General features: G+C 43.6%; 74 protein-coding genes (2 of these 74 only partly in view). 11 read left to right on the forward strand and 63 right to left on the reverse strand.

Features of this window, described 5'->3' with window-relative positions; all coding sequences use genetic code 11:
• The 6 genes from leuS to MKZ16_RS25015 form a co-directional block, all read right to left on the reverse strand.
• Positions 1–274 carry the start of a leucine--tRNA ligase gene (leuS, locus tag MKZ16_RS24990; protein WP_076105884.1) on the reverse strand. The gene continues 2177 nt to the left of window position 1, outside the view, so only the first 274 of its 2451 coding nucleotides appear in the window; it begins with the start codon at positions 272–274; its stop codon lies off the left edge, out of view.
• A gap of 516 nt (positions 275–790) precedes the next feature.
• Entirely contained in the window at positions 791–1858 is a 1068-nt protein-coding gene (locus MKZ16_RS24995; protein WP_036677553.1) for an AI-2E family transporter, read from the reverse strand.
• Positions 1859–2037: 179 nt separating this feature from the next.
• Positions 2038–2247: a hypothetical protein gene (locus tag MKZ16_RS25000; RefSeq protein WP_036677557.1), complete on the reverse strand. Its 210-nt coding sequence runs from the start codon at positions 2245–2247 to the stop codon at positions 2038–2040.
• A gap of 14 nt (positions 2248–2261) precedes the next feature.
• Positions 2262–2783, reverse strand: a complete 522-nt coding sequence (locus tag MKZ16_RS25005) for a PRC-barrel domain-containing protein (RefSeq protein ID WP_038572961.1) — start codon at positions 2781–2783, stop codon at positions 2262–2264.
• Between the two features lie 92 nt (positions 2784–2875).
• Entirely contained in the window at positions 2876–4027 is a 1152-nt protein-coding gene (locus tag MKZ16_RS25010; RefSeq protein ID WP_038572963.1) for a cysteine desulfurase family protein, read from the reverse strand.
• A 128-nt stretch (positions 4028–4155) separates the two neighbouring features.
• Complete coding sequence (locus MKZ16_RS25015) at positions 4156–4611, reverse strand: DUF523 domain-containing protein (RefSeq protein WP_036677566.1); 456 nt, start codon at positions 4609–4611, stop codon at positions 4156–4158.
• A gap of 156 nt (positions 4612–4767) precedes the next feature.
• On the opposite strand from MKZ16_RS25015, the gene MKZ16_RS25020 reads away from it, so the two are divergent.
• On the forward strand, positions 4768–5436 hold the full coding sequence (locus MKZ16_RS25020; protein ID WP_036677569.1) for an SOS response-associated peptidase: 669 nt from the start codon (positions 4768–4770) through the stop codon (positions 5434–5436).
• A gap of 113 nt (positions 5437–5549) precedes the next feature.
• Here MKZ16_RS25020 and MKZ16_RS25025 read toward each other — a convergent pair whose 3' ends face one another.
• The 3 genes from MKZ16_RS25025 to MKZ16_RS25035 form a co-directional block, all read right to left on the reverse strand.
• Entirely contained in the window at positions 5550–6647 is a 1098-nt protein-coding gene (locus tag MKZ16_RS25025) for a glycosyltransferase family 4 protein (protein ID WP_036677572.1), read from the reverse strand.
• A gap of 26 nt (positions 6648–6673) precedes the next feature.
• Complete coding sequence (locus MKZ16_RS25030; RefSeq protein ID WP_076105882.1) at positions 6674–7882, reverse strand: glycosyltransferase; 1209 nt, start codon at positions 7880–7882, stop codon at positions 6674–6676.
• Positions 7883–8041: 159 nt separating this feature from the next.
• Positions 8042–8416 carry a hypothetical protein gene (locus tag MKZ16_RS25035; protein ID WP_036677578.1) on the reverse strand — a complete coding sequence of 125 codons (375 nt, stop codon included), beginning with the start codon at positions 8414–8416 and terminating at the stop codon, positions 8042–8044.
• A gap of 167 nt (positions 8417–8583) precedes the next feature.
• Between MKZ16_RS25035 and MKZ16_RS25040 the strand changes: the two genes are divergently transcribed.
• Positions 8584–9828 carry a sialidase family protein gene (locus MKZ16_RS25040; RefSeq protein ID WP_051490984.1) on the forward strand — a complete coding sequence of 415 codons (1245 nt, stop codon included), beginning with the start codon at positions 8584–8586 and terminating at the stop codon, positions 9826–9828.
• Between the two features lie 204 nt (positions 9829–10032).
• Here the strand turns inward: MKZ16_RS25040 and MKZ16_RS25045 are convergent, their stop codons facing one another.
• Complete coding sequence (locus MKZ16_RS25045; protein WP_155288181.1) at positions 10033–10182, reverse strand: hypothetical protein; 150 nt, start codon at positions 10180–10182, stop codon at positions 10033–10035.
• Between the two features lie 291 nt (positions 10183–10473).
• Here MKZ16_RS25045 and MKZ16_RS25050 point away from each other — a divergent pair, with 291 nt between their 5' ends.
• Positions 10474–10917, forward strand: a complete 444-nt coding sequence (locus MKZ16_RS25050; protein WP_036677583.1) for a carboxymuconolactone decarboxylase family protein — start codon at positions 10474–10476, stop codon at positions 10915–10917.
• 167 nt (positions 10918–11084) lie between these two features.
• Here the strand turns inward: MKZ16_RS25050 and MKZ16_RS25055 are convergent, their stop codons facing one another.
• Positions 11085–11537: a MarR family transcriptional regulator gene (locus tag MKZ16_RS25055; protein WP_076105880.1), complete on the reverse strand. Its 453-nt coding sequence runs from the start codon at positions 11535–11537 to the stop codon at positions 11085–11087.
• 128 nt (positions 11538–11665) lie between these two features.
• Between MKZ16_RS25055 and MKZ16_RS25060 the strand changes: the two genes are divergently transcribed.
• The 4 genes from MKZ16_RS25060 to MKZ16_RS25075 all read left to right on the forward strand — a co-directional run bounded on the left by MKZ16_RS25060 (position 11666) and on the right by MKZ16_RS25075 (position 14172).
• Positions 11666–12112 (forward strand): GNAT family N-acetyltransferase, encoded by a 447-nt coding sequence (locus MKZ16_RS25060; RefSeq protein WP_038572966.1) that lies wholly within the window; start codon positions 11666–11668, stop codon positions 12110–12112.
• Positions 12109–12753: a YitT family protein gene (locus MKZ16_RS25065; RefSeq protein ID WP_036677593.1), complete on the forward strand. Its 645-nt coding sequence runs from the start codon at positions 12109–12111 to the stop codon at positions 12751–12753. The genes MKZ16_RS25060 and MKZ16_RS25065 overlap by 4 nt, the downstream gene beginning before the upstream one ends.
• Positions 12754–12795: 42 nt before the next feature.
• The gene (locus tag MKZ16_RS25070; RefSeq protein WP_036677596.1) at positions 12796–13251 is read left to right on the forward strand and encodes a GNAT family N-acetyltransferase; all 456 of its coding nucleotides are present in this window, start codon (positions 12796–12798) and stop codon (positions 13249–13251) included.
• A gap of 594 nt (positions 13252–13845) precedes the next feature.
• Complete coding sequence (locus MKZ16_RS25075; protein ID WP_076105878.1) at positions 13846–14172, forward strand: hypothetical protein; 327 nt, start codon at positions 13846–13848, stop codon at positions 14170–14172.
• 77 nt (positions 14173–14249) lie between these two features.
• On the opposite strand, the gene MKZ16_RS25080 is transcribed toward MKZ16_RS25075, so the two are convergent.
• The 3 genes from MKZ16_RS25080 to MKZ16_RS25090 form a co-directional block, all read right to left on the reverse strand.
• Positions 14250–14582: a YolD-like family protein gene (locus tag MKZ16_RS25080; protein ID WP_076105875.1), complete on the reverse strand. Its 333-nt coding sequence runs from the start codon at positions 14580–14582 to the stop codon at positions 14250–14252.
• Between the two features lie 11 nt (positions 14583–14593).
• A complete protein-coding gene (locus tag MKZ16_RS25085; RefSeq protein ID WP_076105872.1) occupies positions 14594–14902 on the reverse strand; it encodes a hypothetical protein in 309 nt (102 codons plus the stop codon).
• A gap of 83 nt (positions 14903–14985) precedes the next feature.
• A complete protein-coding gene (locus tag MKZ16_RS25090; RefSeq protein ID WP_076105870.1) occupies positions 14986–15201 on the reverse strand; it encodes a helix-turn-helix transcriptional regulator in 216 nt (71 codons plus the stop codon).
• Between the two features lie 810 nt (positions 15202–16011).
• On the opposite strand from MKZ16_RS25090, the gene MKZ16_RS25095 reads away from it, so the two are divergent.
• A complete protein-coding gene (locus MKZ16_RS25095) occupies positions 16012–16845 on the forward strand; it encodes a hypothetical protein (protein WP_076105868.1) in 834 nt (277 codons plus the stop codon).
• On the opposite strand, the gene MKZ16_RS25100 is transcribed toward MKZ16_RS25095, so the two are convergent.
• From MKZ16_RS25100 to MKZ16_RS25340, 49 genes are all read right to left on the reverse strand, one after another.
• Positions 16813–16977 carry a hypothetical protein gene (locus MKZ16_RS25100; RefSeq protein WP_179090029.1) on the reverse strand — a complete coding sequence of 55 codons (165 nt, stop codon included), beginning with the start codon at positions 16975–16977 and terminating at the stop codon, positions 16813–16815. The two genes, MKZ16_RS25095 and MKZ16_RS25100, sit on opposite strands and share 33 nt — an antisense overlap.
• A gap of 101 nt (positions 16978–17078) precedes the next feature.
• On the reverse strand, positions 17079–17813 hold the full coding sequence (locus MKZ16_RS25105; RefSeq protein ID WP_076105865.1) for an N-acetylmuramoyl-L-alanine amidase: 735 nt from the start codon (positions 17811–17813) through the stop codon (positions 17079–17081).
• Entirely contained in the window at positions 17810–18079 is a 270-nt protein-coding gene (locus MKZ16_RS25110; protein WP_339814846.1) for a phage holin family protein, read from the reverse strand. The genes MKZ16_RS25105 and MKZ16_RS25110 overlap by 4 nt, the downstream gene beginning before the upstream one ends.
• Positions 18079–18375 carry a hypothetical protein gene (locus tag MKZ16_RS25115; RefSeq protein ID WP_076106565.1) on the reverse strand — a complete coding sequence of 99 codons (297 nt, stop codon included), beginning with the start codon at positions 18373–18375 and terminating at the stop codon, positions 18079–18081. Before MKZ16_RS25115 ends, MKZ16_RS25110 begins: the two co-directional genes overlap by 1 nt.
• Before the next feature lie 85 nt (positions 18376–18460).
• On the reverse strand, positions 18461–18562 hold the full coding sequence (locus MKZ16_RS25120) for a CD1375 family protein (RefSeq protein WP_218640545.1): 102 nt from the start codon (positions 18560–18562) through the stop codon (positions 18461–18463).
• A complete protein-coding gene (locus MKZ16_RS25125; protein ID WP_179090040.1) occupies positions 18555–19121 on the reverse strand; it encodes a hypothetical protein in 567 nt (188 codons plus the stop codon). The genes MKZ16_RS25120 and MKZ16_RS25125 overlap by 8 nt, the downstream gene beginning before the upstream one ends.
• A 68-nt stretch (positions 19122–19189) precedes the next feature.
• The gene (locus MKZ16_RS25130; RefSeq protein WP_339814849.1) at positions 19190–23404 is read right to left on the reverse strand and encodes a phage tail protein; all 4215 of its coding nucleotides are present in this window, start codon (positions 23402–23404) and stop codon (positions 19190–19192) included.
• Positions 23405–23962, reverse strand: coding sequence for a phage tail protein I (locus MKZ16_RS25135; protein WP_339814850.1), 558 nt, complete (start codon positions 23960–23962; stop codon positions 23405–23407). It lies immediately after the preceding gene.
• The gene (locus MKZ16_RS25140; RefSeq protein WP_076106916.1) at positions 23955–25082 is read right to left on the reverse strand and encodes a baseplate J/gp47 family protein; all 1128 of its coding nucleotides are present in this window, start codon (positions 25080–25082) and stop codon (positions 23955–23957) included. Before MKZ16_RS25140 ends, MKZ16_RS25135 begins: the two co-directional genes overlap by 8 nt.
• Before the next feature lie 4 nt (positions 25083–25086).
• Complete coding sequence (locus MKZ16_RS25145; protein ID WP_076106910.1) at positions 25087–25419, reverse strand: GPW/gp25 family protein; 333 nt, start codon at positions 25417–25419, stop codon at positions 25087–25089.
• Positions 25416–25835, reverse strand: coding sequence for a phage tail protein (locus MKZ16_RS25150; protein WP_256715544.1), 420 nt, complete (start codon positions 25833–25835; stop codon positions 25416–25418). The genes MKZ16_RS25145 and MKZ16_RS25150 overlap by 4 nt, the downstream gene beginning before the upstream one ends.
• A 3-nt stretch (positions 25836–25838) precedes the next feature.
• Entirely contained in the window at positions 25839–26225 is a 387-nt protein-coding gene (locus MKZ16_RS25155; protein WP_076106912.1) for a hypothetical protein, read from the reverse strand.
• Position 26226: 1 nt separating this feature from the next.
• The gene (locus MKZ16_RS25160) at positions 26227–27258 is read right to left on the reverse strand and encodes a late control protein (RefSeq protein ID WP_339814855.1); all 1032 of its coding nucleotides are present in this window, start codon (positions 27256–27258) and stop codon (positions 26227–26229) included.
• Positions 27249–27470, reverse strand: a complete 222-nt coding sequence (locus MKZ16_RS25165; RefSeq protein WP_076103656.1) for a tail protein X — start codon at positions 27468–27470, stop codon at positions 27249–27251. Before MKZ16_RS25165 ends, MKZ16_RS25160 begins: the two co-directional genes overlap by 10 nt.
• Positions 27467–30247 (reverse strand): phage tail tape measure protein, encoded by a 2781-nt coding sequence (locus MKZ16_RS25170; RefSeq protein WP_339814857.1) that lies wholly within the window; start codon positions 30245–30247, stop codon positions 27467–27469. The genes MKZ16_RS25165 and MKZ16_RS25170 overlap by 4 nt, the downstream gene beginning before the upstream one ends.
• 302 nt (positions 30248–30549) lie before the next feature.
• A complete protein-coding gene (locus MKZ16_RS25175) occupies positions 30550–30858 on the reverse strand; it encodes a hypothetical protein (RefSeq protein WP_076106933.1) in 309 nt (102 codons plus the stop codon).
• Positions 30859–30900: 42 nt separating this feature from the next.
• Positions 30901–31419, reverse strand: coding sequence for a phage major tail tube protein (locus tag MKZ16_RS25180; protein WP_076106931.1), 519 nt, complete (start codon positions 31417–31419; stop codon positions 30901–30903).
• Between the two features lie 15 nt (positions 31420–31434).
• On the reverse strand, positions 31435–32883 hold the full coding sequence (locus tag MKZ16_RS25185; protein ID WP_339814860.1) for a phage tail sheath family protein: 1449 nt from the start codon (positions 32881–32883) through the stop codon (positions 31435–31437).
• A 4-nt stretch (positions 32884–32887) separates the two neighbouring features.
• The gene (locus tag MKZ16_RS25190) at positions 32888–33193 is read right to left on the reverse strand and encodes a hypothetical protein (protein WP_339814862.1); all 306 of its coding nucleotides are present in this window, start codon (positions 33191–33193) and stop codon (positions 32888–32890) included.
• Complete coding sequence (locus MKZ16_RS25195) at positions 33190–33624, reverse strand: hypothetical protein (RefSeq protein WP_339814864.1); 435 nt, start codon at positions 33622–33624, stop codon at positions 33190–33192. The genes MKZ16_RS25190 and MKZ16_RS25195 overlap by 4 nt, the downstream gene beginning before the upstream one ends.
• Positions 33621–34190 carry a phage tail protein gene (locus tag MKZ16_RS25200; protein WP_076107130.1) on the reverse strand — a complete coding sequence of 190 codons (570 nt, stop codon included), beginning with the start codon at positions 34188–34190 and terminating at the stop codon, positions 33621–33623. Before MKZ16_RS25200 ends, MKZ16_RS25195 begins: the two co-directional genes overlap by 4 nt.
• Positions 34187–34513, reverse strand: a complete 327-nt coding sequence (locus tag MKZ16_RS25205) for a hypothetical protein (protein WP_143759116.1) — start codon at positions 34511–34513, stop codon at positions 34187–34189. The genes MKZ16_RS25200 and MKZ16_RS25205 overlap by 4 nt, the downstream gene beginning before the upstream one ends.
• On the reverse strand, positions 34494–34697 hold the full coding sequence (locus MKZ16_RS25210; protein WP_076107134.1) for a hypothetical protein: 204 nt from the start codon (positions 34695–34697) through the stop codon (positions 34494–34496). The genes MKZ16_RS25205 and MKZ16_RS25210 overlap by 20 nt, the downstream gene beginning before the upstream one ends.
• A complete protein-coding gene (locus MKZ16_RS25215; protein WP_339814869.1) occupies positions 34697–36742 on the reverse strand; it encodes a prohead protease/major capsid protein fusion protein in 2046 nt (681 codons plus the stop codon). Before MKZ16_RS25215 ends, MKZ16_RS25210 begins: the two co-directional genes overlap by 1 nt.
• Positions 36690–38135: a phage portal protein gene (locus tag MKZ16_RS25220; RefSeq protein WP_339814871.1), complete on the reverse strand. Its 1446-nt coding sequence runs from the start codon at positions 38133–38135 to the stop codon at positions 36690–36692. Before MKZ16_RS25220 ends, MKZ16_RS25215 begins: the two co-directional genes overlap by 53 nt.
• A 67-nt stretch (positions 38136–38202) precedes the next feature.
• Positions 38203–38436 (reverse strand): hypothetical protein, encoded by a 234-nt coding sequence (locus tag MKZ16_RS25225; protein WP_339814873.1) that lies wholly within the window; start codon positions 38434–38436, stop codon positions 38203–38205.
• Positions 38427–40247 carry a terminase gpA endonuclease subunit gene (locus MKZ16_RS25230; protein ID WP_339814875.1) on the reverse strand — a complete coding sequence of 607 codons (1821 nt, stop codon included), beginning with the start codon at positions 40245–40247 and terminating at the stop codon, positions 38427–38429. Before MKZ16_RS25230 ends, MKZ16_RS25225 begins: the two co-directional genes overlap by 10 nt.
• Complete coding sequence (locus tag MKZ16_RS25235; protein WP_339814876.1) at positions 40225–40596, reverse strand: hypothetical protein; 372 nt, start codon at positions 40594–40596, stop codon at positions 40225–40227. Before MKZ16_RS25235 ends, MKZ16_RS25230 begins: the two co-directional genes overlap by 23 nt.
• Positions 40597–40942: 346 nt before the next feature.
• Complete coding sequence (locus tag MKZ16_RS25240) at positions 40943–42634, reverse strand: hypothetical protein (RefSeq protein WP_339814877.1); 1692 nt, start codon at positions 42632–42634, stop codon at positions 40943–40945.
• 2 nt (positions 42635–42636) lie between these two features.
• Positions 42637–43950, reverse strand: coding sequence for a hypothetical protein (locus tag MKZ16_RS25245; protein WP_076105472.1), 1314 nt, complete (start codon positions 43948–43950; stop codon positions 42637–42639).
• A gap of 511 nt (positions 43951–44461) precedes the next feature.
• Complete coding sequence (locus MKZ16_RS25250; protein ID WP_076105471.1) at positions 44462–44746, reverse strand: hypothetical protein; 285 nt, start codon at positions 44744–44746, stop codon at positions 44462–44464.
• Between the two features lie 122 nt (positions 44747–44868).
• Positions 44869–45156, reverse strand: coding sequence for a hypothetical protein (locus MKZ16_RS25255; protein WP_076105470.1), 288 nt, complete (start codon positions 45154–45156; stop codon positions 44869–44871).
• The gene (locus tag MKZ16_RS25260) at positions 45125–45460 is read right to left on the reverse strand and encodes a hypothetical protein (RefSeq protein WP_076105469.1); all 336 of its coding nucleotides are present in this window, start codon (positions 45458–45460) and stop codon (positions 45125–45127) included. Before MKZ16_RS25260 ends, MKZ16_RS25255 begins: the two co-directional genes overlap by 32 nt.
• Before the next feature lie 13 nt (positions 45461–45473).
• Positions 45474–45833, reverse strand: coding sequence for a hypothetical protein (locus tag MKZ16_RS25265; RefSeq protein ID WP_076105468.1), 360 nt, complete (start codon positions 45831–45833; stop codon positions 45474–45476).
• Positions 45830–46024, reverse strand: coding sequence for a hypothetical protein (locus MKZ16_RS25270; protein WP_076105467.1), 195 nt, complete (start codon positions 46022–46024; stop codon positions 45830–45832). The genes MKZ16_RS25265 and MKZ16_RS25270 overlap by 4 nt, the downstream gene beginning before the upstream one ends.
• Positions 46017–46154 carry a hypothetical protein gene (locus MKZ16_RS25275; protein ID WP_179090020.1) on the reverse strand — a complete coding sequence of 46 codons (138 nt, stop codon included), beginning with the start codon at positions 46152–46154 and terminating at the stop codon, positions 46017–46019. Before MKZ16_RS25275 ends, MKZ16_RS25270 begins: the two co-directional genes overlap by 8 nt.
• Before the next feature lie 5 nt (positions 46155–46159).
• The gene (locus tag MKZ16_RS25280) at positions 46160–46321 is read right to left on the reverse strand and encodes a hypothetical protein (RefSeq protein ID WP_179090019.1); all 162 of its coding nucleotides are present in this window, start codon (positions 46319–46321) and stop codon (positions 46160–46162) included.
• A gap of 12 nt (positions 46322–46333) precedes the next feature.
• Positions 46334–46633, reverse strand: a complete 300-nt coding sequence (locus tag MKZ16_RS25285; protein ID WP_076105466.1) for a hypothetical protein — start codon at positions 46631–46633, stop codon at positions 46334–46336.
• 16 nt (positions 46634–46649) lie between these two features.
• Entirely contained in the window at positions 46650–46943 is a 294-nt protein-coding gene (locus tag MKZ16_RS25290) for a hypothetical protein (protein WP_076105465.1), read from the reverse strand.
• Complete coding sequence (locus MKZ16_RS25295; RefSeq protein WP_076105464.1) at positions 46943–47944, reverse strand: DUF3102 domain-containing protein; 1002 nt, start codon at positions 47942–47944, stop codon at positions 46943–46945. The genes MKZ16_RS25290 and MKZ16_RS25295 overlap by 1 nt, the downstream gene beginning before the upstream one ends.
• Positions 47941–49476 carry a PcfJ domain-containing protein gene (locus tag MKZ16_RS25300; RefSeq protein WP_076105463.1) on the reverse strand — a complete coding sequence of 512 codons (1536 nt, stop codon included), beginning with the start codon at positions 49474–49476 and terminating at the stop codon, positions 47941–47943. The genes MKZ16_RS25295 and MKZ16_RS25300 overlap by 4 nt, the downstream gene beginning before the upstream one ends.
• Positions 49477–49490: 14 nt before the next feature.
• Complete coding sequence (locus tag MKZ16_RS25305; RefSeq protein WP_143759072.1) at positions 49491–49868, reverse strand: hypothetical protein; 378 nt, start codon at positions 49866–49868, stop codon at positions 49491–49493.
• Positions 49869–50149: 281 nt separating this feature from the next.
• On the reverse strand, positions 50150–51316 hold the full coding sequence (locus MKZ16_RS25310) for a hypothetical protein (protein WP_076105461.1): 1167 nt from the start codon (positions 51314–51316) through the stop codon (positions 50150–50152).
• The gene (locus MKZ16_RS25315) at positions 51313–51558 is read right to left on the reverse strand and encodes a hypothetical protein (protein WP_339814886.1); all 246 of its coding nucleotides are present in this window, start codon (positions 51556–51558) and stop codon (positions 51313–51315) included. Before MKZ16_RS25315 ends, MKZ16_RS25310 begins: the two co-directional genes overlap by 4 nt.
• Positions 51559–51809: 251 nt before the next feature.
• Positions 51810–52214, reverse strand: a complete 405-nt coding sequence (locus MKZ16_RS25320; RefSeq protein WP_076105459.1) for a hypothetical protein — start codon at positions 52212–52214, stop codon at positions 51810–51812.
• Positions 52211–52432, reverse strand: coding sequence for a hypothetical protein (locus MKZ16_RS25325; RefSeq protein WP_339814888.1), 222 nt, complete (start codon positions 52430–52432; stop codon positions 52211–52213). Before MKZ16_RS25325 ends, MKZ16_RS25320 begins: the two co-directional genes overlap by 4 nt.
• A complete protein-coding gene (locus MKZ16_RS25330; RefSeq protein WP_076278853.1) occupies positions 52389–52673 on the reverse strand; it encodes a hypothetical protein in 285 nt (94 codons plus the stop codon). The genes MKZ16_RS25325 and MKZ16_RS25330 overlap by 44 nt, the downstream gene beginning before the upstream one ends.
• A 53-nt stretch (positions 52674–52726) precedes the next feature.
• The gene (locus tag MKZ16_RS25335) at positions 52727–52915 is read right to left on the reverse strand and encodes a helix-turn-helix domain-containing protein (protein WP_076105457.1); all 189 of its coding nucleotides are present in this window, start codon (positions 52913–52915) and stop codon (positions 52727–52729) included.
• Positions 52912–53121, reverse strand: a complete 210-nt coding sequence (locus MKZ16_RS25340; protein WP_076105456.1) for a helix-turn-helix transcriptional regulator — start codon at positions 53119–53121, stop codon at positions 52912–52914. The genes MKZ16_RS25335 and MKZ16_RS25340 overlap by 4 nt, the downstream gene beginning before the upstream one ends.
• Positions 53122–53341: 220 nt before the next feature.
• Here MKZ16_RS25340 and MKZ16_RS25345 point away from each other — a divergent pair, with 220 nt between their 5' ends.
• The 3 genes from MKZ16_RS25345 to MKZ16_RS25355 form a co-directional block, all read left to right on the forward strand.
• Positions 53342–53776, forward strand: a complete 435-nt coding sequence (locus MKZ16_RS25345; RefSeq protein ID WP_076105455.1) for a helix-turn-helix transcriptional regulator — start codon at positions 53342–53344, stop codon at positions 53774–53776.
• A 17-nt stretch (positions 53777–53793) separates the two neighbouring features.
• Positions 53794–54204 carry an ImmA/IrrE family metallo-endopeptidase gene (locus tag MKZ16_RS25350; RefSeq protein ID WP_076105454.1) on the forward strand — a complete coding sequence of 137 codons (411 nt, stop codon included), beginning with the start codon at positions 53794–53796 and terminating at the stop codon, positions 54202–54204.
• Positions 54205–54282: 78 nt separating this feature from the next.
• A protein-coding gene (locus MKZ16_RS25355) for a tyrosine-type recombinase/integrase (RefSeq protein WP_076105453.1) crosses the window boundary here: on the forward strand, positions 54283–54882 show its start. The gene runs 621 nt beyond the window's last position; the window shows 600 of its 1221 coding nt (coding positions 1–600); its start codon is at positions 54283–54285; the stop codon falls past the right edge of the window.

Below are 54882 nucleotides of genomic sequence, written 5' to 3' on the forward strand. Positions count from 1 at the left end.
AAGCATCCCAGCCCATCGGATGCAATACATTGAAACCGCGCATCCGCTTGTAGCGAGAAACGATATCCGTTGCTGTGTAACCCTCTGGATGACCTACGTGCAGTCCTGCACCTGAAGGATACGGAAACATATCCAGTGCATAAAAATTGGGTTTTTCAGGATCTTCTCCTGTCTTAAAGCTTTTGTTCTCATCCCAGAACTTTTGCCATTTCGGCTCAATAGTCTGCGCCCGGTAACCACCAGCGGGTGTGCTATTTGTTTGATTGTCGCTCATTGTCTGCTCCTCCTTGGAGTGTTACTTCTTAGATTTCTTATTTCTTAACCAAGCATATACACCTTCGGTGTCCTTATAAGGACGGTAAGCGTTTATGCGGGAAATATAAGACATGAAGTATTGCGTAAAACGTATACTCTCTTATATTTACAAAAAAACCTCCCATCCCTAGCGTATTATCGCTAGGGACGAGAGGTTATAATTCCCGTGGTACCACCCTAGTTAGCGGCGAATATACTTTATTCTGCCACTCACTTTGCACCCTTTAGCGGGGGTGAGGCGACGGCGGTTCATTCATGACATCCATTATCTCTTATGGATATCCTGTAAACTTGCACCGTTACTCCGAGGTGAGTTCACTCTGTTCCGTTAACCGACTCGCACCTTAGTGTCGGCTCTCTGCAATAACGGTATAGAATTAATACTCCTCATCATCGAACAACTATATACTGAGTCATCAGTAATATTCCCCAACATTATATACAAAACTGTTATCAATAGTCAATGATTATCCCTTTATACGGGCTTTCGTTTGATTAAAAACGCCATAAAGTGTTGAATTACGACTTTTGCAGCTGCAAAGAACGGTACAGCAAGGATAAGTCCAATCATCCCTGCCAGTTCACCACCTACCAGCAATGCGAAGATAATAAGCAGCGGATGCAAATGTAGCGTCCTGCCTACGACCTGTGGAGAAATAATATTGCTCTCCACAATTTGGCATAAAGTGTTTACCACAGCAACCAGTAGAACTAATCGAAAAGAGACGGTCGAAGCCATCACAATGGCAGGTGCAGCCCCTAGAAAAGGACCCATATACGGAACAATATTAAATACTGCCACCACACTGGCGAACAGTAAGGCATAAGGCATTCCGACGATGGCATAGCCGATATAGGCAAGCACACCTATAATGATGCAGACCAGAAATTGTCCGCGAATGTAATTGCCGAGCGCAGCATCGATATCTTTTAACAAAGTAACAATAGACTTGCGGCGTGCGCGGGGCAGACAAGAGACCACCGTCCGTTCAAATACGTCAAAATCCTTCAAAATATAGAACACCAGAAACGGCACGATAAAAGCATTGAACAGCAAGTTAATCGTTGTCCCTATATTATCGAGAAAATGCGAAATCCCTTCGGCCAGACGATTCTCCAGTTGAAAAAACCAGTTGTTCATCCCCATTTCAACCCCAGGCGGTATTAGCCTTGTATTCATATGGCTCATCAGCCCCTGGGCTTGCAGTGTGATCTCAGGCAGATGTTCATTTAATTCTTCAAGCTGCTCAATAAACATCGGGATAAGGTTGATGGCGATCACGGTAATCGCCGTTAGAAACACTGCATATATAAGTAGAACAGCTACGCTACGCGGCATCTTCCGTCCGGCCAGCATACTAACCACGGGATTCAGCACATAGGAAATAATCATAGCTGCCAGAAATGGAGCGAGGATTGCCTTTAAAAATACAAAAATCCCCTGCAGCATCGGACGAAGCAACCAAACAAAATACAAAATGATCAGGGATAGCAGCACTCCGATCATCCAGCGGAACCATTTACTTTGGGACCATTGTTCCATGAGAGTACCCTCCTGCGGTAGAGCCTGGACTAGCTTCGTAAGTAAGTATATGTATGGCCGCAGCAAAATAACCATCAAACACACAAAAAAGCGTCAATAACCTTGCAACTGATTTCAGCTGAAAGGAAATTGACGCTTAAGTACATAGAGCAGTCTTGCTTACAAAGCAAGATTCATAGTTAAGACGACGCATGAATTTGCGGGAAATCCTGAGTCATATCATCCCCGGAGAACAGGTCGTCCAGCGAGCTTAGTGTGCCGTCTTCTTCAACTTGATAAACCGACATTTTTTCGCCATTTACCGTCAATTCGATGAAACAGCCCCAGCAATAAAACTGGTGGGAACCGATCTTTCCGATATCTTTGGAGTTGCAGTTTGGACACTTCATATAATACATTCCACCTATCCGTTAACAATATTAATGGCTTTTTGTAGCCGTTCTTCGCTCATCGCAGGAACCATTAATGCATTCTCACCAATGGACATCTCGTCAGAACAAGGCAGCCATTTGCGGCCTTCGATCAAATCAGTGACAAGCCCGTCACTAATTTCCAGCGCTCCTATTGTGTTTCCCAACTTTTGGTCAAAATAAACATCAGATATTCGTCCGAGTATAGTTCCAGTTGTAGTTAGCACTTTCAAATCCTTAAGTTTGTTCTTTCCAAGTAGAAAAGTACAAGGTATATGATCGGCATCTATCTTATCAATCGACTCTTTATTACGAATCATGACAGCATCCTCGCCGTAGGCCACAATATCTTCCCATGCCACAAATTTCACATGGCCACCAAAAAAAGATTTGCTTTCCAGTTCAATACCCGTAATATTCCAGTTTGAATCGAGCAAAATATCGACAATTTTGCCGATTGCGTTACCCTCTTCAACTTCATATACAGCCAAGCCGATCAGATCTTGAAGTTTCATGGCTGCTCGGTCTCCTCACTTTGAGTGTAATTACGAGTTCTCAAAAAGTGAAAGCCCGAATGATCAGGATACCTACCATAGCCTAGAAGTAACTAGTCTCTGATACGCAGCCGATTCAGAATGGTTTCAACTTTTCGAGCAACGTACTCAATTTCTTCAGTAGTATTACCCAAACCCATGCTAAATCGAATCGCTGACCCTAAAATATTTTCTGGAAGCTCCATTGCTCTCAGAACATGGGATATTTCCAGTGATCCTGACGTGCAGGCTGAACCGCTTGCTGCCGCAATCCCGTCCATATCCAGGTTCATCAGCATAACATCTGTTCTAGCTCCCGGGAAGCTCAAATTCAGTATACTTGGCAAAAAATGCTCGGTATTGCCGTTAATTGAATAACTTTCCCGTCCAATCAGCGCATCCAGCTCTTCAAGTAGTCTATTGCGCAGGAGCTGCACTTTTTGTCGACGTTCTGATAGACCTGTAACTGCTATTTCAACAGCCTTGGCAAATCCAGCAGTACCTGCTAAATTTTCTGTTCCGGCTCGTCTGCCGCGCTCCTGAAGGCCACCGTGGAGTCTTGGATGCAGCGGTGCTCCACTCCGCACATAAAGGCCACCGATCCCCCCAGGTCCATTGATTTTGTGAGCTGTAAAGCTCATGTAATCTACCGGAAGCTCCCGCAGTGTGATCGGTAAGGCACCAAGAGCTTGTACAGCATCAACATGGAACAGAATACCCCGCTCTCTGGCAAACTGGCCAATTTCCTGAATCGGCTGAACGGTTCCTACCTCATTGTTGGCATACATTACACTGATTAGCACTGTGTCTTCCTGCACCGCTGCTTCTACATCTGCAACGGATACTCGGCCTGTAGAATCCACAGGAAGATAAGTAACCTTAAAGCCTTCCTTCTCCAGCTCTTCGCAGGTATGTAGCACTGCATGATGCTCTATCGCAGAGGTGATAATATGATTGCCTTTCTGGGCAACAGCAGCGACAGCTCCATAGAGGGCTAGATTGTCACTTTCGGTTCCGCCGCCAGTGAACACCCACTCTTCCGGCGAGCAGCCTAAAAAGGCGGCGATAGTATCGCGCGCCCCATTTAATATTTTCTTGGCTGAACGTCCGAACTGATGTACACTGGACGCATTTCCATATTGTTCTGTCATTATATTCAGCATGACCTTGGCCACCTCCGGATGAACCGGGGTTGATGCGGCGTGGTCCAAATAGATGGTTTTCATCATTCATTTCTCCACTTCTAGGGTATAGGAAAACAGTTCGTTTTTAAGAACTATTAAATTATACCGCGCGAGAAGTTAGTTTTCCACAAACTAAAGAACACAATATTGTAATCAATTCCCTGCACAGGCTAAGGTAATGACAGCCAATTCTCTTCAGAGGTAACTTCTATGCCGTTTTTTCTAAGTAAAGCTGCAGTCACGCCGTTCCCAGCGATCTTCTTCCCTTTGAACTCTCCGTTATAAATCATGGTGCTGCCGCAAGAAGGACTGTTTTCCTTGAGGACTACCATCGTAGCTGAAACTTCTTGAGCTTTCTCAAGCGTAATATAAGCCCCTTTTAAATATAGTTCTGTTACATCTATGCCCGATCGGTCCACTACTTTAGCCGTTCCTGCAAGCACAGCCTCACCATCCCCGCCGACAATTTCAGCTGGCTCTCTAGGCGTAGAGAATCCCCCTAATAATTCCGGACACACAGCAATAGCTTGATTCTCATTTAAAAGCTTCTGAATTTTCTCATCCAAACAATCCGTGCCATTATATCTTACCTTCATACCAGCTAAACAAGAGCTTACCAAAATCACCTATATGCACCGCTTTCTTCATTCATTGTGCTTCGTTTATAATAAGATACAACCCTTAACAGCCGTTCAAGCTAAGAAATATTTCGAGCATAACATGCTGATTACAAGCTGTAAACAAATCCAGCCTCAAAAACGGCCGAATGGGAAGTGTATAAAATGTGCGGACGATATACGATAACCGTCACCATGGAAGAGCTGATGGTCAGATATTTTGCGAATGATTCAACCATTATCCACTATGCTCCAACATATAACGCAGCACCCATGCAGCAAATTCCGGCAGTCATTAACACAGGATCCAGCAATAAACTTGGGGAACTGCGCTGGGGTCTGGTTCCTTCATGGGCCAAAGATGACAAAATCGGCAGTAAAATGATTAATGCCCGGGCAGAGTCACTCCTTGAGAAGCCTTCTTTCAAGCGATTAGTAAGCTCCCGCCGCTGCATCATTCCATCTGATGGCTTCTATGAATGGAAGGTTCAGGGCAATAGCAAACAACCCATGCGAATCGTGATGCGCGATGGGGGTATTTTTTCAATGGCCGGATTGTATGATATTTGGATGGACCCTGAAGGTAATAAATTAAGTACCTGCACGATTATAACGACTACCCCAAATGAACTTATGGCTGAAATCCATAACCGTATGCCAGTTATTTTGAAGCCTGAGGATGAGCCAGAATGGCTGAGCCGGGACAATCAGGACGCAACTTCGTTAATAAAGCTTCTTAAACCCTATGATCAGCATCAAATGAGAGCCTACCCGGTTTCTACTGCAGTGGGAAATGTTCGGAATAATACGAAAGAATTAATCAATGAGATATAGAAAACAATATTATTCAAATGGTAGGAATGATTATCACCCTTTTATTGACACTAATTCTGACCTCGTTGTTTATCCATGAAAAAACATCTTAACCCTGCGGATTAACCGCAGAGTTAAGACCAGCGCCGCTCAATATGAATTCTGCGTCCCATCAATTGATGATACATCTGTAGAAATCTGTCTGCATACAGCTCAGAGGATAGGTTAGTCCGGATATGCCATTCTCCATTCATCCTGATTCTGGCCCGTAGTTCTGGATCATTCATTAAGGATAGAGCAGCAACCACAGCTTCATCCAGCTGCCCTCTAGTGTATATTTTTCCAGTGTGATTGTTAATGACGAGTCTTCGAACGCCGTCTGAATCTGTAGTAAGTACAGGACAACGGCACAACATCGCCTCAGCAACCGCGTATCCAAACCCTTCCAAAATAGAGGTAGAAAGGAGCAAACCTCCCGAATCACCAATAATACTCATATAATCTGCCATTTGCTCATGAGGAATATTGGAATACGAAATCAACCGTGAAGAAATCCCCGTCTCAGCTACAAATTGATCAAAGCTTTCTTTTTGCTCTGGATCAAACAAAGTATCATCCTGAAAAATCCATAAATAAAGTTCGGGATGGATCGCCAGCAGCCTTTGCCCGATTTGCAGAAATTCCCGCCAATTCTTATTCGTTTGAATGCGTCCTACCCAGCCGAGGATAGGGAAACTTTTCGCGGGATAATTGGTATATCCAAACTGATCGCAATCGATCGGATCATCAAAACAATATTGTGGAATGGTTGGAAATCCGCCTTTGAAAAGCGCCTGCAAATGGGTTGTTTCTGGATACAGCAGTGCATCGGTGAGCCTGTAAATGCGCTCTGTAAAATTATTAACGACCTGCTCAGCTTCATCTAAGGTGCCTAAACCCTGCACTTCAAAAACAAGCGGCCCTTTATACCCGAACCCTCGAATCCGCTCTGCTAAGTTAATATCCGTACACACTACAATTAAGTCAAAAGCTTCACGAGCAAGCATTGCCCTGATCTCGTCATCGCTATTGGTAATATGCGTTTGAATGTTACGGATATTCTGCTGTCCTTTTCCATGGTGTGTATACAGTAAATGGCACTCTACACCGCGAGCATGTAACGCTTGGCAGCGAACTCGGTTCAGGGTTTGCATACCTCCACTCGGGTTATAAAAAGTGAACAAAATCTTCATTATGATCACTCATTCGCAAATTATTTTTAGGTAAAAGAGGTCTTCAACAAATCATACAGATCTGCGCTGCGAAACAGCTCATTATAATAGTGGCCTTTGGTCGATGGGACATGTCTGTGTCGAAATCCAATCAGGCTATGATCATCCGTATAGTAATTGGAAATCGTATCCCCGCCCGTAGTTACCAAAGCTTCCAGCATGTACTCAATATCGAGCGCTCCTATAAAAACTTTTGGACCTAAAACTATCGTGAATGGAGTGGATAGTTGTTCTATAGCACTGCAAATCGCGTGTGACTCCACAGCTCCAGGCAGCCAGGCGAACGCTGTCGCAGGATGAGGTATGGTTTCCAATAGAGCCGATGGCTGACGCGTAGTTGATAAATCCAACACCCGGCATTCATAATTGCTATACGTTTGTTCGTACAGATTCTCTATCCGCGTTATTTCATCCGCACAAGCATTCACTACAGGATATAGAACGGTAATCATCGCCGGAATTCCTCTGCGAAACCGTGCCTGATGGCGGGTCAAATGATAGGCATATCTCCATCTACGATGATTTTCAACCGAATGTAATTGGGCAGATACACTAAAGGTAGAATCCACACGATAATTCACCAGTTCCACCGGTATAAAGCGAATTTCACAATGTTCAGCCAGTCTCAGCCAGTAATCATAATCCTCCACCGGTTCCATTCCATAAGCTCCAACAAGCTTCGCAATCTGTGCTTTGTACATAAAAGAAACGCCAATAAGCGAGTAATCCAGCAATCTCTCTTTAGGCTGTGACTGATAATTACGCTGAGTAGCTAATTGATGTTCGTTATGAAGAAACCTTCCCTCGTTATCGATGCTTTGAAAAGAACTGTACACGATGCCTAACTCCTGTGGACCTCTAACTAGCGCCCCCCGAAGGATTTCGAGGAAACGGGGTTCATAAACATTGTCGCTGGAAACCCAACTTAGATATTGAATACTAGGCTCACTATACAAAAGATCAAAGCCGGTATTCAGTGCATGTGCTATACCCCTGTTCTGTACGTAAGAGATAACCGTTACCCTTGGATCTTCGACAATAATGGATCTCACGAGCGGTTCCATTTCAGGTGCACCATCGATCACAACAACCAGCCGAAAATTGGTAAAAGATTGGTGTAGAACAGACTGCAGAGCTTGCCGTAAGAACTCCGGCTTTTGGGTATACACAGGCATAACTACTCCTACATCCGCCATGATTTTTTACCTCTCTCTACATTGGAGTATAAAATCAGTATATTTTGATTCCTCCCATCTGACTGTGTGAATGCCCTTAAAATACTTTATTACGCCTAAAAAAGCAGCAATCGCCCTATTTCTTTCAGCGACTGCTGCTTAATGGTCTAAATATTACTATTATACAGGTATAGAAAGGGCGGTAATCTCCGTCATTTCAGATTGAAGCACCCGCTGATCGGTAACTAGATTTCCGAACTCATCCAGCCCATAAACAGAGGTGACTACTTCTGCCAAAGGATAAGGACTACTAATTTGCACCTCGTAAGCCAGATTCCCCCCAATGAAAAACTCTCTAATATCAGAACTCTTTGCAGGAACGAAATAACCTGTGACATAAAGCGGGGTAAGAGCTGGCAAGGAATATGGAACACCGAAGACTTCGACAATCATCATTGCACTCGCATTACTTGTGTTACGAACACTGACCACTACATTACTCGCTGCAGTACCAGTTGCTCTCGTATTCGTAATAAGACCTGTTGTATAAGGCATTTTCTCACTCCTCCTCTTGGTTTCTATCAACTTATTCAACAGCTAGCTTATAGTTGTGAGGCAAGAGGAGGGGTTAACACGTGGAATAATAGCCAAATAGACAGGTATACAGTTCCTTTCCCGCTTTTTTCATAACATAGATTAAAGATGAAAAAGGAGAGGTGACAATGACCAATTTCAATTTTCAGGTCACTACAGGTTTGCCACCAAAGTTTGAACCCTATGTTGCTGTGAATCTGCTTATTCCCGGGATCATGATTGCTGTAGCTGTAGACACTACAACCGGAGTTCCATTAATAGGGATGTATCGCTCGTTAGATGGCGGTGCCAACTGGTCACAAGCTTTACTGCCTCTGCCTCCAGGATTTACAGGGGCCGAAGCACCTGCTGTTGCGTACTCCTTTCCGAATACATTTGCCATTTCTGCACATGCTTTTCCAGGCGCTTCAGACGGAACAACTATATTCTATATTTCCACCAACAATGGTACTAATTTCAGCAGCCCTGTAATTGTAAGTAGCGGGTATGGAACCTACATTAATAATGACGAAACAAATATCACAATCGATGTAGGACAATCTAGCCCATATTTAGGAAATATCTATGTTTCTTACAATCATCAGTTCAATGTAGCTAACGGAGGTAACTCGACAGCTTTTCTTAGTCGATCTCGTGATAATGGAGCCACATGGGACACTCCCATCCTGCTTTCCAGTGAAGCTAATCAGGTAGAACGTCCCGATGTGGCTGTGGATTTGATAGGCAGCGTGTATGGAGCATGGATTACGACAAATCCGGAATTCAGATTTGTGATCAGAACTTCTTTGGATGGTGGAACAACGTTTGGCGCCCCTGTTCTTGTGTCCACGATCGTACCTGTGCCCATAGTCCTGCCCGTTCCCGGCTATGCTTTTCGGGTCTTAACATTTGCGAATATTTCAACCGATCGATCAGTCGGACCCTTTACCAACCGTGTGTATACCATCTGGCAGGATTTCCGCCAAGGGTACTCTGATGTATTCATGTCCATTTCAAACGACAGGGGCATGACTTGGAGCACTCCCGTTAGTATTACCGGTGCACCCGCGGGATCTCAGAACTTTTTTCCTGCGATCGATGTCGACCCTTTGACGGGCGTAGTAAATGTGATCTATTACAGCAATCAGGTTAACGGATTTTTGCTAGATGTATATGTTGCGCGATCCATTAACGGTGGACAGACATTTACCAACACTAGAATAACTAACGTTTCCTTCGATCCGAATGCTGGAGGTACAGGACCTGTAACCTTGATAGGGGATTATATTGATATCACTTCCGTTCCGCCTGGAGGATATATCGGCGTATGGACAGATACTAGTCCGGGAACACAGACTATTTTTGCGGGATATTCCGATGTAGTTATTACTTGATTGGGGCTGGCTGCCAACATCATAAAAAGTCTATTGCCGGGGATTAGGCGATAGGCTTTTTAGTGCAGGTAATGAAAAAGAAAATATTTTCATGAACTTGAACGCTGTTACGCTGAGCTTTCGCATCCGCATCATCGCCGATCCCCACTCTGACAAGATCCATAGCATACTGGGCTTTGATATTACATATGTTCGATTTTTCAGTTAAAAAACCTTCTCTAATAAAGATCCAAAAGCATAGCCAAATTCATATGTATTTCTTACCAGACTCTCCATTCCCTGAACCAATAACGTGACGCCCTTAAGCATTAGAGTAAAAATAAATATCACACCAAACATTCGAAATACTCCCATTCCTTTCTCGTGCCTCCAACGATAATTCTTGCCCATTTTAAAACACCTCATTTTGAGTATTATTATGTTAACTACGTCTCATTACGGGCTCCTATGTATTTCACATCATCCGTATAAAATCTTCTTACTAGAATACTAGATTTGGAACATTATGTATACCAATGCAGAGGTCATCGGTGATTTCTGCCTTCTCACAAACAAAAAATAAGTACAAACGTTCGCACATAAAGAATAATAGTGTTAAAATAAAGTTATACTATTCCTAAACTAAAGCCTAAGGAGTCTTGCCTAATGAGTCAAAGAGTTGCCTACAATGAAGTTGCACCTGAGGGTATGAAAATCATGATGGATATGGAGATGTACACCAAAAAATCTACGATTAATCGGACTACAAGAGAACTTATCAAAATCAGAGTTTCTCAAATTAACGGATGTGCTTTCTGCATAGATATGCATACATCCGAAGCTCGTAAAATGGGTGAAACCGAACAACGAATTTATTGTTTAAATGTTTGGGAGGAATGTACTTTTTATACACCTGAAGAGAAGGTTGCTCTCGAACTATCTGAGCATATTACGCTAATCCCTTCCAAAAGAGTTCCTGATGAGCTATATAAACGAGTACGTGAACAATACGATGAGAAGCAATATATTGATCTTGTACTGGTCATTAATCAAATCAACAGTTGGAACAGAATTTCTATTGCAATGGGAAATACACCCGCAGAACAATAATTACCCTCAAAGAACACCTTAGGGTGTTTTTTTTATTCTCCGCTCCGCACGTTCCACGGCTCCGTTGATATATAGATCATCACATTAACATGCCCTGCCAGTATAATCACTAGCAAGGCATTTTTTCATGCGATCGCGTTGGGTTAGTTCAATAACAATTGCTGATTTTAGTACTCTCTTTTATTTCCCTTCTTTACGTATTCCCACTCAACCTCAACATTTTTCCTAACTCTTTGCAAGAGTTGAAACAATACTTCCGTTTCTTTTTCAGATAATCCTGCTAACGCAACCAAATCGGTATGGTCCCCTTCTCTCTTCAGAAAAGAATAGGCTTGTTTACCTTTTTCAGTTGTGAATAACCTTTTTATTTTTTTGTTCGTTTCATCGTCTTTCTTTTCAATAAAACCTTGGATTTCAAGTTTCTGAATCGCACGCGCTGCTGTTGTTCGGTCCACCTTTATCATTTCCGACAGCTTTTCTTGAATAATACCTGGATTCTCATATATCCGGACCAGATATAAATACTGCCCCTTTGTAAGCTCTAATTCCTTGAACTCTATATTACTTATGGAATCTAATGCCCTCGCTATCATTCCAACTTCACGAAGTATCTCCTTCATTCAATCACCTACCAGTTCCAATAATGTTGTATTTACAACAATATTGATTATATATATACTTATAATTGTCGTTAATTCATTATGACGTTTTTCCTAAAAAAAACAAATACAGAATGGAGTAAGCAAGAATGAATCTTAAAAGAATTACACTAATCGAGGAACTTGAAGCTGCATTTTCAATAAGAAAAAAAGTATTTGTTGAGGAACAAGGCGTACCCCTTAATGATGAATTTGATGAATTCGATACGCTGAATGGAGAATGTGAGCATGTTCTCGCCTATTATGATGGGCAACCAGTTGCCACAGGAAGGATCCGCTTTCTTGATGGATTAGGTAAGTTAGAGCGTATTTGCATCCTAGAACCTTATCGTAAATTTGGAATTGGGAAAAAAATTATTTCTGCATTAGAAGAGATCGTGGTTGAAAAGGGGCATCAAAAGGTTAAATTGCACGGGCAAACTCAGGCAGAGGGGTTCTATAAGAAACTTGGTTATCGGGCTTCATCTACTGAATTTATGGAGGATGGCATCCCTCATCTTTTAATGATTAAAGATCTTTCTGCTTCAATAGAATGAAGAAGTTTAGTGTAACTACGTTTTCCATTTTCACTTGCGGAATTTTCATCTTAACCCTAGGCGTTTCACTAACAATAATCTCCGATCTTGGAGCGTCACCTTTTGATGCACTTTTAGTCGGTCTATCCCAAAATGTCGGTCTTACAGTAGGCAGTTGGGAAGTGCTGATCGCATGCCTATTGATTGGATGTAATTCATGTTTATCCAAGCAAAGACCAGAATTATTAGGGTTGGTAACTGCATTTATAGCAGGCATTGGTATCGATATGTGGCTTTTTTTGTTAAACAATCTGATCGAGCCTAATCTGTGGATCAGTAAAATCGCCTTTTATGGTTTAGGCTTAATCGCAATTGGATTAGGTACATCCATTTATTTGTACGCAAATTTCGCACCGATTCCAGTGGACCGACTAACATTAGTACTGCAAACGATAACTAGGCTTAGTATACTATTTACTAGAACAATCATTTATCTGGTTTTCTTATTTGCCGCCATTATTTTCAATGGGCCTATTGGGATTGGCACTCTACTTACCATTTGTTTAGGCGGCTTAATTCTTAATTACTTTATGCCACTTATACAGAAAGCCTTGGACCGATTGCTACAACATACAACAGCGGACTCCGCTAAAGAAATATGATATATACAGCAAACCATAATCTTATCATTGGGAGTGAATAATATGGAGATTAGAATCGATAACTTAACCGGAACCGAAATCATAGCACTGATCAGTGAACATCTGCAGAGCATGTTTGAGCAATCCCCGCCAGAGAGTGTACATGCGTTGAATTTAGATAAATTAAAAACACCTGAAATCACCTTCTGGAGTGCCTGGGAGCAGGGCGAACTCTTAGGTTGCGGTGCTCTTAAAGACCTGGGTAGCCATCATGGTGAAATCAAATCTATGCGTACTTCTACCAAGCATCTTAGGAAGGGTATTGCATCTAAAATGCTTGCCCATATCATTAAGGAAGCTAAGCAACAAGGCTATCGGCGGCTGAGCTTAGAAACCGGATCCACTGAAGGGTTCGAAGCAGCTAGAAAATTATATGAACAATATGGATTTGAATACTGCAGTCCGTTTGCAGATTACATTGAAGACCCCTATAGTGTTTTTATGACAAAAGAATTATAAGCACTATGGAGGTCCTAACTTGACTACTAATCAATGGATACCGATTCTCGCAGCGTTCATCGGAGCCTCTTGCTGCTGGATCGCGCTCTTTAATAAGCGTAAGAACAAATAGAATCGCAGATAAAAAAAGACTCCCAAATGGGAGCCTAAACGTTGACACATTATTTTTTTGGAATATCTTTCATTCGAGGACTAAATATAGAACATATATTTAACAGTATCTACAAGGGATTAGAACAATCAGGTTAAACCCGCGCTATGCAAGGCTTTTCCCCATTTGTCACCGACTTTAATCTACAAGAAAAAAGCACAACTTATAAATCCTCCTGCGGGTAATTTGCGGGTAACGAAATACATCAAAAGAGTCGTCCAGGACATCCCTGTGGCGGCTCTATTTTTTCACTTTTATCTGCTTTAATCCTCTCATAAGCAGCTCTCGTTAACACTCTTGGACGTCGTAAAAAGAAGAACCCCATCGACCAGTTAGGGCTACTAGAATGCTTACATATCGGTGTATATAAATCCATAGATTACCATACCTATATCTGGTAAAATTAATTTTAGAATTATATCAGGTTTAGGAGATGAGTGAACATGGCCAAAGCTTTACGGTGGGTAGCGTACATAACTATAGGAATTGCTTTTATAGGGGGGATTCTCGCAGGTAATTTATTAGCTCCAGAACCGAAATTTTCATTTGAAGATAAGGGTTTCGCTTGGGGATATATGATTATGTTCTGGGTTTCTGGCGGAATATCTGGGATTTTCACATTGGGCTTTGCTTCTTTACTTGAACATATAGAGAACCTATCGAGCAAGGTTGATAATATTGAAGCAAGTATCACAAAAAAGATTGCGGATCCGCCTCGTACATCAGCTGAATTAATATCTGATTTGTCCAAAAATTCTAATTATATGTAGATATGATATCAAAATAAGCCCTACCGACCATATAGGTTAGTAGGGCTTTGTCATAATCCCAATCGCTTGGGAATTTACTATGTGCTCGCATTAACAACATCCTTTACTTTGATCCAATCCCAATCATCATCATGACGAAACTTAATCTGACCATGCTGACGGTCAACCCTCATAACTATGCCATGGATTGATTTGTCTTCAAATTCTCCAAACAATGTAAGTGTGATCGGACTACAATCCTCTAACGATTGAGCTAATGCCTGTGAAATCTCCACCAACGCCTGCGGATCTAAATCAGGTTTTTTACGAGTCTCTTCATTTAAGGCATCGTCCAGTATCCTTACCTTGTGCTCAGGCATAATCATTCGACTTCCCTCCCATAGTCCATTTGCTTCTAATTTCCCTGCCATCCTATAACCTCCTAGTATTTAGTCCAGTACTCAATGTTGCTTCCATCCACTCCCCACTGTATATCCTGAGGCGTTGAATGATGTCTTTTAAACCTAGAGTCAGACCGTTCCCAACCCTCGATTATAATCGCTGTCTCAGGCGGCATGTTTGGGTTCCATTCGATATATTTTTCCTGAACCAACTCCTGCATAGCAGCTTTAATTGGGACTGGCATACGTCCACTTAGACGTTCCATCTCAGGAAGACTCGGCATATGTGCGTGATGATTCGCTGAGTGAGTCATGATCATGAGCAGTTTCCGTGCTGTATCACTAAGCATTGTTCCCCCTCCAAAACAAGAACATTTGTTTGTATTATAACCAAACATACGTTCTTAAATCAATATAAAAAAAGGAGCCACGGTTATGATCCGGGCCCCTCTTCGTATTCTATTAATTGATCGATCTGATTCAATTTAAAAAATTTCATGAGTGTTTCCAAATGTTCAGGCGGCCAATGTTTAGCAGTGTTTTTCTCCATATCGCTCAGGGTGTTCCAGCGTATACCGGTTGCTTCGCTTAATTGACGTACACTCAGATCTTCTAGTTCTCTTAATTGTTTAATTTTCAATTTCAACATTCCTTTTCACCTCAACTAGAATATACACTATTCGCAAAAACAATTCAACGTTTTTCGTTGACATTCAACGATATTCGTTGTATAATTATAAGTGTAGAGGGGAGGTGAACAAGACACATGAAAGATTGGGTTACGCTCCTTACAGCAATCATACAACTCATTACCGCAACACTGCTGTTAAAGGACAAATGTAAAGGAACCAAAAAACGCCGCGGACCACGCAAACGTAAATAGGTTCCCGGAGAGTAAGGGTTGCACCCCTTGCTCTCCACCCAATCATAACATAAACGGTTTGAACGATACAATTAGCCGGCGGGCATACACAGGAGGAAAAAAGGAAATGGCAAGATTAGCAATAGTACTCTGGAGTTTTGGTGGAGCAAATGAAATATGAGTGACAGAGGATGAATTCATTGATCTTGAACAGTCACCATCAGTGTCGATGATTTTCTTTAAGTAATCCGGGGGCTACGGCTCCTCTAAAGGAGAAAGGTATATGCTGAACGTGATAACCTGGATAGTAATTGTGGCTGCATTGGTCCTCTCGATCGCAGCACTAATTAAATCCAGTGGACGCCGTTAACCCTTATAACAAAAAAAAGCCCTACCAACCATTTGTAGGTTAGTAGGGCTTTTGCCTATGCTATCGGGCTTCGCTTGCTGTTTCTGAAATGTGTATTCTATTTTATCATTATTAAGTATGTAGTGATGCGTTAACGCATCCTTCACCTCATTGCCAGCAAGTTAGTAGTATGCAATAATCTGTACGTATTCACAAATAAATTTTTATTTTTAAGAAGGAGGAAGACAATGGATGTAAAGTGGAATGAGTACAGTGAAAATTATAATTGGATACGTAATCTCCTTAGTATGCCTGATATATTAACAATATCTGAATACAATGAGTTCGTTAGCGAAATAGAGAAGTGCCCGTTGCTGATCGCTCAATGGGTGGGATTCGAGGAAATCAGGATTTTCCCAACAGAAAGACCACTGGGAATAGTACCTTTTATCCCTAACATGAATTATCCACCAATAATTAAAACATTTATCGTTCCATTCTCCGAACAAACAGACGTACGAAATTTCCCCTCGCTCAATGAATATGGATTGCGCACTCTTATTAGTTCAAACAATATACATTGTTTTATTACTAACATTCCAAATTCAAACGCATGGGGTAAGTGTGTTTATTTCCCTGATTTAAGAGATTTAGAAAGATTAATTTATAGTAACGAGAGAGTGCCGATCGAAGAAATAACTAGTGGACTTAAAATGGGGGACCAACTCGCTCAAGAACTTAGTGAAGCGAAAATGTGTAAGGACATAAATTTGCCAATTGCGACTATATCCACATTATCAATTGCTATGGAAACAGCATGCAAAATAGTATTAGAACATAGTGAAATTGAATACAGTCGGGCCAAAGACGGATTTAACGATCTTTTAAACAAACTCCTTAAACACAATTTACTTTCAGGAAAGTCACATGCATCAGCATTAGCATTAAAAGGATATCGAAATTCAATTACTCATGGACACCAAGGAATGGCCACTGAAAATAAAGCGAATGTATTTTATATGTGTGGTTACGAATTGATTGAAGAAATATTACAGAGTATCAAACATGAAGGAGACTCCTAATTTCTTTTCCCATCGTTTTATTAGATCCCAATCTTTTTCATCTTCAATATCATTTTCTTCCAAAAAAGAATAGTGTGAACGAAGCAGTAAAATTAACTCTTCGCGGTCTACTTCGATCATCTCACCAGACATTATATCACTCCTTCATAAAGTCATTATATGACCAGACATTCTTTTTTATCAAATCACCCCGCTCAAATAAGCGGGGTTCTACTTCAGTTGCATTTGAAAAATCAATTTGTAATATTGACTGTCTTACTTACTGCATCATAGATCACTGTAGCCCCTAGAGCCTCTGCTACTGCCCGAGCTGGTGTATAGGTAATACCGTTATCTATCACTCCGTCAGCTACATTTTTGCCATTTACATGTACTGACACTTTATTATCATTGTTCACTTGGTTCCATTCCTTCATCTTCAATCCCAAATATCGAGCAATCCCGATCACATGACCATCAATGATTGCTTGGATAACCACATCTTTTTTGAGTTTGGCAGCGTCAGTTGCAACATCCAAAAACAAATTCTCCGTCAATACTGCCGGCATCTTGCTTTCCCTTACCATGTGCAAGTTATCTGATTTCTGACCTCGATTAATCACGCCAACGGCAACCTTATTTAACGTGTCCATAATCGCAGTATGCAGAATGTTTTGCAGTGATGCTGATGCGGCTGAGGCTTTTGTATATCTAAAGGTTTCAAATCCACCAGAGCCGCCACCAGCGTTACAGTGGATGGACACTAAGAGATCAGCGCCTGCTTTGTTAGCTAGATTTGTGCGCTCTTTTAATTCCAGAAACACATCGGTGCTACGGGATAGCAACACCTGTACTCCATTATAATTTGTCTCGAGTCGCTTTTTAATCTCCAAAGCCACTGACAGTACGATGTCTTTCTCTTTTAAACCATTTGAAACTGCTCCTGGATCCTTACCACCATGTCCTGCGTCGACCCATACCTTCTTCATTCTTCGTCACCACTTTTCTTAGCTTGTTTAACCAGCTGATTGCCGTACACAGCTACAGCACCACATAGGATGCCTTGTATTAAGCTTGTAATGACAAACCCTAACATCAGTACAGCAAATACGATGGCCATCAGCGTAACGATGTATACAATACTCCAATCCGGCACTTTCGGCGTTTTTTTCAAAACATAGCCTATGATCCAACAAGCTACAACGACAGCCATTAATTCGGGATTAATAAACTCTATAACTGCATTCCATTCCATTACAAATCACCTCTTCTATTTTCTTCAAATCGGTCAAGCCGCTTGTGATACGATTTAGAAGCCTCTTCAATACGCGTTACACGCTCTGAAAGTAAATCAAATCTCTGCCCCTGGGCTCGCTGCTCTAAACGCATATCATCCACGCCCCGTTTGATATACTCAACGTCAGTACGAAGTGACGCACCATTACCAGCCTCTTGTGCAACATCCTTTTTAAATGCTTGGGTTTTCCCCGTCCAGCCCAAGACAACCCCACTTACTGCCGCAATCATTGCTACGATTGTTGTAGGCTCCACTCCCGTTTCCCCCTCAATATAAATAGCCCCCGGGAATCCCGAGGGCAAAATAAAAACGCCTACTATGTGGCGCTAGCAATTTAATCTATTCTTTTAGCTCGGCTGCGACATCCTCACGGATAATCTCCGGTACTTGCTCTAACTTCTTAAGTCCTTTACGGATCAAGCTTGCATATATTTTAGCCATTATCTATTTCACCTCCCACTACAGGTTCTGTAGGTGCTACGGGTTGTCCGGCAAGTACCAGCTCATAAAGCTCTGTGAGCGCCAATTGTGCGTCTGCCGCTTCTTGTTTCGCAGTCTGTAACTCTTCGTAATTTTCTGTAAGAGCAAGCTGCGCTTCTTGCAGTTGTGTTTCGGTTTGATCAAGTCTTTCCAAGGTCTCTACAAGTTTCTTATTGGTTTGTTCTAGCTCCTGAACCGTTTTAGCTTTTTCTCCCTCTACCATTTCGATTCGTTTAATTAACACATCTGCCGGCACTTCCCCAGGATAGGTAAACTCCAAATCCTCCGTATCAGGATTAACGCGGTAGCCATTACACTCCGCAAATTCTCGACGAAACTGACCGTATTTAATCTTTACTACACCAATGGTATCGCGGACCCGTTCAGCCAGTGCCTTATATGTTGCAAAGTCCTGATCCTCGGTTGTCTCCACTACCAACCTACCTACCTGTTCACCCGTATTTACTACCACGTTTCCTGTTGCTTTTTCAAAGTATATCTTCATTCCGATTTCCATCATAAAACCTCCTTTTTATCTTAAAGCTTAACAACTAATATTAATTGCAAAAGAGATATACCTTGGATTAATTACCCCCATGCTTCCCATTCAAAGTCCGCACCAAACAAATTGTACGGAAATACTGGCATTGTGAACCCGCTTGAATTAACCACGATGCCCGGATTTTGAGAAAGCAAAGCCCTTTTACATCTGGCGGTATCATAAGGAGACATCACAACTTCGCCTATCGAGGCGATGTAAGTCGTAACCGTTTTTTGTCCTTGTGAATTTGTATACACTGCGGTAATGATTCTGGGTGTAAACCACAACCCTGTAACATTCCCCATATCCTGAGCGTATGACGTTCCGTCTGTATACTGAATGTTTACAGCTCCCCCTGTTTTACTAGACCTTCCCGAAGCATATTGTCTGTAACCAATACTTTGTAATTGCCCTACTGTAACCTTTAACTCTCCAGCTCCGGCTCCTCCCTTTCTATACCCTTCACGCGGATAACCCGCTAAGTCTCCGTTAGGCCATCTTCCCACTCCTATCGCTACATCATCACCAGATGTGATAACAGGAATGGAACCCTGAACTCCAAAAATTGATCTCGTAGACAAAATGCTTGATGGTACAAAATTGGGATCAACGGATAACAGTGTCCCAAATCCACCGGAATTAAGTCCAGAAGCATAGTACCCCGTCTGAGGTTCCATGACAAGGCTCCCTAATCCATCCCCTTTAGCTGACAAGGCTGTGGTATAGGTTAGGCTGTCTCCGGCTCTAGTTCTGTCCGGCATTGTCCCGTTCACCAGTCCGTTTTCTGTGCCTATCGTTTTTCCCGCCAGAACTTCCGCTGCTGTAGCTGTTCCATATTCACCCCCTTCACCCTGTAAGATAAAAGCCGTTCCATCGTATACAACCGTATAGACACCACCAAGAGCCAAAGGCGGGTTATTGCCATTTGGCTTTTTGATAGATTTAGCGCCCAGACCATTTACATTGAGTGTAACCGGACCAGTTGTAGCTGCATGTGCTTTAATGGTTACCCGTAAACCCGCTGTTAAGGCTGCAACTGCTGGATTAAAAGTAGCAGCCAGAGTCGGAGTAGTACCAGAGGTAACAGCATAGGCAAGTGTACCTTGCGTAACCTGCGCAGCAGAATATCCACCTACTGAGTCAGCATTCCCCCCTACTAAAGGAGCATTCACGATGTTAGTAATCCCCGTCTCAGTCGTTACAACGCCCATTGCCCAGGCTCCACCTAATCCAGTTGCCCCGTTGTGAGAAGCTAATACTTCGGTCACTTCTATGTTAGGGTACTTCCAAACTGTTGTGGTAGTTCCAAGGAGGATGCAGCACTTTGAACCATCGTAAGCAAGTCGGACGGAAGAGAACGGCAAACTGCCACTGGTTACGGAAGCAGAATAGTTCATCCATCCCGTGTTGAAGTTATACCCACCAACTAAAATTTCCCATGCTCCACGACTGGAGTAATCATACCCGGTGATTTTGATGCTCATCATTGCGGCATTCCACCCGACAGGAAGCGTGATCTTCAAAGTACCTGTCTGCCCATCTATGCCAGCGTAATGAGTTGCCAGGTTGCTATACTTAACAGATTTGTCGCTGTACGTTCTTGATACAGCGCCAGTGAAGTTGCCACCAGCACTAGTGATAGTAGTCACCCAAGAACTCCAGCCAGATCCTCCATTTCTACTTCTTGAGTACACAGTACCCGGTATGATATCCACGATTTCCTGTTTGACATAGTTGGTTGTGGTGTCCCCTTTAGTCACGGATAGAAGCCCATACGTTACAGGAGGCGCGTTCGTTAATCCGGTAGGTTGATAGATGGAATACACACCGTTGTTTACAACCGTATTCAAATCTGTACTGTTCGCTATTAGGTTTCTAGTCATGAACAATGGAGCGTCATTATTCCCCGTCCACATTGGAACCCAGGGACTCCATGCCGCCGCAGCATCCTTAAACCTTACATGGGATCCGCCGCTGGATTGAAGAATTATCTGCCATGTCCAGGTATTCGCATTATTATGCGTTTCTGCACCACTGACAAAAACCAACACTTGCCCCCACATACTAGCTGCTGGCTTATTAAGCGTAACAGGGCTAATAGGGTATACGCCTGCGGTGAGCGCGAGGTCTAAATCTACTGCTGGTATCGTTGACGGACCACCGAGTGAGTTATATGTGTTAGTGCGTGGTACTTTAGCAAGAGTATCAAGACCAGCATAACCACCAGCTACATTCTTTCTTCCGCTGTGTTCTATCTCCATCCATTCTGACCATTGAGGGTTGGCGGCCGAGTAATAGTTACGTGTATAAATTCTAAACGCTGTGGAGTTGTACGATACTATGGATTGGTTAATCCCTGCATGTATGTTATTTCTGAGGTAAAAAGCCTGTCCGGCAATAGCTGTAGGCATATTCAAGACAGTTGCCGCATTTGCATTACTAGGGCAGAAGTAGTCACCTTCGTTTCTAAACGAGTTTAAATCTGTCTTAGCAGGTATGGTTTGCGATGTTCTGGCGATGTTTCCCGATAAACGGACATCAGGGACAAAAGCATTTGCGTCCAGTCCCGCATATCCGTTAGCTACGTTCTTTTTGTCTGCTCCCTCTATCTCTACCCAAGTACTCCATGTACTTTGTTTACATATACGTTCATACCGGACAGGCTTTTCTCCACCAGAGCCGCTCAATAACGTGGCTCGTTGTAAAACGTAGGTATCATTGTCATAATGCCGTTGCACTTCTACGTAATACCATACGTTCGCTACAGTCGGTGCATTAACAAGTGCGTACCCGTTATAAAAACCATTGCTGAGGATTGTGTTTAGGTCAGTCCCGAGAGTTAAACGAATGCTTCTACCATCATGCTCTGTTAGCTTATGTTTCTGGATTAGGTAGCCGGATTTTGTTGCAGTGTCGTCAGGGATAGTCTGTACAGACATAGGAAGAGTTGTAGCAACTCCGGTGTACGGGGCAGTAATCCCCCAACTCCTGTTATCCGTACCACTAACCTCCCGTATAACAACTACGTACGAATTTCCCCGATTCTTTCTACCCTCAATAGTTATCTTCCATCTGTTATTTGGTGAGTCCCAAGCGAACTCTCCGATAGAAATTTCTTGTACGATGGGACCGAAAGCATCCGTGTACATGGAGTCTGTTGAATTTATTACTCCGGAGGAATTAGCCATATCAGAAAACAATTTTGTGATCTTCCCTACTGCATTACTATTGTTCCAAACTCCTGTTACAGTGACTTCAATAAATCCACTAAGAATCCCTGTTCTGAAAATATCAATTTTTTGATTTTCTACCCCCTCTGGAAAAGAGAACTTAAACACTCTCTCTGAGAGGGCTGATCCTAGCTTTATACCATCTGCAAGAATGTGCTTATCAGTATCCAATGAGGCTACTCCACCAGCAGAACCCTTTTCTGTCTTAGGAATAGATGCATTCTTTGCGTTACTCTCTGCTGCGTTCCAAGCAGTACGCTCAGCGACGGTGATGTGCCTTGTAGTGTCGTCAACGTGTGTCTTAGTCGCAGCTAGTGTGATGTCTGGAGCATCAAACGGATTTGCTTTCCCTGTGATGGCTTTGAAGTACTTAGTAATCCATGAAAACCACTGAGTAATCGAGCCTACTAAGCCATAAGCAGTAGAAGTTGCAGGATCTGCTGTGCGTGTACCAAGAGCAGCATCATTGACAGATCCTCCCGCGTAACTAGCAGAGGTGAGTTTAGGACCATCACCTGCAGCTCCTGTGTGTTTATGTCCTCCGGATGCGTCAAACTTAGCGTTAAATTCAGATTCTCTTGTAAATACCAAAGAATCATCGATTGTAGCTGATACATTTGACGCTGTACCAATTACCACAATGCAGTCAATGGTCTTTTCTATTACATTACTACCGCCAACAGCAGGTATATATTCAGCATCGGTTCCCGCGTTAGTATAGCAATATAGGATTTCTCCCTCATCAGGATCTTGAGCAAACACACCAATTTCCCGGAAATAAAATCCTGTTGTTACGTCTTGATTTGATAGAACCGTACCAATGACAGCTTTGTTTGGTGGTTGCATTCTCAGTCGTGTTACAGGCAATGATTTTTTCTGATCAATAAGTCCATTAAGCAATAAAATAGACTGCCCACCGAGTTGACCACTCCCGACGGCAATCCTTGTGTAATTTAGCTTTGATCCGGCTTGGGCTTTTGACTGAAGCGTCCTGCCCTTGTTTGTTAGAGTAAAACTCCCAAATGCGCCCATTTATTCCCCTACTCTCATGATTTCGCCCATGTGCAAGGCTCCACCGAAATATAATTCTAAATCTTCTGTTTGTGATATCGTGACCCTATCTAGTCTTGCAGAGAGACGTTTCACCGACTCTACGGCTCTGATAAATTCCTCTGCCCTGTCGTTAGTAACATCAGGGTTGTTAGTGACCACCTGAAAGTGAAACGGAGAGCCACCGTACTCAGACCACTCTTCTACCTTTCCCTCCCCAAACAGAATTGTAATTAGATCCTCAACAGCTGAAGGTGTGGCTTTTCGTCGATGGAACGGAATAGCATTAGCTACTAACTGTCTTCGCTGCTCAATCGGTAATTCCGGATCATAGTAATCAACATGATACTGCCAAGCTAGTTCGTCCGTTTCTGCACTCGTCCACTCAGATGATCGTCCGTAAATATCCAGTCTACGAATTTCCTCAGTAACCGCCTGTAATTCTGAATCAAGTGCCGTAGCTGCAGCGACAATCGCCGGATCACTCGCAATACTTGGCGGGAGAATATCCAGTAGGCTAGCCGCTTGGATGTTAATCATCTACGAGCCCCCCATAGGTCAGTGTAGTAGCCCCCTCTTGCGCCACTTGAGTCGGCTGTATAGCTGAATAAGCTGGCGCTGTCACTGTCACCCTTAACGCACCCGCTGCCATTACACGTGCGGTTAGCTCACTCGGGTTAATGTGTCTTCCCAATTTTGATTTTTGCCAAAGCTGATACGTAGTCACAGCAGCCGTAACAGCTGCCTGTATATTTGTTGACTCTGCCGCTCTACTTCTGCTGATGTAATAAGTCAGCACGGTATTGTAAGGTACTGCTGTTGGCGCTGCTACCGTCACCTTATCTGTCAGCGGTCGCACTCCTCTGTCTTCGAGCGTCTCCGATACAGCGTCAAGTACATCCTGCCCTGGTATAACTCCACCAGACAACAGCGGTACAATCCGAACGGTTCCATCAGATGGAGAGTAAGCATATACATCCAGGATTGCTGCAGATGTGGACTTTGCCCAGAACTCATAAGCCCCCCGAGGCCCGGCAGTACTGTACGATTCTGGAGCTGTCCTTATTCGTTCCCGAAATGCCTCATCAGTCTCAGCTGCCGCCCCACCACTAGTTATCGTGGTATTGGTCACAGACTGGACAAATGGTAATGGATCCATCAGAACATTGATTTGACCGGGAAGATACCCGTTACCAACTACCCCAGCAGTCGAACACTCGCCTGTAACTACTCCCGTTGTTGCTCCTGCTGGAATCTCTAAATATTCAGTAGTAGTGAAAAAAATTGAACCATCTCCACCTTGTGCTCCAACACGTGTTCCTGATGTGATAGGCTTTGCAGATGCCAAGGGAATCGAAAGTGAAAATTCCAGTGTCGTAATAGCTGCAGATGCCTCCAATCGTTCAGAACCTTGAAATGCTCCCATATGATCTAGCACAACATTAGAAGCATTTCTAAGAAGATTACCCTTAGCCGTCTGGTTAATAAGTACTCGCTGCTGCACAATAATAGCTGCTAGAGAAGACAAAAAAAGCCTTACCGGATCGGCAGGCTGAAGAGTACTGTCAATTAAACCTTCGTACATAGTGATAATGTTTTGTTGTATGTCCGCCGCATCTTCAGCAACAAACTGTATCTCTGGTAGATCTACGTATTGCACCAAATTACGTTACCTCCTCTGTCAGTGTGTAACTCACTACAACCGCTACACGCCCTGTCAAAGCGTCCGTGATTTTTCCGTTAAAAGATACATCAATGAGTTGCGCTCGCGGTTCCTGCTCAGCAATAGCAGTGTAAATCTCACCAGTTAATCTTGCTTGTGCGATTTGATAAGGCTCATCAACTAAACTGTAGTCGATCCCAATATCTCGTGCCAGTGGTGCGCTACCGAGAGGAGTGGATAATATTGTTCGGATGTTCTGAGCCACTTCCTCCGCTTTGCTCACTGGCGCAAAATTGATTGTTGATGGCTGAGTCATATCAACGGTATAGATCATTTCACATACTCCTCCAGCGTAATGTTCACGTTTGATGTGAGAACATTACCAATGTTGTCCAGGGTTTCCCAAGCTTGAGACATGTCTGTAATTATCCAAAGCCCAGTTCCTACACCCTTACGTCCAATTATCAACGGTAGCGCCTTGCCTGCCCTACCCAACTCAGTAAGTCGGTCCAGCTCTTTTCGGGGATTCAGTCCGAGCCGCGCATCTAACTGCACCGAAAACGACACCGAGTCAATTCCCGGTCCTAGCCACTCCTTTTTAGGCTTTTTGCCGATGATATCATGCTGTGCCCAACGTCCAGCAGTATTACGAGTGAACTCGTCAATCGTTCGCGTAGCTCCTTCTGAAACAACGAAAGTCACTGGACCAAGACTGCCAATCTTGGACATTACATAATTTTGGCTTCCCATGTCTTACCCTCCACTCGTTATCTTGCCAGTTACGGTTAGATTACCATCAATCTTTACGCCGCTAACTGCTTTGAGGTTAAGAGTCTTAGTTGCACGGTCATAGTAGGCGTAGCTACCGTCTTCAAACCATATACCCCGCTGATCTATTGTCCCAGGTGCCTTTTCCTCTGATCCGTAATAAGTGCCTAGACAATAGCCTGAACTACGGCTGTTATCCAAAAAGACACATAGTACAGTTTCTCCAGGTTGCGGTACGGCGTTCCCACGTCCCCAGCCTCCCTGCTGAATAATAGGAAGCTCACCAGATACCAAATCATCACGATCTGGGAAGGCGACTCTCACACTGCCAGTTGCTGCATCTGATGTCGATACTTGACCAATCACAATCATACTACCACCCCAATACCTTTCTGATTTCCAAATCACTTGTGAAACCACTACCGCCTATAGCATGATTGACTGATACGATAATATATTTACCATCAAATCGCCCCCAACCCTTTATGTTGATCGTCAGACCTGCTGCCATGCGGATATCACCCATAAGGCTTAAAGTCCCTCTTCCCGCCTCCTTGTTTTTCTCTCGCAGTCTTTTTCGACCTAACTTGAGCGCTGCTGCTTGAGAATCTGCTTGCTCGTTAATCTTTAGTATAGGCCCTCTTTTGGGGGCTCCCGGCGGTGTATAGGTCACTTTTACAGTCTTTTTAGACTTACTATCTGTATAAGACACTTCACACGCGCGATAAGCTGTATAAGCCGTTCCCCATGAGAATCCATAACCTTTTACGTTATCCTCTCCGCGTATAATCGTTGCAATTGCTTGTTTTTTCTCATAAACAGACTCATCGAAGAGCACAAGAGATCCGTTAGATACTTTAATCGCAATTCCTTCCTTCGTCGCTGTTTCTAACAGAAAAGCAAGATCAGATAGTTGAGACTGCTCAAGCCGATCATAGGAAGGATTATCTATAGCTTCATAAAGAAGCTTCAGCCCTGCACTTTTTGCAACCTGCGTAGCGACTGTCTTCAACGCTACCTTTTCCCAACTTCGTGAACGTTTTTCTTGCCTAATATCCGAACTGACAGGCAATGATATAGCTTTAATAGCTACTGTATCTGGTGGTCCCTTAAAATCAAAAGAATCAACTTCAAATGAGCCAAGGGGAAGTTTTTTAATCTCGCCCGGACCATCCCAGTTGATTGTGCGAATCTCACCTGTAATCCGATCACCTTCAGTCGGTGACCAAGGGCCCTGCCAGTTCCGTTCTCTGTCTTCCAAAGTAATAGAGAGATTATCAAGCGTACCTGGAGCCGCATCGTTAAACTGAAAATCAGTTAATGCTTTGGCGATGTCCTTCGTAACATCCTTGCCGTTGTATGATAACACTAGCACTGCTCTACGAGCGTCTTGCATTAGTTCCATATATAGTTCTCCCTACGCCACGGAGGAAGCGTCTCAGAGGCATCTGCTGGCATATCTGGCACAACTAAGATTACATTTCCTGAAAACACAACAGTTCCTACATGCTCGGGATTTGCGTTAATAAGCAATGTCATTAACTTTTCATTCTTGTACAACTTAAAAGCGATACCATCCCAGGTATCGCCTTGAAGGGTTCTATATGTGGTGGTCATTGAAAACTCACCCGCCTTTGCTGTTGAACGATTTCATTTAAGCGCCGCTCCAAAGCGTTATTCGCTTGCTTTATCGCATCGTTTACCGATTGCATGATGGATGGATCGACCCCTGGGATGGTAATCGCCGGAGCGTTGTTCACCTGAATTACCGTTTCACCTGAGTTACTGTTATAACCCATTAAATCATTAGCCATATCGAGTAAGGAGCGAGATCGTTGCTTATTGTTAATTGGGATTGCGATTTCTGGACCAGCCTCACCAAAAATACTAGGCTTTGTCGCAATACCTCCTTCCGCATATTGATCCATTCGAAATTGTTTAGGCAATAGAGAATTTGTTATATCTGTTACGTTTTTGGATGCTTCCGGCAAGTATTGACCAGTATGTTTGTACAAAAATTCGATGTTTATTTTTTTCTCCGAAGGAATCAAATTCATTTGGTCATTAAGATCTTTAGCCGCAGAAACTGATTGATCAAACTTGGCCTTTCCTTCGTCAGCTAAAATTCCAAATTTCTGTGCATATTCCCCTAACGTCCCCCCCAGATTTAACTCTATTAATTGCCTTTGCTTATCGTAGAGTTCCTGGTAACTCTGCTTTGTGTCATCTAATTCTTTGGATGCGGTTATTAAAGTATCAAGAGCATCTACTTGCTCTGAAGCTAATTGGTTAGCGTAGGAATCTAATCCATTCAAGTCTGTTGAGCTATTGATAAATATGCCAACTGCTTCGCCAGCTTCCTTCGCCTTCTGAACCAACTCATCAATTTGTTTTTTCTGTTCTTCAGTTCCGGGCATCATCATTAATCGCTCAAACTGCTCTGAGTATTCTTTAAACTTAGGTATAGCCTCAGATATGGCATCAGTTTGGGCTTCTGCAGCAGCGACTTGATTTTCCAAATCTTTAATTAAATTTGTAGTATCGGGTAACTTTTGTTCAGCTTCAGCAATTTCCTTTTCAAGCTGTAATTTTGCTAACTTTTCATCGGCATCAGCTATTTCTTTAGCGAGACCCGCCTTTTCACGAAGCTTTCCATTCTCAATATCATATTGACTAATAGTTGTCGGATGCAGCTCCTGCAATTTTTTTGTTATTTCTTCCATTCTCTCTTGCTGTGCTGCCAACTCTTCAGAACTATTTGCGCTGTTACCTATTTTTTGGGATAACTGATCATATTCCCATATTAGTTCATTTGTAAGCTTAGCCTTATCCTTTGTTTCCTGGTACTGTTCACCTGTCTCTTTGAGTGTTTCGCCCATATGAATTAGTTCTTGTCTTGCGTTCTCCTGATGTTTCTTATAAGCCAAAACACCTAAAGAAAGAGCAGCTACACCAGTAACAGCAAGTCCAACAGGATTAGTTAATAGCGCCAAAGCTTTTGTGAAGCCTCCTGCAGCCCCTCCAGCTCCGTCAGCCGCTGTCGTAATTGTCCCAAAACCCTTAACGATTTTGGTTACAGACTTACCAATCAACGCCGCTGGTGCTGCAAGTGCAATGGCTTTTAATATTTCGGTATTATCGCCCATCCAGTCAGCAATACCTTGAAGTGCTGGCATTAAGTCCTCACCGATTGGAATTACAAGCTCAGTCATGAGTTGCCTTCCCACTGCCTGAAAGTCTTTGCTTAAGGTATCGTATTTAACCTTAGCTACCTCTTCCATCGTTTCTTTAGTCATATCAAACTGTTTGCGAGCTGTTCCTAAAGCAAGGACCGTTTTGGATTCCATATCCTCAAACTGCGTCCCAAATAAAGCAACCGCGATTTGACTACGGTAGATAGGATCTTCGATTTCTTCCAGCTTTACAATGATCTCTTCCATGGCTTGGCGTCCAGTAATCGAACCATCAGTTATACCGTCAAAGATGCGGTTTCCGCCCCCGAGATATATCTGCAGATCCTTCATCGCCTTTTCTGCAGTAGTTCCACCTTTTGTGAAATCCTTTAGAAGAACTTCTGCAGTTTCCTTACCTTCTTTTTTCATCAGCTCCATGTATTGAGCCGATTTTTTCCCGCCTTTAACAAATGCTGTGACCCACTCATTGATATCTTCCGGCGCAAACAGAGCATATATAGCATCGTTTGTAGATTTTGAACCATCTTTAATCCGGATCCCGAACTCCTTTACAACGTCACCGACTTTATCCAGATTAAAAGCGCCGTTTTCAAGCCCTGCTGCAAATACATCAAACATTCCTTCGGCATCATAACCAAGAGTTTTAAAGTAGACACTGTACTCATTGGCTGTATCAATCAGTTCGTCAGACTTATTAAGTCCATTTTGCGCTCCTTGAGCCAAGAGGTTGTATGCTTGCTCTGAGGTTACACCAAAGTTTCTCATCATTGTGTCTGATGCCTTGATACTTTGAGTAATATCCTCACCAAACACATCTCTAAACACAATAGCGTTCTTAGTCATACTTTCTAACTCATCACCCGTAGCCTGTGACACTTGCCGAACTGTTGCAAGGGCAGCACCCAGGTCGTTGAAATCCTCGCCAAGACGATCATTATAAAGGGATTCAGCGCTGTCCTTCATCACAAGCATTTCTTCTGCAGTTACACCAGTTGCAGCCTGAAGCTGAGCCATAGCATCAGACTGATCAGCAATGGTTCCTACGATATTTTGCATACCGCCAGCAGCACCTTGAATCAAGGCAAATGCTCCTGTATACTCCCCCACTTGTCGTAGTGTATCACCAAAGCCACCAGCACTGTCCCTCAAATCTCGTAAAGAATCATCTGCTCGATCTGCATCACGCCTTACATCGTCCAAATCTCCTCGCCGAGACATTTCCCTTAATGCGCGTTCTAGTTCCTCAATATGGCGCTCAGCGTTGCCCATGGATTGACGGAATGAGGGATCCATGAGTCCATTTAGCCGAAAGGCAATATCATATTCTCTACTTCTTCCTGCCACGGTCTATTTACTCCCCTTCCGTTTCCGTAATCTATTTACCCGCTCCACCGAGTCCCTGAGTTCATCAAGTGGCAAGCTCAAATAGTAAGAGACTGGTGTATAGGTAATCATGGCTAAAGAGACAGCGAGGTCTTTAATTCCCTCACTGTCTCCACAGCCTACAGCAGCAAAAAATTTCTAGCCCTCAATGTCAACGCAGTAAAATCCTTTGCTTTGGATGCAAGAACTAAGCTAACGTGCACACCAGCAGCCTTAGCAACTACATATGCTTGGTATACCTTGTCTAACTCAGGAGAAAAGGACATAGCGCCTTTCTGTTCTGCGCGATATTGCCGATCACACGCGATAATATCGTTTCCTGACATATCATCGAAATTAAGGGTAATTTCTTTAACCTCTTGCCCTTCAAATGTAAAGGGTTTGGCAAAGGTATAAACCTCTGCCGCAACCTGCGTTTCTTCTGACATTTCGTTTCCTCCTCAAATTCCCAAGCGTTTGGGATTTATGATTTACAATGCTAGATTAGCACGTGTTTGAGCCATGTAATCTCTTCCAAGCACCTTGAAAATGTAGTTTAATTTATCAATTTCAAGGATCTCCTCGTTATCTATCAAAACTTTAAGATAAGTAATCGAGAATGCGGTTGTCGAACTCATAGCCGTTGCAGCTTCAAGCCCCCCTAGTCCACCACTCAACGGACGTCCGCGAACAGTAATTTTAAGTGCCGATTCCTTATACTCATTCGTGGCAGTATCGAATTGTTGAATGGAGGCTCGAAGGTCAAGAGCATGAACGACCGGAGCTAAGAGTTTTAGAGAAGCTTTCTCCACGACATTCCAGTTCAGCGTAAGCGTCATTGCGCTGGTCTGTCCTGGGGATGGAGCGTCGATTTCCCCAGAAATTCCGGCTCCCTTAATCGTTTCAGACAGGAACGAAATTTCAGGAAGGTCAGCCGTAGCTGTCCCTAAGTATTCCGTTCCGCTCAAAAACACGGAATAGTCTATAACCCGTTCAGATCTTTTTGGCATGTGTGCTTCTCCTTTCTACGCTGCGTACATTGCAGCTAGGTAAGTTGTGTCATATTCAAGCAAGAAATCAATTTCCTGTGCTGGTCCTGGCGGCGTAATATATACATGGAAAGCGATTTTCCCAGACATCAAGCTCGTTACAGGATTCTCGGATTCAAGAAATTCAACGCGTGCACCTAGTAACGCACCAGATGCTGAAAGCCCATTTAGCCAAATGTTAGCCGAATCCGTTACAGCAGCGATCAGGCGCTTATTCATCGGGTCATCAACCTTTTGCATGTAGGTCAGAATCAGGCTATTTCCAACCCAGTTAAACATACGGCGAATCGGGATAAAACTATCTTTTGGATCTGTTACACCTGGAAACGCTCCGGTATAGTTACCCCAAGACTTCCAACCGCTTACTCCAAGATTCAATGCAGTCATTATGCCTAGACTGTTAAGATAACTAGCTTGATCAATCCCCAGAAAAATGTCTTTTCCGCTAGCTAGTGCAGTTCCATCCGCTTGAAGTGATTTATTCGATGGAGAGGCAAACGGAATACCTCCATTTGCCGCGTCTGTCGCTGCAATTAGTCCGGCAAGTTGAGTAGAGTAATGAAAAACCTTATCTCCCAGCGTAAGTAGAGGGTAGGCTGGAATTTGTAATGGTCCAGTATAATTGTTGTCCGACTTCCAAACTCCTGCGTCAGTGTATGGCTGTGCTGGGTCAATGTCGGCCAAAGCCATAGTCTTAAAATTGCCGTTAATGTTACCTGATTTTGCTTTCATCACGGCTGCCACTGTTGGTTTATGTGACCAACCCGGAGCAACCAGCAAATCAGGTAGAATACCAAAGCGTGGGTATACCTGATTCACTAATTCAAATCCAGTATAGGAACCGTCAAGCGTTACCCCACCAATAATGTCGTCTGCATCAACAGCTGAAGGGTTCAGTTTGTCATACCCCACTTGCAATGATGCAATTGCTGCCCCGATATCACCACTTGCCTTGGTGGTGATAACCACATGCCCAGCGTCATCAAAAGCCGCTGTATAATCTTTATCTTTGAGAAAGGTTTTGGTCCCATCCGAGGACTTAACAGTCAGTGTTAGAAGCATTACGCCGCTGACAGGTAATGTAGCCACTCGGTTTGCAACGGTTATAGCAGCCGGCTCTACTGTTGTCTTGTGTGTGGCTGGGTCAAGCACGTTGACCAGGATCATTGGAGCCATCGCATACAAAGCAAAATGTGAGTAAATAAGTTCGCATAGCGTGTAATCCTTCCAATTGTCCGAGTAACCAAGCGCTGCTACTGCCTCTGCATACGTATGGACAAGTACGGGAGTGTTCGCTGGCACCGCTGCTGACGCCAGAGTGATAGGCGCTGTACCTACTGCGAATGGAATACCACTGCTCGCCTGTGTTGGAGCGAGTACAGATGTAGCTTGCTCTATAATGCTTACACCGTGTTTAAATGCCATCGCTTTAGTTCTCTCCTTTCAAAATCGTTTGATAGGCTACATATTCAGCTGTACCAGTTTTGCCAATGCGTTCTTGTACCTCCGACATAATGTCTACTGGCACAATTAATTCTTCTACATCCGGCAGCTCCTCAAGTAGTGGTTTTAAATACTCCGGAATACCACCACGAAATACGGTGGATTGTAGCAGACGTCCACCTGGGAGATTCGGACCTAAATAAATGCAGGTAGGACTCTGCTTCTCTACCTTTACAGACGCTTTAGGTGCGCTCTCAGGTTTACTCTTGGCTGCTTCTTTAACATCACTCATAAGTGTTTAACCTCCTGTCTAATTTGCGGAAGTGTCCATGTTGTCACCGCTTGGCAAATCCATTGCGGTTCCGGCTGGTCCTCTAAAAACTGCCACTTCCAATTCGATTCAATCCGGAATTTTTTATCTATAACCCGTTGCCTCATCAGCAATATACGGACCCGCTCCATGAGGTTCAGCACATCAACAAAGCCGGAATCATCATCGGACTGTGTCCCGAACAACAATTTAACTTGAACTCGACTTTCGTCGTTATCACCGTCACCATCCATGGGGCGAACAATGATAAGAGGGAATACCGGATCATTCCGATTTTCTGCCGTCTTACTTGGCAACGCGCCAAGATGCACTGCTGGAATGGTAGCAGCATCGTCAGCCAGCTCTTTAATCAAAAAATCCTTTATTGCCATCATCAACATAACTGGCGTCATGACGTTCCACCTCCTAAACGGCGGTTAAGCTCATGCTCCAGCCGTTTGTCCATTTCTTCTATGGCCACATTCTCCAGATGCTCAGTAACTTCTAAATTATTGAGCATGACTGGCACTGCCGGACCATATAATTCCTCCACGGGTAGGCGCCGACGTGCGCTACGTCGGAAAACTCCGATATGCCCGTTTCTCATACGAGCGAGAAACGCACCATCCACCTTCTTGTTACCTCCTGCACGCTTAACCGCAGCTTTTAAGGCACGCGGACGTTTAGAGGAAAGTGCCTTAGGATTTGTTTTGAACTGCAACAAAGGAATGTTACCGCCCTTCCAGCGGAGTTCACTGGATAGATTACTGACGCTGCCCCGCTTAAGCACCACCTGATCTGTAACCGCCTTGGACTTCACAATGTACGTTTCCTTTGCTTTGCGGCCAGATTCAGTTTTTAGACGTTGAGAGGTCCGATTGAGCGCCGAATAAAAGGATTTGCGTACATCCGTATCCAATGACCCCACCCTTCTTAGTGCCTCTCGGATGCCTCTTGCCTCTGCCTGAACATCTATCATGCAATGTTCGCCTCCAATGAGATCGTAAGCATGCCCATATCGTCACCTACGCGGTCCACGCGGTACCGCTGACCGTTAATAACCATCATTTCGTTAGGCTCTGGGATGTACCCTAATTCTGCCTCACTCACATATAGCACATGAGTAACCAAAGATACCCCCTCGGCATATGCCAGGGGGTGATCACTGTTGATGGCTTGATCAAGTACAGCAGTAACTTCTTTTTTGTCGATAACAAAAGTGTCTGCAAATTCTTCGCCGTTAAGGAACACGCCGATATCTTGGGAAACGTAATCTTTGAAGCTAACCACGTTTAGATCCACGCTGTGATTTTGAGTCTTCAGACAAAGCATCTACTTCGTCCTCCGGTTTTTCTTCTTCGCGCTCTTCCAGATGCCCCATTTCTTGTAGCTGCTGAGTGAGTTCCAAAGGTAAACGTCCCCTAACATCTTCACCTACTTCAAACAATCTGCCCCCATAGTTTAGTGGTTCTTTTAAAATCAACACTATTCTCCACCCCCTGGAGCTACGCCAGCATTTTTAAACAAACCTCGGGAATCCAGCAGCGTTACACCGTAATCAAAATAGATACGGAAATCCATACCCAACCGATCAAAAGGAATGTCTGTTTCTAGGGTCGGTTCCTCTTGACCACGTAGATAAGTTACCTCCACAGTATCTGCAATGTTCGCATCAGCAGCTAGATACCAGGCGGTAGAAGAGTATTGATCCAGCTCCGCATCCACAATCACCTCATACGAATTCCGGAATACGTTAACCACACCGCTATGAGCTCCCGCCGGATCAGCTTCAGAACGCAAGTATTGTACGGCTGCAGTCTCCAACTCTGCTGGAGAAAGTAAATACTTTGGAGCGATATTGAGTGTAGAAATGCCCCGCTGATCCTTCTGTGTACGCATTTTTGTGCGGGCTTCACTCATAGAGACAGTATTAATCACGCTTGCCGTCCCCAAGTTATTATGATCTGCATGGAATAGGTTCTTGTTATCAAAAATTAGTGGATTGGATGCCAATAGCTGATAAACAAGTTTGTTTACACCACGCTTAGCCGCAATTACGTAAGCAGCAGGCACCCGGGACAACATGCTCAAATCATCATTAATAAACGCTTCTCGGGTAAAGCCCCACCGTTTGGAGTATGTCAGCACTGCTTTTGTGACCTTTTCGTCTTTCATCGCAGTATCATAAGGGATAACTCCATTTTGCGATGTCAGCTCCAAGTTCCCAGCTTCGGAAATGCGGTAATGTTCTGCTGCCTTGAAATCGGAGTTGCTACCCTTCCCGGTCCAATACTGGAATGTGGTTGGGGCTTCTTGGTACGACTGAGACAACGTTTTATTGGCGGCATTGGAGATAATGCCTTGGAAAGTAGTATCTGGGCTCAGCGCACGCTTCAGCAGTTCTTCATCACGCAGCAGATGTGCTCCAGATTCACCAGCGCGAATCAAGCATTCGACAGCCAGGTCACGCAAGCGCAAACCGCGTAGCTCCATTGCCCCCGCTGCTGGTTTTGAAACTGTACGCGCCGCCCGTAACAACAATGCATCCGTTGCTGCTGCCCGGAACTTGTCTTGATCTTCCGCTCCTACCTGAATGGCTGACCGCTGTGGCGCTTTGTCCGCGATCTGTTTCTGGAGAATCGCATCCTTCACTTTGTCCACGGTGCTGCCGTCTTCAATATATGGTGTTGCGTCCATATCGAAGTTACGGCATAGGGAATTGATTTCTGTGACCCGGGACCGTTCTGCTGTCGCCCCTTGTTGTGCAGATAATGCTGGATCAATTCCAGGCGGCGCAGCTGATCGTTTCCCCTCTCCCTCTGGTGGTGTAGGCGTTCCAGATCCACCACCAATTCCTGCTCCATTATCCGGCGCATGCATTAAACCCTGTGCGGCCAAAGCCAGCATTTTAAGTCCCTTCATTCCTTCATCCTCGCTCTCATTTTGGTTATAACTGCGCCCAACACCAACGGATGGATCTGCCGGAGTTGGTTCTATACTGATTTCAAATGGTTGCCACTTAAGTGCCACGTAAGCTGGCCCAGCATGGCGGCCATTTGCAGACACTTTTCCGGCTTTAACTTCCTCCCATGAAGACACTTCGTACCCTACAGATACTCCCTTGATGATTCCTTTTTTCACCTTCTGGAATACCTTGTCACTGTCCTCATCATCATCAAACTGGACTAATGCCCTTGCCTTACGTTCGTTGTCGTCCACCCATACCTTTTGAATAACTCCAATCGGCATATTGCCGTATCTGGAATTTCGACCATGTGCAAATAACAAAACCCCGACGTCGGTTAACCTCTGTAGGTCAATCGCTCCGGGGTCATGGCTTAAAATCTCACTACCGAAATAGCGTTCATATGGTGCTTCGGACGAGAACGAAAGCTCAGCAGTACGTTCCGCTTCATTAATGCTATCTTTGCTGAAGGTCAGCGTACGAGATAACTGATTCTCAGGCGGTCCAGCAGCTCTATGCAGCGTCGTCGGAAGACTCTTCTTCATCGTCCGGGCTCTCTTTCTCATTAGGTTGTTCCTCCTTTCCTGACCGTTCCCCGATCAGCTCATTAATAAGATTAATCTCTGCGGCACGTTGTACCACCACATCCCGCCAATCCTCACCCCGCTCCGCACAAATACGGGCAAGCGTATCCTGGTTAGAGTCAAGCGCCGTCTTATTGGCGTCTGCTTCCTTTTTGGGATCAATCCAGGTGCTGCCCGGCGGAACCCAAACATGAGCAGTGTAGATGCTCTTGTCCTTCGTGTATCCCGGGAGATCAATCTTCCCTTTCAGGTACATGGATTCCAAAAATTCCAGATATACGGGCCGCAGCACACGATCAATAATCATTTTCTGCAACTTTTTATACAATTTACGATCTTCAATCAGTCCCTGCCGGGCTGAGGAATAATTAACTTGTGACAAATCCCTCGAGACCGCTTCATAACTTAATCCAAGACCGGCGGCAATCATGCGGACCAGCGTCGTAATAAATTCCTTGGTATTGGATGCTTGACCTGTTGGTATGACCGTCTGGACCTCGTCACCTGGATTTAGCTCTCCAATCATTCCGGGAGAAAGCGACACTCCACTGTAATCAATCTCTTGTCCGCCTCCGCTCCGGACACCACGACCCAAGCCACTCTGCGGTGTACTCTTCTTAATAAATACGGACATGCAGGCAAGCACACGCTCTTTAATAGATACAGCTTCAATAAATTGGTTGGCATCCTTGATGCGCGGCAAGGCTGTAACGAGCTTAGATATTTCCCTCACTTGTCGCGGATCGGTCTTCTCGAAAAGAAAAATTACATCTTTTGCCGGGATGCGAACCGTTTCTGCCGGGTTCATAAAATAGCCATCCGATACCTTTTTGAAGTGATAAGCTACCGGACGATTGTAGTCGTCTAGCTCAATTCCCTCTACAATTCGTTCACCCTCACTTGGTTGAACTAATGAATTCAGCTCGTCAACCGATCGGATTTGCAACTTAAATGGATACTCACTGTCCTTGACATAAACTTTGACGATACAAATTCCGCCATCAACATAAAAGCGCCGAATTATCATATCGGCCATCTCTTCCAGCGATTGAGTCCCTGTGATATCAATGTTTTCCGCCTTACAATATTCCTTCCAAAGATCTTCAATGTTCCGATTGATCTCGCCTTGAGTGTTCCCAAGAACAGTATGAGGAACTTTAGCCTGAAGCATGATCCCGGTCCCGGTCACATTACGCTGAAACGCCTGCAGAATCCCCCCAGCAATATCGCTATTGTGTTCTAAATCCTGTGCTCTTGCGCGGATTAAAGCACGTTCTCCCCGCTTCTGCTGTTCATTTGGAGAAGCAGACGGGCTCCAACCTTGATTGAGCCGCCCGCGCCCCCTGCATCGAATACGCTCATCCCATTGCGCCAAGCCAAACGCTTATAGGCCCAACGTGGGCTTACCGTCGCAATAGATCGGTCTAACCAGTTCAGTTTGTTCACCTCCCTTCAAAATAAGCGACACGGAAAATACCACCGCCGCCTTCAATGGCGCTAATTTCTTTTTCTAGCCTTGTCTGCTCTTCATAAAGCCGCCCAAGATCCGGTCGCTTAATACTGCGGCTGCCAATACGATATTCCTGTGCACCACCGAGTATAGCGCTGATTGCCTTTCGCACTTCTACCAGTTGTTCACGGAGCAAAGTTAAACGTTCTTCTTCCGTCATAACCACGAATCACCCCCTTGTAGCCAAGACTTTTTACTCTCTGTCGGCTTCTCTTTCTGAGGCTTGGTTGCCTCTTCCGGCTCTTCATACCGCATATACCGGATTCCCAAACAATCAGCAGCAAAAGCAGCGTACACTTCGCAGTCAAGATAGTGGTTATCGGCATGGGCTGTTTTCGGGCGCCACACCTCTATTTCAACACGCCCCCGCTTCTCCTTGACCTTCTCCTCAGCGGTGACTTGCTCCGCATATTCCAAATCACAATCTTCATATACAAACCATCCACCAGTTTCATCTGGCTTGCGGACCAAACGATTCGAAATGAAATCTTTATAATATCCGCCATCCACCAAGTACAGAGATATGCCATACATCCCCTTTTCCTCCCGGTCAATCTTTGTCAGCTTGTACTTTGCTGGCAATGGATTGTTTGCACCCTTGATAGAAACGGCCCATTCGCTATTTTTAACACAAAAATCATAGGTGTCATCGGCGTTATAACCCGAGTCAACCGCACAAAGGTTGACGAAATACTCCGTTCCGTCCCGGCTGCAATAAGAAATGTTCATCACATCCTCGACTTGTGGCCATGTTTCAACGACACCATGTCGGATATTATGACTTGTCATGCCCTCACTCCAAGCGCGGATCGAATAATAAAAACGATCCTTCTGAACATCCACACCTCCGGTCAGCAAAATAGTCCTGTCTGGAACAATCCCTTCGTCATATCCGCTAGTTTTGTCCAGCACCTTATCGCTATTTAGTTTAATTTGAGTGTTTTCCCAAGGTTCCGCCAGCCAGCTATTAATAAAGTTCATCAGCTCTTCAGGAACGCGTTTGGATGTAATGAATTCAGAAGCAACGTCTCCGAATCTAACCCATGGGCTATATATTGCATTCATCCAAAATCCAGTTTTTCGCTTTCTCATGGTGGAACCTTCCGGTGTTCGCCATTCGCCAGCGCGCAACATGGTTGGCTTGTGTGCATCACGTATAATCCCATTACAGCTTTCACATTCATAATAGGCGGTAGCCTTGATATCCTCCGGTTCAAGCGCCTTGTCAAACCTAATTTGCTTGAACTTGAACGTGTGAAACTGACCGCAGTGCGGACATGGGACGTAGTATTGCAGTTTGACGTCTGCCCCTTCCCATGCTTGCCAGATCGGACCATTACGCAATGTTGGCGTCGAGGTCTGCATGATTTTTTTATTGAAGGGAAAGGTCTTCGTCCGCTCGCGAGCAAGCGATCTCGGGTCAGCTTCTTTACCAGATGTTCGCGGGTACTTATCCACCTCATCCATGAATAAAAACCGAATTGGCCTACTGGAAAGGGATGCAGGGCTGTTCGCCCCAGCGATAACGGCGTACATCCCATCAAACTGCAGCTCCAAATCCTTACTCTGATTGCTGTGGAATCTCTCCTGTAGTGCCGGACTCAGCTCCATCATTGGCTGCAGCCTATTCTCTGATGTGAATTTAGCTAATTCAATATGCGGATAAACGACAAGGGCCGGGTTAGGGTCCTGAGCAACCACGTAACCCAACATGTTATTTAGGCATTCAGTCCCTCCGACCTGCGTAGGTTTAAGGAAAATAATCTCCTCCACGCGAGGATCTGTAAAAGAATCCATGATTCCGCGCAGATATGGTGTCCGATCAGTGGACCATTGCCCCGGTTCAGCAGCACTTTTGCTGTCTAAAACTCTGTACCGATCAGCCCATTCAGAAACTGTTAACTTTTCAGGTGGTCGAAGAACCTGGAAGGCTGATGCCAGCCAATCCGGCCATTTACTTTTTGCCTTTTCTGGCACTGTAAACACCCCTGACGGACATCTGCAGAAGGACTGCATTTGTCGTGTCATTGATGCTTTGTTCAATGACGCGCACCTGATCCGGATCAACGAATGGTGCAATCTCCATTGCAATCCGGCGGCTGTAGCCAGTCATAGAACGCTTCAACGTTGTAAAGAAACGTTGAAGTTCACTGACAACTTCTTCCCGAGGGATATATTCACCCTTGGAAATAGCATTCTTAAGCTCTGCCGCTTCCGCTTGCTGCTCCTTTAATTTCGCTTCATAGTGAAGCTTCTTCCCCGCTGTCGTCTTTGGTGTGGCTTCATCTTCATCCTCGGAATCTGAGGTTCCGCGATAGTTCTGCACCCAATCAAAACACTCTTTTAGAGGGTACCAACCATTGCGGCTTTAGGCATTCCCAACTTGACCCACTGTGCAAGTGTGTTCCGGTGGACCCCAAACAGTTCAGATGTGTACGATGCGCTGATACATAAGGTTTTATCAATCATTTTCACTATGGAATCCAAGCCAAAAACACCCCCTCAAGATGCACAGTGCACAGTGATTTTTTTCAATAAAAAATAGTCAAAGATCGGGCTCACACGCACCCGCACCATACCCCCAGCCCCGGAAGGACCCAATATAAATCAATAGAAAAAGACACTTAACTAAGTTATGAACCTAATTAAGTGTCTTTTTCTATTTCAACTGATTAGTGATAATATTGATTAATTGTCTTAGGTAAACAACCCAGTTTAACCAACATCTTTATATACTGATCTAAAGCTTGTAAAGTTCTAACAAATCCACCGTTATCAATATGCCCCTTTAACTTAAAATCACTATTGTCTTTAACAACAGTTTCAGCTAATAATATGTCACATGCAAACGGGAGACTAGTGATAAATGGCATCCTAGAGATTAAGTATTCAACAAATGCCAGAAGATCCTCTATATAATCTGGTTTAGGCATTGCAAATAACGATTTATCAATTTCAACCAGAGTACCAGCATAATGCGAAGCAGCTTGTCTAGAAAGAGAATATGCATGATCGAATATTTTTTGAGTTAAAACCGGATCCATTTCACCATGCGTCAATTTCTTCTCAATGAACCCTTGTCTATCTTGTGGAGTTAAGTCAAGAGTGATCTTACATATTTCCATTAGAAAAATAACTATTTGGGCAGTTGCATCGCTTAGAAGGTATTTTATTAATGACTGCTTTGCACCACTCGAATTGTTATGAAGCCTTGTTAAGGTTCTCAGATGATGTAAGTAATAATTGGTAGCACTGAATGGTTCATTAAATCTTGCTTCACCTATTAAAGTGATATATATTTCAGCAAGATACTGATCTTTCCTAAGAATATCATTCCAACTTGTTTGCTGATCAATAAAGAATTGTCTGTCCGTATATCCCAACCACTCATCATCATTAATATCCAATGCTTTCTCAAGAGTGGTTATGTAGTCATTATCAACAACCTCCACACCAGCTTCTTTTGCGAAATCCTTAATATTCCATCTCGTTGGTTTTCTAACTAGCAATGCTCTTGAAGCATTTAAGTAAGCCTTCAAACCCGCTAACCAAAATATCCTATCTAAGGGTTTGCTCTCTCCAGATTTACATTCAGAAATAACCATCGTTCTTCCAAATGAATCAAAGTACTTGATACCTAGTACATCAATGTCTGTTGCCATGTCTATAAACCCTGTGGTATAGATATTTGTTCCTCTACGAACAAAATACCCCTGCTTTAAAAACATTCTGGAGACTCTATATTCCAAAGGATCACCGATTACCATCTGAACTCTAATTGGTCTGGATGAACTATATGATGGAGATGTTTTTTTCTCCTTAAGCTGTTCTTTCAGTTGTTCCTTCGGTTGCTCCTTGGGCTGTTGCTTCGGTTGCTCCTTGGGTTGTTCCTTCGGTTGCTCCTTCAGTTGTTCCTTCGGTTGCTCCTTGGGCTGTTCCTTCGGTTGCTCCTTGGGCTGTTCCTTCAGTTGTTCCTTCGGTTGCCCCTTGGGCTGTTCCTTCAGTTGTTGCTTCGGTTGCTCCTTGGGCTGTTCCTTCAGTTGTTCCTTCGGTTGCTCCTTGGGCTGTTCCTTCAGTTGTTCCTTCGGTTGCTCCTTCAGTTGTTCCTTCGGTTGCTCCTTGGGCTGTTCTTCTGTTTTAATCTCATGTTCTACAATAGATATTTGTTCATCTGCTATATTTTCGTTTTTCGAAACTGTTTCACCCACAGAATCTTTGAACGTATTATTAACTTGTTCTTTTATACTTCGAATAACCCCCGCCTGAGATTTACCATAAGTAGCAGGTTCTTTTTGTTCATTTAGCTTTTGGAAAACACCATTTTTCACACTACCCTTTTTGGTATTATCATTTTTTTTCGCCACTGCTATCTCCCCTTACGATGTGTCCGCAATGAAAATGCTAGACTATCTCTTTCTTCGATTAGTTCCGGAGGCAAAGTTTTCTTCACTCGAAGCTGCTCATAAGAAACAAATTCACCCTGCTGTTTAAGTTTCTGTGCAACTTCCTCATCTCTAATTGGAGTAGGTAGTGGTCCATGTTCTTCCAACACTTCTTTAACAGCTTCAGCAACATCATTTTTGCGTAATTCCATAAAGTATCTACCTGCATTAAGTTTCGATTCAACAATGCTAACAATCCCACGAGCAAGGGGCATAGGGTAATCTTCACCAATTGCAGTAGCTGGACCTACTCCCCCTTTAGCTATTAAAGCACTAACTAAAACATGAGGATCATTTATTTTACCTCGATGAGAAACAGAATACAATTGACCAAATCTTAAGCAATTTAGTAGCAATTTTGCATCATCAAGGACGTCAGTCCCAAGATCACCCAATCCAAGAGCGCCCCATATATATGGTGCAGTAGTAAATTCATAATTTTCCTTACCTTTTTTTGTAATAATCGCTGAGGAATCAATCAATCCACATTTGATTAGCAAATTAACTATACTTTGATCAAACTTCGGATTAATAGGTATTCCAGGATTCCCTTTTACAAACTCTAAAATATCCATAGCTGACTCTCGATCAGCATTGTTCAAGCCCTTAATTGCAGCAAATACATCTTCAGCGTTTGATTGAAATGCATTTGGATTATATATTAGAGGACTGCCGCTTTCTATATCTCTCGTTTCCGACACAAGACCAAAAGCTAGAAGGTGAGTCAGCGTTCTATTTATAGACTCCTCTTCAAAACCACCGCTAGTAATTAAGTTAATTAAAATTTCTTTCGGAATCGGGACCTTTAGAGTTTCTTGAAGTATTATAATTGCAATTTTCGCATTAGATGTAGGGTTGAGTTCGGCAAATAATTTACCTGTTGCAGTGAGCACATCAACCTTTTCAGTATTTTTCACTCTTATTGCCGAAATAGGAACTTCTGATTTTATATCATAATCCCATTTGATTTGCACTTCATCTAATTTTTCTAAAATCTTCATTACCTCTATACATTCTCTAGGCTTCAACCCTGCGATCTTCCTATAAATCTCAAAATCGAAGGATCTTACAACGTCTAGCTTTCTGATTGGCGAAAGAAGCATAGCAGCCTTTGCAGCTAGGATTATTGTTTCATACGATCCGAATACAGGTTCATTTAAATTGAATCCACATATTGATTTATAAGTACTTACTACCCATGCACCAGTTTGTGCATAATCAACTAATAGCTTTTGCATCCTGATCCTCCATCAACATTGTTATCGTATTGGAAATACCAGGATAATAATAGCATGATTTAGATATATATGCCTATTAGAATAAATACATAGTTCTATAATACAACTCCATTAGCCTCATTAATGAAGTAAAAACATCTCATTCTATTTATCTCTTCTTATCATGTCAATAGAGTGGTTCTATACACATTATAATTTTATGTGAGTTTTCTTTATCGTTAATCTAATATTACACCCGTATTTTTAAATCGCGCCCGGGTGTAGCGCGTTGAGAGTAGTTGTTAAACTCTCGCCCCCCGCATCAAGCCGCCGCAATAGCTAATTGCTACTTATGCTATCAGCTCCACCCTTAATTACGTTGCTATCGCAACAGGTATCATCACCGCTCAGCATGATCGAGTCCTGCAGCGATAAGGGGCAGCAGGGACACCCGGGCGACGGATCGCCCTATGTCCCTTACTGTAAGCCTGTTTCTGTCTCAATTTAGTCTCAAGACAGTCTCAAAATAGTCTCAAATTTTTGTTTTTGCACTATCTTCATACAGTTTTTTATACGATTTCTTTAACTCTTCCAAGAAAACTTCTCTATTCTTGCGCGAGATTTTTAAATCAGAAAGAAGTTTTTCTTCTTCATCAATCTGTTTTTCATAATATTCCTTAGCGCCGAATTTCGTCATTCTTTCTTGATAAACATTAATTCTGCCAATTGTGGAACGCTCCATCATCAACCAGTCTATAACTGATTGTTCCAAGTCCTGTATTATCTGCATCATTTCTGCTTTACTACCAGTAATCATAATTTACACCTCCTCTCTTAGAAAGATACTATAGGATATCCCTTCAATTCAGAAGTTACAATTATTATAGATTTAAGAAACAATGATTGTAATGAACAGTGGATGCGTTTGAATTAATAAATTCAGATAACCCCAGCTAGTTTCAGGGATTCAGCGATTGTCTCAACTCCAACATCAATACGTCGGTTAATGGTGGCTTCACTGGTTGTCGCTCTAAATGTTGCTATTGTCAGCTTATGCTTGCGGGCATCCACATACCGGTGCTTTATGATTGCCTCTACTTCATCATCTAAGATCAACTCAAATGCGGCGTCGATCTCCATCACCTTATGCTTAAATCTCAAAAGTTCGTCTGTCTCTTGTTCCGTCAATACCTCTTTATTTCCGTAGATCTTGATTTTCCGAACCATTTTGGGATACTGCTTCAGTAGATCTCTTGTCTCCAGCTTTTCTGCCTCCGTAACCCGTGGGAAGAACTCCATTTGCATCACCGCCACCGCCCCCAGAAGAACACTCCCCTTCTTGCTTATATACTCCATCTAAGCCCATAGCGAACGTCCGTATGTTGGTTGAAATCCAGTGGGTCATGTTAGGTGATGTATATCTGACCCATGCATTCCCCCAGGCAATCACTTCAACCGGATCCTCCAACTTCCAATCTTTGAAAAATCGCTTACCCACCTTTAATGCTTTCTGAACTTCCTTAACCTTCAAGAAAATCACCTTCTCAATTTTTCAGTAGTTCATCAATCCTTACAAACCCGGTATCGCAGAAGACAAGGATTAACTTGAGGATTGCTCTATTCCGCCGCTTAACATATGTGTCCTTGCTTATTGGATAATCCAGCTTACAATTATATACTTGGCAATCTTTAATATAGTCATTTTTCATATACCGTTCTTCGATTAGTACACGTTCTTCTTCTGGCAATCGGTTTACTGTTTGAACAATACAACTGATAAATTCATCTTCCCTCTCCTGACCAACTACGAACTTTCTTATTCGGTATTGTTCGAACAAATGCGTTATGGTCTTTAAGGTCTTGGGTATATCCAGTTCCGATATTGTAATTTCATTAGCAATCATAAAAGCTCCTTCCGTGGCTTGAATTCATATATTGGAATTGGCTTTTTAGCATTCGCACCGGTAGGAGCTGGATACTTCACTCGGATCACCTTTAGCTCCTCCGGTGTAAGCTGAGAACATTTTATCTCTCCCTGTCCTCCAGATGCCTGCTCTACTGCCTTGTCCTTATTTGCAAAATGCCTGTTATTCATGATCCTTTACCTCTGCTGGAGTACCGCAGTTCCCACAAAATACATGCTCTGTTCCATCTACCAGATAATCTGTTATAAATTCATCGTCGAATCCACAGCGTGTACACGGCTTGTGCTTTCCTTGTCTCATACTGGCTATGCCTCCCTTGAATCATTTTGTTTCCAGAGGTATAGGACGGAGAATTGTTCAATCTCCCGCGTCCATTTACCTGCTGGCTTATCCTTCAACTTGTCGTATATGTCTCTGTAATCAATGATTTGACAGGGCTGCCTGTCTTCAGTAAAGAAAAAGAACATTAGCCGCCCTCCTTACTCTGCTAGGCGCAGAACTCGCGCCGCTTGCTTGGTGCTCAGAGGCTTAAGCCAATCCATCTGGTATGGTTGGACACTAGTTGGCCTTTTTCCAAAGCGGATCTCATACCCCCATACCCAGCCTTTAGGATCTGGTGCAATTTCTGTTATCATGACTTCCTGCCCTATTCGGTCTGGGTACATATTCGGCATGGTCACATGTCGCGGATCATTCCGGATGATCTCGCATACCACGCCTGGCCGATATTTGCCTTTAGATGCCTGTGGAGCGGATGGACCAAAGAAGAATATGAACATTACATTTCGCCCCTTGCTACATCGACGATTTATCAAATATCCGTTCAAGGGGCTTTCTAGCCCCCGGAAAGTAGTTATCCCGCTCCATGATGGAACGATCATAACGAGCAAATATACGGCTATAACTCGAGTCCTCAGCAATGGATAAGTCATACAGTGAATCAACGGTCAGAGCGTAATAATGAGCGATTTGCCCTACATGTGTTTGATAGCAATGGTATTGCCTTTGCAGCAGAATGGTTTCCCCTAACAGGTTCTCGATAGCTGAAACATCCGGATCGACGCAGATGTCAAAGAAAAAGAAGAACATTATTCAGGTTCTGGCCGTGTTACGGCAATAAGCATTTTTTGCATACGATCAAGAGTCCCTTTTAGAACATTGATGCACTTTTCCGCAGTTTCGGCATCCTTGACCTTGATACTGTTGATCACATTCAGAGCTGCGTTAAATCCGTCGCCTGCAGTCTTTACATGTACTTTAAACAAGGCAACATCCTCCACGGTGTTGGAAGCGGCTTTCTTGCGCAGCTGATCCAGTTCCTCCTGTACTTCTGGCGGTGTAGCATAGATGGTTTCGGTTGCCGTTGCCACTTCTACTGGCTTCGTCTTGATCTCTGCTTCCAGCTCCTTAATGCGCTTATGCGATTCAATCAGTTGCTCGTCCGATTTAGACAAGCTTGCCCTGAGCTGTTCGGCTGCTGCCTCTGCTTCCGCAGCTGCTCCATCATCACCGGAAGCGGAAGCGGCTTGTGCGGCGTCCAGCTGTTCCTGCAGGCGCTGTACAATGACAGAGTGGTCCTTCTGTTGGATCTCCAGCTTCTCCTTCGCTTTCCGTTCTATATCGGCTGCTTTTTCCGCCTTCTCCTTGGCCTTTTCGGCAGCTTCCCGCTCCTTTTCTGCCTGCTGCTTTTCCTTGATTGCAGCCTGTAGCTCCCGGGTAGTCATTTCAGACACATTATTTTCAATAACGAAGGTTTCCCGCTCCTCGTCAGAAACACCGAGCAAGGCGACTGCCTGTGTATACGTCAAATTCGCAAACGCTTGGGAATTTGTGTTGTCCCCAAAAAGGCTAAGCTGATCGGAACCGTATTTATCAAAAATGTTCATGAGGTTGTTGGCTGTGCTCTGCTTGTAATCAACCGAATCAGCAAGCCAATTGCCCCACTCTCCATGCGGAAGCATTGACTTAGCTTCTGTCAGCCTTCTGCCGATCTCTACACTGGCGGAAAGGAGAATGCGTTGAGCCTGATCCCGAATACTGTTGATCTCAATGGCAATGACTTCCGGTGTTCTCATGGTTACTTGACTCATACTGCTACCCCCTGTGGATTCTTTGATTTTTTCATTTTTTTAGACAGTTTCTCTTTAACAAAAGCATCAACAAATTTCCGAACTTCTGGAGAAGCTTCACAATTACCGAATCCACGGCATTGCCGCACCTTGCCGCCGCTGACTTCCATCGCAAAGTACGGAGTATTCGGCTCTGTAGCTAATCGAATCAAGAATAGGTCCGTCACCCCATCAGCGTAGTTTTTGGAATACCCGCCTATACAATTGCCTAGAAGAGCACCTTCCTCGAACAATTCCTCTGCAGATATTGCTGGCCGAAGGATAAAGTCACCTTGCTCAAAACGGAACTCGCTTAATGATTTCAATCGCTTTTTAATTTTCAGTTCGATTTTAGGATCATTTTTGAATTTGATCTTTTTAGATGTGTTCATATGAGCGACACGGAGGTTGTTCGGGAATAAATACCGCTCCACAGTGATATCTATCCGCAGCTGCTCACATTCGTTCCGGTAATCCCGCCAATCGCTGACCATTGAAGTTACAGTCTTGTAGTGTCCATTGCGAATTTGTTTAAGGATGTATTTCATTACCGCTTCTTCACTAGCTATTTTCACAAAGGAGCTGAATATGCCCTCATAGTAGCCTTCAGCGACACCAGCAAGTACAACGGCATCGCTGATAGAAAGCTTCCCTCCAGCTTTACGTGATGTCTGGTAAAACCGGAGTTGATGAGGTGTAATCTCTACACCGAGCCGCTTAACCTCTTTTAGCTCTGATTTTGATAATCGCAGAACCTTTGATAAAGAATTCCCCCGCCAGTTGATAGCTCCCCATGTATGATTTTTGTAGAGCTTCGCCCATACGAAAGAACTGAATCCAGTCTTAGTCAGATACTCCACACATGGATATCGTGCTGCGAGATCGAAAAATTCCGTCATATCCGAGGTATAATCTTGATTCTGATATCTCGTATAATGTTCCCACGTTGAATACTGGAAAGGTGTATCTGCTACCGCCTTGGTAATGTTCTCTGAGGAGATAAACCGTTGCCAGCGGGACCAACCTCCGAAATGACGGTCAAAAGCGCTGTATGTGGTCTTCTGCTGTTCCCGATAGCTGAAATATGCACTTGAACCCGCAGAAAACAAGTATTCATCTGAACAATGTATGCCCCTTTGCACATTCTTGAAGTCCTCACTATATTCCCAGTAAACATGAATTACTTGTGCGGTGATTGCCTGCGGATCTAAAACAGATTTCTCATACCAGACGAAAACTCCCTTATCATGCATGTACTTTCTGCTGATCCATGATGCCCGTACACCGCAGAGAGACTTGCAATGTGGGCAAGTAGCCCCGCTAATCTGCTTGTGTTTCAGTTTCACCTCGGGAACGTGATTCTTTTGGCAATGAGTGCAATATGCCATCTGGATGCCTCTCCGCTGGTTAAAGAACAGATATCTGCTGTCAAGCATTACAGTGTTCACAACATAATTTTCAAGCTCCTGACTGTGTTTGACAGGAAAATGTGCTTTGAACTCCTTATATTCCATATCCTGCTCCCCCTCTACAGATCGACAAACAGATCATCAACATAAATACCAAGCGTTGGCGTTGAAGTCGCCGGAGCGGGTGGCGGTACAGGAGCTGCCTGAGCCAGTGCTACTGCAGGAGCGGGAATTGTTCCAGTAAATCCGAAATACTTCAACGCAATGGCATAACCCTCTTCATCTGTCAGCATTGCCATACCATCAAATTTGTTCTTGGAAGCTTCAGTTTTCATTGCAGCTAACGCTCCCGAAATGGTCTTTCCCTCAGCCAGCACCTTCTCAGCTGCAGCAGGATTGATCTCCAACACGTTTAGCAGATGTTCTCCAACCACTTTCACATAAGGGTTCTTCGACGCTTCCATTTCCGCTCTAAGCTTATTTACCGCTTGTTCCATCCCTTTGACCTCCCATATCCACGGCTTTTCCGTGTGTAAATTGAGTTTTGCGCCACATATGCGGCATTCGCGAACCATCGTATGATCTATAATTTGCAGCTTCCCGTTTGTGGAAGCACAACAGAAGCAGAATCCGGGTATTTCCCGTAAAGGTATGAGTGCTGTAACCTGAGAACACATAGGGCATTTATCGACTGGCTTCAAAGCCTTCTTATCACGCTGGGGCTTACCTTCCCAGCCACAGATGCAGCGGTGCATTCCAGGAGCGCGTGAAAGGTAGCTCATCGGTTATTGAATGCCTCCTTTTCCTGAACTTTTGAAGCCTTCAGGTCCGCTGCCTTCTTCATCATGGCATTAAATTCCGATGTTGTAGGTGTTCCAGCTGTCCCATCATCTTGTGAAATTGGGATCACTTGCTTTTGGTTACCGTAACCTCGACCCCCACCGCCGGAACCCTTATTGGACGTGGATGTTTTACCAGAGCGCATTTCAACAAGCAACGTCGTCCATTTATCCCGAAATGTACTTGCACTTAACACATTTTTGCGCCAAAAATCATGTTTTGGCAGCCAGTCCATTACATCCATAATCAGACGCTTGTCAGATTGCTTGTCTAGCTCTACCAACTTCCGGAAATCGTCCGCCCACGTCTGCATGTTCGCTTTCGGTGCCAGATTATCCACTTCTAAAACTTTTGCCAGCTCGTCAAGCTTACTTTTGAAGTAAACCGCCATTTTCATGTACGGGCTGTCCGGTTCGTAGACGGGTTTTTGCCGACCTTTTGAACCATTTTTCCCGCTTGTAGGCATCTCGTCCGTCGCTTTCGATTCGTCGGCGGTCTGTTTGGACTTCGTTTCTGTATTTTGATTTGGCTCTTGATCTGATTTTTGATTCGGATCTGCATCACCGTTTATATTTAAATCTTTATTTATATCTAGTTCTTTATCTAAATCTAAATCTTTATCTATAGAGCGGACTTCCGATGGAACTCCTTTGGATTTCCCTGAACTGTCCGCTGGATGTCCGGTGGACGTCCCTTGGACATCCGAAAGACCTTCCTTCTTTAGTCGTTTCTTTTCCCGGGCATCTGCCTTACGGTCAGCATCCTTTTTCTTGGATTCAATAATCTGTCCACCGATTTTGTACCAGTTAGCAATCTCATGCCCCGTCTGGGTTTGAACGACATACCCAGCATCAATTAGCGCCTTAAAGAGCACATTTGGATCACCCTGGAATTTAACTGCATCTGCTATGTCTATTGCATTAAACTTGCTAATGTCTCCATCCTGTGCCCAATCCAAAACCCACCACCAAAGCATGTGCAAGGTGCCCACAGCTGATGGAGTATCAAGACCCGTCGCCCTACAAAATCGGTTCGTAATAGGGTCTCGATCAGTAGCCTGATAGCTTTTAATCCATAATCTTGATGCCTCTACTGACTCTTTCAATTGGTGTTCACCGCCTCCTGCACGGACCATACATGGACAGACAACGGACGTCCGCGCGTTGTCCCGTTGTTATCCGATGGATGTCCGTAGGACGTCCGCCGGACACAATGCATGCCCTTATTTCCAATATTGCTGACCTTCTCCAGCCGTGTAGTAAAGGTAAAGCTCTGCCTGCTTCCGTGCCTTCCAGTCTCGCCCTTCAATGGTTTCATCTGCCCAATGATGGCAACTGCCGTTATCATTACGGGGACCACACAAGATAACCACGTTCCAGGGAGCCCGGCCTGTGCCGTATTGGGAAGCATTGAGCATGTGGCACCTTTCAAACCGAAATCTCGGTACGCTGCAGCCGCAATGCTCACAAACCGTATATCCTTCCTCGCTGGACCGTCGGTAGATCTCTTTATCAACTTTGGCAGTAATTGTTGTCTCTTGGCTCTGCTTACGTTTACCGCGCTTATGATCCGGTTTGGGGACCGGGCGAAAATCAAAGCTACCCATTTGCCATACCTCCCGTTTGCATATCAATTCGGACACGCATTCTAAGTTCGTAGATTTTTTCCTTTACGGATTCCCTTTCATTACGCCAGAACATTTTCTGTTCGTAGGCCTCAGCCTCAAGATTACGAAGCTCCATTGTGGCCAGTTCAGCCGTCAAGATTTTATCGCCCTTTTTTGCCTGCGATTTGGCCAGTGTAAATGTGTTCTGCCGTAGGGTATAAATTTTTTCGTAGTCCCCGTCCATCTGTGCAGAAATCCGCCCCATAAGGTCATAAGAAGCCGTTAAGAGACGGACAATCTCAACCATTGCACCTGGTGCATCTTCATCGTATGCCTTCGCCTGATCCCGCAGTTTGTTGCTTTGTTCGATGTGCCAGTCTAATTTTTCATCCTTCATAGCTTCCTCGCTTTCCCAAACTTTGGACGCTGTGGAGTATCTTTATGAATAGATCTACGGTCCACCTTGGCCAGTGCGGCTTTTGCTTTGTCGATCTTAAAATTTATCGCCGTAGATGGTTTACTGTGATTCAAAAGATAAGCTGATTGATCGAGATAAAGATCGCGAAGCTTCTTACGAAGTTCCGTCCGCTCCACAGATTGCACTCTCTTTGCCATTGCCAACACCTCCCGGCAGTGGTATTCTTGTCTTAATTGTTATTTTCCAACTAAGTGACGGCTGTCCGGCTCCTACCCCGGACGGCCGTTTTTCGTATACCTGGTTTAGTAACTCACGATAGTTCCGATATCCTTTGTTGGCATTTTCAACTGCTTGGGTTAACCCTTCAGCTTCTGCCTGATCGCGAATTGTCAGGTACATAGCGCATACATTGCGAAGCATGTTTACTGTAAGTTTCAAAGTGATACCTCCCTGTGAATAGATTGTGTATAAGATGTTTAGATGGATAAAAGTTAGTTCGAAATGAGCTCAGCCTCATACTGTACAAGCCATTCTCGTTTGATTTTCCAGTGATTTCCTTGTTTGTAGGCTCTCAGTTTTCCTGATTTAATGCGATTGATTACGGTGTATTTGCTTACGTTCAAGTAAGCAGCAGCGTCGAGTACGTCTATCGTAGGTCTTAAATTCTCATTCGCGCTCATTTACTCACCGCCGTTTCATCTACTTGGAGAAAAAAGTCAACAGTTACACCAAAATAATCTGCTAAGATTTTCAGCTTATCTGTTTTTGGTTTGTAGTTACCTTGCTTCCAATTTGTTAAAGTAGCTGTAGAAACTCCTGTATCTTTAGCAACCTGATATGGTGTTTTTCCAGATTCCTTTAACAACTCAAGAAATTTTTTATACACAATTTATATCTCCTTCCAAATAAAAGTATTGACCAATAGCTAAGATTTCTTATATAATCAAAGTACCACCTAAGTTAAATAAGTTTCCTAAGCTATCGCCATTTTTAGCTCAGTTATCTAAGCTATGTTTGTATATTAGCATAGTTTTCTGAGTTAGTCAACGAAATATAGCTTTGTTTTCTAACTTATTTTTTTGTGAGATAAAGTGCGGAGGGAAACTATGTACGAAAAATTTGAGGATCTTTTAAATCAACATGGCACAACAGCATATCGAGTAGCCAAAGATACAGGGATCACTACATCGACGCTCACTAGTTGGAAACAAGGAAAATACACACCTAAACGTGAAAAGCTTCAAAAGATTGCCGATTATTTCGGTGTAACCGTTAATTACCTGATGGGAGTTTCAGAGGAAAGTAAAGAGACTCAAGAGGATAAACCTTATTATGCATTATCAGAAAAAGACGAGCGTGACATCGCCAAGGAATTGGAAAAGATGATGAACGATCTCAACAGCAATGCCTCTTTTGCCTTTATGGGAGAACCTATGGATGACGAGGATCGTGAATTATTAAGAATCTCACTCGAAAACACGCTAAGGATGTCGAAGGAGATGGCAAAGAAAAAGTTCACTCCAAAGAAATTCAGAGAATAAGTTCTGGGAGAACAGACATGGGAAAACACTTAATTAGAAAACTCATTCAAACCCATGGAACCAATAACCCATCAAGAATTGCATCTGAGAGAAGTATCGCGGTTCTATACGAAGAACTTGGAAAAGAAACATGGGGATATTACACTTGCATTTGTAGAATACCTGTTATTCATGTTAATTCACATCTTCAGGGGTTCATTCAACCTTTCGCAGTCGCACATGAATTAGGTCACCATTTCCTCCATCATGGCGTAAACACACCATTTCTAAGAGGAAATACTCTATTCTCAGTGGATAGGATAGAAAGAGAAGCCAATCAATTTGCCTTGCATCTATTAGTTGGAGACTTGACCCCTGAACACAATGAGACAAAATATCACTTTTTGATGCGTTGCGGAATTCCAGAACAATTTCATATTTTCTACTAACCTTCATGCTTTACAGCTGAAAGGCTGTTTACATATATCAAAAAACAGAACATATGTTCTTACGAAGGGAGAATAAGGATGATAAGGAAACAGAAAGCAAAACGAAAGTTACCGAAAAATATCCGTGAGCGCAATGGTAAGTATACTTATCGTTATTACATTCCTGCCACTGTCATTGAAGATGGGGTCGAAAAGAAAATCAGTAAGGAAACAGAATCTCCTCGATTTGACAGCTTACAGGAAGCTAAAGATTTTGGAACTTTGTTAGAAGCTCGAAAGTTACAAAAAGGCTTACCTTCTGGGTATAACATTACCGTAAGTTCTTGGGGGAGGGTATGGATAGAAGAATATATGCTTGAGAGGGAGCCAACAGGAAATACAATTAAATCTAGACAATACGGCTTGAAAATGATTAATGAGAAATTTGGTGGATTTCTTATTTCTGAAGTCACACCCAGTGCCTATCAACAATTTTTGTACGATTTAAAGAAAAGAGGGCTTAGTCGTAGCACCATCACCACTACTCATACTGCTGGAAGTTTAATGTTTGAACATGCAAAGAGAGGAGGTTTGCTTCAATTAGATCCTACAGCAGAAGCTATAATTCCCAAAGAGCGTAAGCAAGCACGAAAGCCAGGAGAAAAAAAACAAGTCCTCCCCAAATTTCTTGAGAAGGAC

This window comes from Paenibacillus sp. FSL R5-0928 (genome assembly GCF_037970385.1).
GTDB classification, from domain to species: domain Bacteria; phylum Bacillota; class Bacilli; order Paenibacillales; family Paenibacillaceae; genus Paenibacillus_AQ; species Paenibacillus_AQ odorifer.

What these genes read in the sequence shown, in the direction of transcription:
- MKZ16_RS25085 (WP_076105872.1), bottom strand. Translation starts at nt 14,902, where the DNA reads ATGCTTAGTGATACAGCACGGAAACTGCTCATGATCATGACTCACTCA.
- MKZ16_RS25110 (WP_339814846.1), bottom strand. Translation starts at nt 18,079, where the DNA reads ATGGAATGGAATGCAGTTATAGAGTTTATTAATCCCGAATTAATGGCT.
- MKZ16_RS25245 (WP_076105472.1), bottom strand. Translation starts at nt 43,950, where the DNA reads ATGCAAAAGCTATTAGTTGATTATGCACAAACTGGTGCATGGGTAGTA.
- MKZ16_RS24995 (WP_036677553.1), bottom strand. Translation starts at nt 1,858, where the DNA reads ATGGAACAATGGTCCCAAAGTAAATGGTTCCGCTGGATGATCGGAGTG.
- MKZ16_RS25325 (WP_339814888.1), bottom strand. Translation starts at nt 52,432, where the DNA reads ATGGCAAAGAGAGTGCAATCTGTGGAGCGGACGGAACTTCGTAAGAAG.
- MKZ16_RS25050 (WP_036677583.1), top strand. Translation starts at nt 10,474, where the DNA reads ATGAGTCAAAGAGTTGCCTACAATGAAGTTGCACCTGAGGGTATGAAA.
- MKZ16_RS25180 (WP_076106931.1), bottom strand. Translation starts at nt 31,419, where the DNA reads ATGCCAAAAAGATCTGAACGGGTTATAGACTATTCCGTGTTTTTGAGC.
- MKZ16_RS25285 (WP_076105466.1), bottom strand. Translation starts at nt 46,633, where the DNA reads ATGTTCATATTCTTCTTTGGTCCATCCGCTCCACAGGCATCTAAAGGC.
- MKZ16_RS25345 (WP_076105455.1), top strand. Translation starts at nt 53,342, where the DNA reads ATGTACGAAAAATTTGAGGATCTTTTAAATCAACATGGCACAACAGCA.
- MKZ16_RS25030 (WP_076105882.1), bottom strand. Translation starts at nt 7,882, where the DNA reads ATGGCGGATGTAGGAGTAGTTATGCCTGTGTATACCCAAAAGCCGGAG.
- MKZ16_RS25145 (WP_076106910.1), bottom strand. Translation starts at nt 25,419, where the DNA reads ATGATCTATACCGTTGATATGACTCAGCCATCAACAATCAATTTTGCG.
- MKZ16_RS25335 (WP_076105457.1), bottom strand. Translation starts at nt 52,915, where the DNA reads ATGAGCGCGAATGAGAATTTAAGACCTACGATAGACGTACTCGACGCT.
- MKZ16_RS25010 (WP_038572963.1), bottom strand. Translation starts at nt 4,027, where the DNA reads ATGAAAACCATCTATTTGGACCACGCCGCATCAACCCCGGTTCATCCG.
- MKZ16_RS25105 (WP_076105865.1), bottom strand. Translation starts at nt 17,813, where the DNA reads ATGAAGAAGGTATGGGTCGACGCAGGACATGGTGGTAAGGATCCAGGA.
- MKZ16_RS25020 (WP_036677569.1), top strand. Translation starts at nt 4,768, where the DNA reads ATGTGCGGACGATATACGATAACCGTCACCATGGAAGAGCTGATGGTC.
- MKZ16_RS25070 (WP_036677596.1), top strand. Translation starts at nt 12,796, where the DNA reads ATGGAGATTAGAATCGATAACTTAACCGGAACCGAAATCATAGCACTG.
- MKZ16_RS25255 (WP_076105470.1), bottom strand. Translation starts at nt 45,156, where the DNA reads ATGGTTCGGAAAATCAAGATCTACGGAAATAAAGAGGTATTGACGGAA.
- MKZ16_RS25045 (WP_155288181.1), bottom strand. Translation starts at nt 10,182, where the DNA reads ATGGGAGTATTTCGAATGTTTGGTGTGATATTTATTTTTACTCTAATG.
- MKZ16_RS25265 (WP_076105468.1), bottom strand. Translation starts at nt 45,833, where the DNA reads ATGATTGCTAATGAAATTACAATATCGGAACTGGATATACCCAAGACC.
- MKZ16_RS25215 (WP_339814869.1), bottom strand. Translation starts at nt 36,742, where the DNA reads ATGAGAAAGAGAGCCCGGACGATGAAGAAGAGTCTTCCGACGACGCTG.
- MKZ16_RS25250 (WP_076105471.1), bottom strand. Translation starts at nt 44,746, where the DNA reads ATGATTACTGGTAGTAAAGCAGAAATGATGCAGATAATACAGGACTTG.
- MKZ16_RS25150 (WP_256715544.1), bottom strand. Translation starts at nt 25,835, where the DNA reads ATGGGAAGCCAAAATTATGTAATGTCCAAGATTGGCAGTCTTGGTCCA.
- MKZ16_RS25280 (WP_179090019.1), bottom strand. Translation starts at nt 46,321, where the DNA reads ATGTTCTTTTTCTTTACTGAAGACAGGCAGCCCTGTCAAATCATTGAT.
- MKZ16_RS25055 (WP_076105880.1), bottom strand. Translation starts at nt 11,537, where the DNA reads ATGAAGGAGATACTTCGTGAAGTTGGAATGATAGCGAGGGCATTAGAT.
- MKZ16_RS25065 (WP_036677593.1), top strand. Translation starts at nt 12,109, where the DNA reads ATGAAGAAGTTTAGTGTAACTACGTTTTCCATTTTCACTTGCGGAATT.
- MKZ16_RS25125 (WP_179090040.1), bottom strand. Translation starts at nt 19,121, where the DNA reads ATGATGGAAATCGGAATGAAGATATACTTTGAAAAAGCAACAGGAAAC.
- MKZ16_RS25035 (WP_036677578.1), bottom strand. Translation starts at nt 8,416, where the DNA reads ATGCCTTATACAACAGGTCTTATTACGAATACGAGAGCAACTGGTACT.
- MKZ16_RS25275 (WP_179090020.1), bottom strand. Translation starts at nt 46,154, where the DNA reads ATGAGACAAGGAAAGCACAAGCCGTGTACACGCTGTGGATTCGACGAT.
- MKZ16_RS25320 (WP_076105459.1), bottom strand. Translation starts at nt 52,214, where the DNA reads ATGAAGGATGAAAAATTAGACTGGCACATCGAACAAAGCAACAAACTG.
- MKZ16_RS25095 (WP_076105868.1), top strand. Translation starts at nt 16,012, where the DNA reads ATGGATGTAAAGTGGAATGAGTACAGTGAAAATTATAATTGGATACGT.
- MKZ16_RS25005 (WP_038572961.1), bottom strand. Translation starts at nt 2,783, where the DNA reads ATGAAACTTCAAGATCTGATCGGCTTGGCTGTATATGAAGTTGAAGAG.
- MKZ16_RS25075 (WP_076105878.1), top strand. Translation starts at nt 13,846, where the DNA reads ATGGCCAAAGCTTTACGGTGGGTAGCGTACATAACTATAGGAATTGCT.
- MKZ16_RS25295 (WP_076105464.1), bottom strand. Translation starts at nt 47,944, where the DNA reads ATGAGTCAAGTAACCATGAGAACACCGGAAGTCATTGCCATTGAGATC.
- MKZ16_RS25165 (WP_076103656.1), bottom strand. Translation starts at nt 27,470, where the DNA reads ATGACCACCACATATAGAACCCTTCAAGGCGATACCTGGGATGGTATC.
- MKZ16_RS25130 (WP_339814849.1), bottom strand. Translation starts at nt 23,404, where the DNA reads ATGGGCGCATTTGGGAGTTTTACTCTAACAAACAAGGGCAGGACGCTT.
- MKZ16_RS25155 (WP_076106912.1), bottom strand. Translation starts at nt 26,225, where the DNA reads ATGATTGTGATTGGTCAAGTATCGACATCAGATGCAGCAACTGGCAGT.
- MKZ16_RS25270 (WP_076105467.1), bottom strand. Translation starts at nt 46,024, where the DNA reads ATGAATAACAGGCATTTTGCAAATAAGGACAAGGCAGTAGAGCAGGCA.
- MKZ16_RS25060 (WP_038572966.1), top strand. Translation starts at nt 11,666, where the DNA reads ATGAATCTTAAAAGAATTACACTAATCGAGGAACTTGAAGCTGCATTT.
- MKZ16_RS25135 (WP_339814850.1), bottom strand. Translation starts at nt 23,962, where the DNA reads ATGATTAACATCCAAGCGGCTAGCCTACTGGATATTCTCCCGCCAAGT.
- MKZ16_RS25040 (WP_051490984.1), top strand. Translation starts at nt 8,584, where the DNA reads ATGACCAATTTCAATTTTCAGGTCACTACAGGTTTGCCACCAAAGTTT.
- MKZ16_RS25305 (WP_143759072.1), bottom strand. Translation starts at nt 49,868, where the DNA reads ATGGAACAAGCGGTAAATAAGCTTAGAGCGGAAATGGAAGCGTCGAAG.
- MKZ16_RS25175 (WP_076106933.1), bottom strand. Translation starts at nt 30,858, where the DNA reads ATGTCAGAAGAAACGCAGGTTGCGGCAGAGGTTTATACCTTTGCCAAA.
- MKZ16_RS25200 (WP_076107130.1), bottom strand. Translation starts at nt 34,190, where the DNA reads ATGATAGATGTTCAGGCAGAGGCAAGAGGCATCCGAGAGGCACTAAGA.
- MKZ16_RS25290 (WP_076105465.1), bottom strand. Translation starts at nt 46,943, where the DNA reads ATGTTCTTCTTTTTCTTTGACATCTGCGTCGATCCGGATGTTTCAGCT.
- MKZ16_RS25190 (WP_339814862.1), bottom strand. Translation starts at nt 33,193, where the DNA reads ATGAGTGATGTTAAAGAAGCAGCCAAGAGTAAACCTGAGAGCGCACCT.
- MKZ16_RS25160 (WP_339814855.1), bottom strand. Translation starts at nt 27,258, where the DNA reads ATGGAACTAATGCAAGACGCTCGTAGAGCAGTGCTAGTGTTATCATAC.
- MKZ16_RS25025 (WP_036677572.1), bottom strand. Translation starts at nt 6,647, where the DNA reads ATGAAGATTTTGTTCACTTTTTATAACCCGAGTGGAGGTATGCAAACC.
- MKZ16_RS25300 (WP_076105463.1), bottom strand. Translation starts at nt 49,476, where the DNA reads ATGGAATATAAGGAGTTCAAAGCACATTTTCCTGTCAAACACAGTCAG.
- MKZ16_RS25080 (WP_076105875.1), bottom strand. Translation starts at nt 14,582, where the DNA reads ATGGCAGGGAAATTAGAAGCAAATGGACTATGGGAGGGAAGTCGAATG.
- MKZ16_RS25350 (WP_076105454.1), top strand. Translation starts at nt 53,794, where the DNA reads ATGGGAAAACACTTAATTAGAAAACTCATTCAAACCCATGGAACCAAT.
- MKZ16_RS25100 (WP_179090029.1), bottom strand. Translation starts at nt 16,977, where the DNA reads ATGTCTGGTGAGATGATCGAAGTAGACCGCGAAGAGTTAATTTTACTG.
- MKZ16_RS25195 (WP_339814864.1), bottom strand. Translation starts at nt 33,624, where the DNA reads ATGACGCCAGTTATGTTGATGATGGCAATAAAGGATTTTTTGATTAAA.
- MKZ16_RS25185 (WP_339814860.1), bottom strand. Translation starts at nt 32,883, where the DNA reads ATGGCATTTAAACACGGTGTAAGCATTATAGAGCAAGCTACATCTGTA.
- MKZ16_RS25090 (WP_076105870.1), bottom strand. Translation starts at nt 15,201, where the DNA reads ATGTTGAAATTGAAAATTAAACAATTAAGAGAACTAGAAGATCTGAGT.
- MKZ16_RS25120 (WP_218640545.1), bottom strand. Translation starts at nt 18,562, where the DNA reads ATGGCTAAAATATATGCAAGCTTGATCCGTAAAGGACTTAAGAAGTTA.
- MKZ16_RS25315 (WP_339814886.1), bottom strand. Translation starts at nt 51,558, where the DNA reads ATGATAACGGCAGTTGCCATCATTGGGCAGATGAAACCATTGAAGGGC.
- MKZ16_RS25000 (WP_036677557.1), bottom strand. Translation starts at nt 2,247, where the DNA reads ATGAAGTGTCCAAACTGCAACTCCAAAGATATCGGAAAGATCGGTTCC.